Consider the following 46364-nt stretch of genomic DNA (forward strand, 5'->3'; position numbering starts at 1 on the left):
ACCCCGGTCTACGGCCGATGACGGCGGCGCCCCAGAGCCACCCCGGTGAGCCCGACCCGGGCACCGTCGCACCGACGGCGCCCGGGCGTCTCGGCGTGCCGGTCCAGGCCGGTGAGGCGCAGACCTACCTCAACGCGCTGCGCGAGTGGGTCGGCCAGCGCCGGGCCGACCTCGGCGAGGTCGACCGCGCGGTGCTGAAGCTCTCGCCGGCCGAGCAGGTGGCCATCACCAACGACCTCACCGTCGCCCTGACCTTCTGGAAGGCCGTCAGCGACCGGCTCACGCTGCTCGAGACGACCTTCGACGGTGGCCGAGTCGGTCCGGTCGAGGCCGAGCGGCTCTCGACCCTGATCCACGGGCGGCTCGACTCCAACACCACCGAGCACCTGTCGCTGCCCTCCAGCGGGTCCCTCGCCGTGAGCCTCCCGGAGGCGTGCCGGCTGCTCGACTCGCTGACCCGCACCCTCCAGGCGCGTGCGTCGCTCGCACCGGGGGCGGCCGAGGCGAGCCAGCGAATCACCCTGGTGCGCGCGGGGATCGAGCGCACCCGCGACCAGCTCCCGCTCGTGCCTGCCGGCGCCCAGCGCGACGACGCCACCGAGAAGCTCGCCCGTCTCGACCGCCGGATGGGCGACCTCGTCGAGCGGGCCCGCCGGGGAGCCGACGTCGGCGGGATGATCGGGCCGCTCGAGATCGACGTGGCGATGCTCGAGCGCGACCTCATCGTCGCCGCGGCCGAGCGGGCCTCGGCCGCGCGCAGCCGGGTGCGCACCCAGCAGCAGGTCGAGGAGCTCGACGCCCGAGCCGCCGCCATCCGCGCCCTCGAGCGCGCCTGCGTCGAGGCGATCACGCCGGCCCCGCACCTGGCCATCCCGAACGTCCGGGCGCTGGGACCCGTGCCGCAGGCGGCAGCCGAGCTCGCGGCATACCGCGAGAAGCTCGAGCGGGTCTCGCGGGCCCTCGACCTCGCCCACGAGACGTATGCCGCGGGGCTGGCCGAGCGCGACGAGGTGGTCGGCCTCGTGGGAGCCGTGGGGGCAATGGCGTCGTCGGCGACGCTGGCCGCCGAGACGCAGGCCGACGTCGACGAGCTGCGCCGCCGGCTCGACGAGACGCTGGCAGCGAAGCCGCTGCCCATCGCGCGGGCCCGCGCCCTCGCCGCCGCCTTCTCCGCCTACGTCGACACGGCCAACCGTCCGCAGCCGCGCACCGGTCGCCCGGTGACCCGTCCGTCCGCACCACGAACCCAGAGGCCACGCCCATGAACTGCACGCAGCCGGGCTGCACCGGAACGATCGTCGACGGCTACTGCGACGTGTGCGGCATGGCCGCCGGCTCCAACCCCGCACCCGCGCCGGTGGCCGTCGCGGCCGCGGCAGGCGCCGGCGCTTCCTCGCGACCGGTGAGCTCGCCGACCGGAGGAGGCTCGATCCCCGAGGGCGGGGCCTGCCAGCAGCCCGGGTGCACGGGCACGATCGACGCCGGCTACTGCAACGTCTGCGGCACCCCGGCCGACCAGCTCGCCGTCGCCGCGTATGCCGCACCCGCCACAGGGGGGGCTGCCTCTCCCAACGGCGGCACCGCCGCCACCGCCTCCACGGGTGCACCAGCGGGCGTTGGCCCGGAGCTGTCGACCCGCTCGGCCGCGTCGAGCAACCTCGCGTCGGCGGCCTTGGGCTCCAAGCGCGCCCGCGAGTCCGGCTCGGTGGCGACCCGCCGCACCAGCAGCTCCCAGCGCCTGCGCTCTGCTCGCCTCGGCGGCGGCATCACGACGGTGCGACCCGCTCCCGAGATCGACGCCGAGAAGGCGCTGCTGACGAACCCATCGGTCCCCGAGAGCAAGCGCTTCTGTCCCAAGTGCGGCGAGCCGGTGGGTCGCAGCCGCGACGGCAAGCCCGGCCGCACCACCGGCTTCTGCCCGAAGTGCCGCCAGCCGTTCTCCTTCGACCCCAAGCTGAAGGCGGGCGACCTCGTCGCCGGGCAGTACGAGGTGGCCGGCTGCCTCGCCCACGGCGGCCTCGGCTGGATCTACCTCGCGCGCGACAAGAACGTCTCGGACCGCTGGGTCGTGCTCAAGGGCCTGCTCAACTCGGCCGATCCGGACGCCCTCGCGGCAGCCATCGCGGAGCAGCGCTTCCTGGCGCAGGTGTCGCACCCGAGCATCGTCGAGATCTACAACTTCGTCACCCACGACAACGCCGGCTACATCGTCATGGAGTACGTCGGAGGCACGTCGCTGAAGTCGATCCTCAAGCAGCGGCTGCAGGCAGCCGGGACGTACGACCCGCTGCCCGTCGACCAGGCCCTGGCCTATCTCCTCGAGATCCTGCCGGCCTTCCAGTACCTCCACGACCTCGGGCTCGTCTTCTGCGACTTCAAGCCCGACAACGTCATCCAGGTCGGCGACGAGGTCAAGCTCATCGACCTCGGCGGCGTGCGCCGGGCCGACGACGAGGACTCGGCGATCTTCGGCACGGTCGGCTACCAGGCCCCCGAGGTCGCCGAGCTCGGTGTCTCCGTCGCCTCGGACATCTACACGATCGGGCGCACCCTCGTCGTGCTGACGATGGAGTTCCGCGGCTACCAGACGACCTACCTCAACACCCTGCCCGCCCAGGACACCGTGCCGGTCTTCCAGCGCTACGACTCCTTCTACCGGCTCGTCGCCAAGGCCTGCGCCCCCAACCGCGACGACCGTTTCGTCTCCGCCGACGAGCTGCGCTCGCAGATGGTCGGGGTGCTGCGCGAGGTCGTGGCGCTCGACCGCGGTTCCGGCGCGGCCGCGTCGACGATCAGCTCCCTGCTCTTCGACGTGCCGACGCCGGGCGCCGAGCCCGACGACTGGCGCAACCTCCCGGTCCTGCGCCGCGACCCGCACGACGCCCTCGTCGGCTGGCTCCAGACGGTCAACGGCGCGCCGGCCGAGCGGCTCGAGCGCCTGATGAACCCGCCCAAGGTCTCCACCGAGGTGCTCATCGAACGCGCCCGCACCGCTCTCGACGCCGGCCGGCCCGACGTCGCGGAGGCCACCGCCGGCGAGCTGCTCCGGGCCGACCCGTGGGAGTGGCGGGCCGTCTGGATCCAGGGGCTGGCTGCTCTCGACCGCGGCGACAGCCGGGCCGCGCAGGCCGCCTTCAACGCGGTCTACGGACAGGTGCCCGGTGAGCTCGCCCCCAAGCTGGCGCTCGCCCAGGCCTGCGAGCAGGCCGGTGACGACGCCGTCGCCGAGAACCTCTACATCGCCTGCGCCCGCACCGACGCCACCTACGTGCCCATGGCCGCCTTCGGTCTGGCCCGCATCCGAGCCGCGCGCTCGGATCTCGACGGCGCTGTTGCGGCATACCGGATGGTGCCGGTGCAGTCGAGCGCCTACCGCACCGCCCGCGCCGGGCTCGCGGAGCTGCTCGCGAAGGCCAACCGCGGCCTGCCGGATCTGGCCGAGGCGCTGCGCACCCTCGACGACACGTCGCTGTCGGCGCGGCGTCGTGCCGAGCTCACGACCCTGATCTACCGTGAGGCGCTCGTGACGGTGGAGAAGAGCGGCAACAAGGCCGACGTCCGCCTCGGCGAGCACAAGGGCACGCCGAACGGCCTTCGACTCGGCCTCGAGGAGGCCCTGCGCGAGCTGGCCAAGCGCACCCCCGACCTGTCCGAGCGCGTCCCCCTCGTCGACGAGGCCAACGCCATCCGACCCTGGAGCCTCTGGTGACCGACACCCCCCTGACCGGAGCGTCCGACGCCGCCCCGGACTCCTCCACGCGCGACTGCCCGGTGTGCGGCGCCGCCAACTCCGCGGAGTCGAGCTTCTGCGAGGCCTGCGGCGCCGACCTCGTCGTGAGCCCGCGCGCGGCGACGGCGGCCCACGCTGGCGGCGCTGCGACGGGGGCGCTCGGGGCGCTCGCCCCGGCGGACAGCGCCTCGGACGACCTGCTGGTCGCCCCGGCCACGCCGCAGACGGCGCCCGCCGGCGAGGAGTCACCGCTCGACGTCGGCTGGACCGGGCCGGTGCCGTCGTCGTCGGTCGCCCCCCCGGCCGACGACGAGCTGACCTGCCGGGCCTGCGGCCAGGGACGCATCGTCGACGGCTACTGCGACCACTGCGGCACCCCGCCGGCCGACCCCCGCGACCACTACGTCGAGTCGCCGGCGTCCTGGGTCGGTGGAGTCTGCGACATCGGCAAGCGTCATGCGCGCAACGAGGACGCGATGTCGCTGAGCGCCGCCGAGCCTCCCGGGTCCCGCGCCGTGCTCGTCGTGTGCGACGGCGTCTCGATGGCGACCGACTCGCACATCGCCTCCCTCGCGGCGGCCAAGGCGGCGCGCGCCGTGCTCGACCAACCCTTCCCGAAGGGCGTCGGCACGCCGGACGCGTGGGCGGCCGGAGCCGGTCGCGCCCTCGACGCCGCCGTCACGCTCGCCAACAAGGCGGTGGTCGCGTCCGTCGTCGAGGCGGTGCCCAACCCGCCGTCGTGCACCTTCTCGGCCGCCGTCGTCGAGGACGACGTCATCGTCGCGGCCAACGTCGGTGACAGCCGGGTCTACTGGCTGCCCGACGCCGTCGCCGAGCCCGCGCGCCAGCTGGGCAGGGACGACTCGTACGCCGAGGAGCAGATGGCGGCCGGCATGCCACGGGCCGAGGCCGAGAACGGGCCGCATGCCCACTCCATCACCCGCTGGCTCGGCCGCGACGCCCCCGACGACCTCACCCCCCACCTCACGACGGTGACGGGCACGCCCGGCTGGCTCATGGTCTGCTCCGACGGGCTCTGGAACTACTGCTCCGAGGCCGAGGCGCTGCGCACCCTGCTGCACGACGCCGCCGCCCAGCTCGACGACGCCACGCCAACCGCGGTGGCCGAGGCCCTCGTCGACTTCGCCAACGAGCAGGGTGGACGCGACAACATCACGGTTGCCCTCGCCAGACTGGCTGGGCGAGGATCGAGCACGACGAGCGAGGCAGCCGCGTCCGCGGCGCCCGTGGAAGGGGACCCGAGCAATGGCTGACTTCACGGCAGAGGTGTTCCAGAACGAGTTCCTCCCCGACGGGGGCACCGACGTGCACGCGATCGTCCGCGTGACCTCGACGGGTGCCTCCGCCGCCACGGGTGGCACGTCGGGCCTGACCGACCCCGGGTCGGCGGCCGAGGTGATCCTCATCGACACGTCGGGGTCGATGGGCCGCCGCGGCGTGCAGGCAGCCGGCGAGGCCGCCAAGGCAGCGCTGTCGGAGATCGTCGACGGCACGCTCTTCTCCATCGTGTCGGGCAACGGCACCGCACAGATCGTCTACCCCTACAGCCACCAGGGCGCGCTCGTGCCCATGTCGACGCACACCCGGGGCGAGGCGTACCGCGCCATCGAGGGCCTGCGCGCCAACGGCGGCACGGCCATGGGCACGTGGCTCACACTCGCGCGACAGATCTTCGAGACCGTTCCCCACGTCACCAAGCGCCACGCGATCCTGCTCACCGACGGCGTCAACGAGGGCGAGACGCCCCAGTCGCTGCAGGCCGCGGTCCAGAGCTGCCTCGGCGCCTTCCAGTGCGACTGCCGCGGCGTCGGCGACCAGTGGCGCGTCGACGAGGTGCGCGGGATCGCCTCCGCACTGCTCGGCACCGTCGACCTCATCCCCGCGCCCGAGGAGATGGCGGCCGAGTTCCAGGCGATGATGCGTGCCTCGATGTCGCGCGGCGTCGCCAACTCCGAGCTGCGCGTGTGGGTGCCCCAGGGCGCCGAGCTGCTCTTCGTCAAGCAGGTGTCGCCGACCCTCGAGGACCTCACTCCGCGCCGCACGGTCGTCAACCCACTCACCGGCGCCTACCCGACCGGCGCGTGGTCCGACGAGAGCCGTGACTACCACGTTGCCGTACGCCTCCCCGCCCGCACGCTGGGTCAGGAGCAGCTCGCCGCCCGCGTGCAGTTCTCCCTCGGCGGTGACCCCGTCGCCCAGGCGCTCGTCAAGGCCAAGTGGAGCAACGACGACTCGCTGACCACCCGGATCGACCCCGCCGTCGCCGCCTACACCGGGCAGGCCGAGCTCGCGACGGTCATCCGGGAGGGCTTGGCCGCCAAGGCCGCCGGTCAGGACGACGTCGCCACTTCGAAGCTCGGCCGCGCCGTCCAGCTCGCCGACGCCACCGGCAACGACGAGATGACCACGCGACTGAAAAAGGTCGTCGAGATCGACGACCCCGACACCGGCACCGTTCGCCTCAAGAAGGGCGCCTCCAAGATCGACGAGATGTCCCTCGACACCGCGTCGACGAAGACGAGCCGGGTACGCCGGTGAGCGCGGTCTGCCCCAACGGGCACACGTCCGAGGCCGAGGACTACTGCGACACCTGCGGCTCCCCGATCGACGCGAGCGCCCAACCTGCTGCTGCCAGCCCCCCGGCGGCCGGTGAGCCCGCGAGAGCGGGCGCGCCTGCCTCGTCCGGGTCCTCGCTCGACCTGGGTCTACCCGGCCCCGGCGCTGCCGGTGACGCAGGGGTCGGCAGCGCGAGCGGGACGGCGCCGGCACCCGCCGCACCCGCCGCACCCGCGGCGCCAACCGGGCTCGAGTGCCCCAACTGCCAGACCGAGAACCCCGACGGCGCGCTCTTCTGCGAGGCGTGCGGCTACGACTTCACCACCGGTGCCATGCCGCGCGACCCGGCCGCAGGCCCCGGTGACCTCGGGGACACCGAGCCCGACGGCGAAGCCGTCCGGGTCGCCGGCGCGCCCGGGCTCGGCCAGTCCCCGACCGCCCAGCCCCCGGCAGCTCCCGAGCCCGAGTCGTTCGAGTGGCTGGCGGAGGTCTGGGTCGACCCGGACTGGTACCAGACCCAGGAGGCCGAGGACCCCTGCCCGTCCCCCGGGCTGCCCACGATCATGCCGCTGCGACACCGCAGCGTGCTCCTCGGCCGGGTGTCGACGAGCAAGAAGACTCGTCCCGAGATCGACCTCTCGTCCGACCCGGGGGTCAGCCGCCGTCACGCCCAGCTGACGACCGACGGGTCCCGCTGGTTCGTCGAGGACCTCGGCAGCTCCAACGGCACGTTCGTGGGCCCCGCGGCCGGTCCGTTGCCCGAGCGCTCCATCGCAGTCGGCCCGAAGACGGAGCTCGGCGATGACGACCGGCTCTACGTCGGGGCGTGGACGCGCGTCGTCGTGCGCCGTGCGACCCCCGACGAGGTCGAGGCCTACGCCTGACGCACGGGAGTGACTGCTCCACCTGCCTGTCGGTGGAGCCGCACACGGCATACGGTGTGGACTGTGAGCGACCCGGCCCTCCACTGCCACGCCGACGTCCGACACGTCATCCTGGGCGCGAGCGCGTCTGGAGCGTCGACCGTCTCGAGGATCGGCTGAATGCCGGACCTCACGATCGGGCAGGTCGCCGAGCGCACGGGGACGGCGACCTCGGCGCTGCGCTACTGGGAGGAGCTCGGCCTCATCAGCTCGGTGCGCACGTCCGGCAACCAGCGCCGCTACGAGCGGGCGACCATCCGCAGGGTGTCCTTCATCCGCGCCGCGCAACGGGTCGGCCTGTCGCTCGACGAGATCGGCGCCGCCCTCTCGACGCTCCCCGAGGGCCGCACCCCGACGGCCACCGACTGGGCCCGCCTGTCACGGGCCTGGCGTAGCCGGCTGGACCAGCAGATCCGCCGCATCGAGAAGCTGCGCGACCAGCTGGACTCCTGCATCGGCTGCGGCTGCCTCAGCCTGCGCACCTGCGCCCTCAACAACCCCTCGGACGTGCTCTCCGAGCGCGGGCCCGGAGCCGTGCTGCTCGAGCCGTGACCGCGCCGTTGCCGGCCCTTTCCCGACCGGCGCCCACCACTCGGTCCGGTCAGTCCGGCGCCCCACCCTCAGCGGGCACGGCGTTGTCGGGCGCGGGGACCCCGGGGCCACCGACGGGGCCCGGTGCGCCGGCGCCGACCGCCGCCAGCTCGGGTATGCCGGCTGCCTCCTCGGGAGCGCCCGCCGAGTCGTCGAGGTCGGCCGCGGCACCCGCGAACTGGGCGGCATACAACGTCGCGTAGGCGCCGCCGGTCGCGAGCAGCTCGGCGTGAGTACCCTTCTCGACGATGCGGCCGTCGTCCATGACGAGGATCAGGTCGGCGTCGCGGATCGTCGAGAGACGGTGCGCGATGACGAAGCTCGTGCGGTCCGAGCGCAACGCCGCCATGGCCTGCTGCACGAGCAGCTCGGTGCGGGTGTCGACCGAGCTCGTGGCCTCGTCGAGGATGAGCAGCGCCGGGTCGGAGAGGAACGCACGGGCGATCGTGACCAGCTGCTTCTCGCCGGCCGAGATGTTGGACGCCTCGTCGTCGAGCACCGTGTCGTAGCCGTCGGGCAGCGAGTGCACGAAGCGGTCGACGTAGGTGGCCCGCGCGGCTGCCAGGACCTCCTCGCCGCTGGCACCGGGACGGCCGTACGCGATGTTGTCGCGGATCGTGCCGCCGAAGAGCCAGGTGTCCTGCAGCACCATGCCGATGCGGGCACGCAGGTCGTGACGGGTCAGGTCGCGGATGTCGACGCCGTCGAGGGTGATGCGTCCCCCGTCGAGCTCGTAGAACCGCATGATCAGGTTGACGAGGGTCGTCTTGCCGGCACCGGTGGGGCCGACGATCGCGACCGTCTGGCCGGGACGGACCGACAGGTCGAGGTCCTCGATGAGCGGCTTCTCGGGGGTGTACGCGAACGAGACGCCCTCGAAGGCGACGGCGCCGTGTGGGTCGTCGATCCGCACGGGGACGACGGCGTCGGCCTCCTGCTCGTCGGCGTCGAGCACCTCGAACACCCGCTCGGCAGAGGCGACTCCGGACTGGAGCACGTTGGCCATCGACGCCACCTGCGTCAGCGGCTGGGTGAACTGGCGGGAGTACTGGATGAACGCCTGGACGTCGCCGAGGCTCATCGTGCCCGACGCCACGCGCAGCCCGCCGACGACGGCGATCGCGACGTAGTTGAGGTTCCCGACGAACATCATGACCGGCATGATGATGCCGCTGATGAACTGGGCACCGAAGGAAGCCTCGAAGAGCTCGTCGTTCTTCTGCTTGAAGTTGGCCTCGGTCTCCTTCTGGCGGCCGTAGACCTTGACGAGCCCGTGACCGGTGAAGGTCTCCTCGACGATGCCGTTCAGCTCGCCGGTGTTGCGCCACTGCTGGATGAAGAGCTTCTGCGAGCGCTTGGCGATCAGGCTCGTCACGACGATCGAGATCGGGATGGAGACGAGCGCGATGAGCGCGAGCACCCACGAGATCCAGAACATGATGCTGAGCACGGCGACGACGGTGAGCAGCGAGGTGAGCAGCTGCGACATGGTCTGCTGGAGCGACTGGCTGACGTTGTCGATGTCGTTGGTCACTCGGCTCAGCAGCTCACCGCGCGGCTGGTTGTCGAAGTAGGGCAGCGGCAGGCGGTTGAGCTTGGCCTCCACCTCCTGGCGCAGGTCGTACATCGTCTGCTGGAGCACCCCCTGCAGGACCCAGCCCTGGACCCACATGAGCAGCGACGCCACGACGAAGAGCGAGACGACGAGCATCAGCACGCGGCTGAGGGCCTCGAAGTCGATGCCCTGCCCGGGGATGAAGGCGACGTTGCTCAGCAGGTCGGCATACGTCGTCTGGCCATTGGCTCGCAGCGTGTCGATGACCTGCTGCTTCGTGGTGCCGGGCGGGGCCTTGACCGTGCTGCCGATGACGCCGGCGAAGATGATGTCGGTGGCGCGGCCGAGGACCTTCGGGCCGATCGAGCTGAGCGTGACGCTCACGACCGCCAGCACGATCACGAGGACGACCTTGACGCGGTGCGGGCCCAGGCGGCCGAGCAGGCGCTTGGCCGAGGGCCCGAAGTTCAGCGACTTCTCGGCCGGCACGCCCATCTGCATGTGGGGCGGTCCCCCGCGCCGGGCAGGTCCGCGGCGGCTCTCTGCGGCCTTCTCCTCGGCCGTCTTGACTCCTTCGGCCATCAGGCCGCCTCCTCCGCGCTGCGCTGGGACTGGACGATCTCCTGGTAGGTCTGACAGGAGTCGAGAAGCTCGTCGTGCGTGCCCTGGCCGACGATGCGTCCGTCGTCGAGCACGAGGATGCTGTCGGCGTCGACGATCGTCGAGACGCGCTGGGCCACGATGACGACGGTGCTGTGGGCCGTGGCCGGTCGCAGGGCCCGGCGCAGGCGTGCGTCGGTCGACAGGTCGAGGGCCGAGAACGAGTCGTCGAACAGGTAGATGTCGGGTCGCTTGACGACGGCTCGGGCGATGGCGAGGCGCTGGCGCTGCCCGCCCGAGACGTTCGTGCCGCCCTGCGCGATGGCCGAGTCGAGCCCGCCCATCGCCCGGACGAAGTCCTCCCCCTGCGCGATGCGCAGGGCGTCCCACAGCTCCTCGTCGGTCGCGTCCGGGTTGCCGTAGCGCAGGTTGCTGGCGACCGTGCCGCTGAAGAGGTACGGCTTCTGCGGGACGAGCCCGATCTTGCTCCAGAGGTCGTCGAGCTCGAGGTCGCGCACGTCGACCCCGCCGACGCGGACCTTGCCGGCAGAGGCGTCGAAGAGGCGTGGCACGAGCCCGAGGAGGGTCGTCTTGCCGGCGCCCGTCGACCCGATGATCGCGGTCGTGCGCCCGGGGTCGGCGCGGAAGGTGACGTCGTGCAGCACCGCTGCCTCGGCCCCGGGGTAGTGGAAGTCGACGCCCGCGAACTCGAGCCCCGACGCGCCCGACGGCATCCTCAGGGGCTGCACCGACTCCACGACGGACGAGTCGGTGTCGAGCACGTCCTGGATGCGGCCGGCCGAGACGGCGGCCCGCGGGATCATCGTCGCCATGAAGGTCGCCATCATGACGGCCATGAGGATCTGGACGAGGTAGGACAGGAACGCCGTCAGCTGGCCGATCTGCAGGTCACCCGACTCGATGCGGTGGGCGCCGAACCACATGACGGCCGCGGTCGAGAGGTTGAAGATCAGCATGACGATCGGGAAGACGAGCGCCATGAGCCGCCCGACCCGCAGGCCGGCGTTGGTCAGCAGCCCGTTGGCCTCGGCGAAGCGGGCCTCCTCGTGCTCCTCGCGGACGAAGGCGCGCACGACGCGGATGCCGGTGATCTGCTCCCGCATGACGCGGTTGACCCCGTCGAGCGAGGTCTGCATGCGACCGAACCACGGCACCATCCGGGAGATGACGAGGCCGACGACGAGGCCGAGGAGCGGCACCGCCACGGCGACGAGCCAGGACAGGCCGCTGTCCTCGCGCAGCGCCATGATGATGCCGCCGACCATCATGATCGGCGTCGTCACGAGCAGGGTGAAGGCCATGAAGACGACCATCTGCACCTGCGTCACGTCGTTGGTGTTGCGCGAGATGAGCGTCGGGGCGCCGAAGCGGGTCACCTCCTGCGCCGAGAAGCCGACCACCCTGCCGAAGAAGCCGCCGCGCACGTCTCGGCCCATCCCCATGGCGACGCGCGCCGCGAGGAAGGTGGCGGCGACGGATGCGGTGATCTGAACGACGCTGACGGCCAGCATGATGCCGCCGTGGCTGACGATGTACGCGGTGTCGCCCTTGGCCACACCGTCGTCGATGATCTGCCCGTTGAGGGTTGGCAGGTAGAGCGAGGCCATCGTGCTCACCAGCTGGGCCAGCGTGATGAGCACGATCTGTCCCGAGTAGGGGCGCAGGTGACTGCGCAGCAGTCGGATCAGCATGTGGGTGCCTTTCGGTCGCTGGTGGAGCCGGTGGAGCAGGTGTCGCTGGGGAACGCTAGGGACTCACGTGGGGTCAGGGTCAACCGGTTTGTCACGGCGCGCCCCCGTCGACGTCGCGCCGGACGAGACCGAAGAGGACCGTGTCGACGATCTCCTCGGGGGTCAGCACCTGCCCGTCGGCGATGCCGGGATGGCTGCCGGAGAAGGTGAGCAGCCGGATGCGGTGCACGACATCCGTGCCGGGCACGACGAGGCTGTCCTCGTCGCGGATGAGCAGCCGGTGGATCGTCTCGAGCAGGGGCTGGTGCGCGGCGACGTGCTCCTGCTCGTCGGCGTGGCCGCGCAGGTGCCGACCCGCGTCGTAGCAGGCCTGGTGCGGCCCGCGGTTGGGCGGCTCACTGAGGCCGAGGGCACCCATCAGGCCGAAGACCTCGGTGAAGCGCTGCTGCATGATGCGGGTGAAGTCGACGAGCCGGTCGCGCAGCGACGCCTCGGGGTCGATGGCGGCGATGCGGCGGCGCACCGGCGCGGGGCAGAAGGCCGCCTGGACGGCTTCCTTCTCGAGGACCTCCTTCGTCGGGAAGACCCGGAAGATCGTGCCCTCGGCGACGCCGGCCTCCTGGGCGATCTCGCTCGTGGTGGGCTTGCGGCCCTCGCGGTGCGCAAGCCGGACGAACACCTCGATGAGCGCGTCCCGCCGGGCGTCGGGGTCCATGGGGGCTGCTCGCCGCTGCCCCGTCCGCTGTCCCTCCACTCGCGTCGACACGCCTTCCATCATGAATGAGTGAGCACTCACTCACAAGGGGTTCATCGAAGTTTCCCTCGGGATTCGAGCGGGCTCACCTCGTTCGCGCGGCAGGTGGTCCGTTGCGCCGCACCTCGCTCTTCGCAGAAACGCTCGCGCCGGGGCCCACTCGCTGGCGGAGCTCTGCCTTGATCGTCTCGATCGTCTCCCTCGTCTCCATCGTCGCGGTCGACGGGCTCGAGGAGCGGAGGGCGGCACCGGTGCCCCGCGCGAGGCCGTCCGCCTGCGTCTGCACCCACGCCCGGAGGAAGGTGAGGTCGTCGCCGGTGAGGCGAGCCCCCTTCGGATCGACGACGACGAACTGGTAGGCAGCGGCCGACGCCCTGCACGAGTCGCACCCCGCGTTGACGGCGAGCGACCGGTTGTTGGCGACCACGGCACCGGCCCGACGCAGCATGACCACCTGGACGGAGACGGCCACCGAGCTGCACCGGGCGCAGGCCGACGACGACGCCGTGGCGAGGTTGTCGACGGTGACGCGGTCGCCGTGGTTCACGTAGACGACTCCCAGGGCCGTGGCCCGCGACGAGCAGCCGGCACACGTGGCGTCGGAGGCGGCCACGACGTTCGAGTCGACCCGGCGTCCGCCCAGCCTCGCGGCGTCGAACGCGTCGTCCGCAACGGTGCGGTCTGCCTTCGAGGCGATGGCGAGCGCCGTCACGTCGAGCTGCCCGTGCTCGCGCGCCGCGTCCGCGGCCGTCCAGCCGGTGCTGGCGAGGAGGGCGAGGGCCGCCACCAGGGCGGTCGCGCGTGCCCGCCGCCTCATGAGACCGCTCCGTCCGGGGCGAACCCATCGGCGACGGCGGCCGTCACCTCGACGAGGGCTGCCCTCGTGTCAGGCTTGAGGGCCGACAGGCTCGTCTCGGACCCGAGCTCGAGCGCTGGGTCCCACGGGACGAGGACGACCCTGCGGCAGCGTCGTTCGAAGTGCTCGACGATGGGGGCGATCGGAGCGCCGACTCCCCTGCGCACGGCATTGATGACGACGACGGCCTGTCTCACGAGCTCGCCGTCCTGGTGCTCATCGAGCCAGTCGAGCGTCAGGGCCGCTGCACGGCCGCCGTCGACCCCGGCGCGCAGGACGAGGACCAGCTGGTCCGCCTCGGCGAGCAGTCCCTGGTTCGCACTGTCGAGGATGCCGGTGCCGGTGTCGAGGACGATGAGGTTGTAGAAGCGATCGAGCAAGCCGATGAGCGAGTGGTAGTCGTCCCGACCGAGGGCCATCCCGATCCTCGGGTCGTCGTCGGAGGCGATCACCTCGAGCCGGGACTCGATGGCTTGGGAGGTGTAGGTGCGCAGCTGGGAGTAGGTCTCGATGCGAGCCAGGTCGTCGAGCACATCGGTGATCGTCTGGGCGTTGGGGTGCGCGACGCGGTGAGCCAGGTTGCCGGCATCAGGGTTGGCGTCGACGGCCACGACCCGGTCGCCACGCAGCGACGCAAAGGTGCTGCCGATGGCCAGGCTCATCGTCGTCTTGCCCACACCGCCCTTGCGGCTCATCACGACGATGCGACGTGAGCCCGTGATGGGAGTGCGTAGCCGATCCTCCAGCTCGAGCCGACGGCGCTCCTGCGGCCCCGGCCCCAGGTTGATCGCCTGACCCGAGGCACTGAACACGGCGCGCCGCCAGCCCCTGTGCGGCACGGGTGCCACCCGGCGCAGCATGAGGTCGTCGCTGAAGCACGCAGCCGTCAGCCCGTCGCCGGACGCGCCCTGCGCAGTGGGGTGCTGGGCCGGCTCGACCGGTGCAACCGGTGCGACCGGCGCGACCGGTGCAAGGCGCTCTACCGGCGCGGCGGCGATGGTGTGAGGGGGTGAGCCGGCTTGTCCGGCCGGGATGGCGGGGGCGGCGAGAGTCGGCGCAGCCTCCGCCCAGGTGTCACTGGCCATGGGGTCCTCCTGGTCTGATCGGATCTCCGAAGGGGTGGAACGATGGCGCCAGCTGGTGTGCAGCAGGCGCCAGATGGCTCGGGTGAGGCGTTGGATGAGGACCGCGAGGCCCAGCAACGGGACGGCGAGCAGCAGCAAGGAGATGACTGACAAGGCCATCACCGTGACGTCACCGACGCTGCGAGCCGACTCGAACTGGCGAGCCTGCACTTCCATGGCTGCCACGTTGGTGCTCAGGATGAAGGGGAGGTTCCACAGCAGCCACGCCATCCCCGCGACCAAGGTGGGGACCACGAAACACACCCACGCGATGACGACCCGTCTCGCTGCAGGGCGCAGCTCGACCACGCGTGGATCGGTGGCCACTCCGGGCCGAAGGCTGCGCAGGACCGGCCCCACACGGGCGAAGAGATCAGGCACGCCTGCGAGGTCGGCGAGCACGTAGTAGCCGTCCAGGCGCACGGCGGGGACCAGCTGCTGCGCCATCTCGATGTGCATCATCAGCACGGCGATGAGCAGGATGCTCGATCCGGTCGCCAGATAGCCTGCGGACAGTGCGATGAGGCACAGGACGTTGAAGTACAGCCCACCGAGGTCCGTGCGCAACCGCCCGGAACGGCTGAGGCGGTAGGAGTCGGTCACGTCGGTGTAGAAGGCGGGAAAGAGCAGGTAGACGCCGAAGCCGATGGCCCCGGGGCGACCGCCGCCGTAGGCACACGCGGCGGCGTGTCCCGTCTCGTGCACGAGCGCTCCGGCCGTCAGCAGCACGTAGAGACCGAGCATCAGCGTGGGTGTCATGAGCAGGTCGGTGACGGCGGTTCCCAGGTCAGCGGCACGCAGGAGCCGGACGTCGAGCGCCACGACAGCCACGAGGGCGAGGACGACGACGGGCGGCCAGAAGAGCGGCGCGAGCACCCTGGCGAGCGCCGGCACCCAGGGCGCCGGGATGATGGACCCGCGCAACGACAGCGAGAGCAGGGGGCGTGCCGTCGGCAGTCCAGCCTCGCTCGCGCCACCCTGCTCGTCGGCCGCTGGCTCGCCGGGAGCTGGTTCGTCGAGGTCCCGGGTGACGAGGCCGAGCGGGAGCAAGCGTGTGGACAACAGGTGCTCGAGACCCTCGACGTCGAGGGTTCGGCCGTAGTCGTCGCTGACCGAACGGGCGATGTGCTCGGGCAACCGGTCCGCGCGCACGTGGCTGAGCACGAGATGCAGCAGCTCGGACAGCTGGAGCACCTGACCGTCGCTGCGGCGGACCAGGTGGGTCGACCCGCGCAGGCCGGAGCCCTGCACCGGCCCCAGCTGGTCCAACCCGTCGGCGATCCGCCACTTCGGTGGTCCCTGCCCGGCGGCCGGGGCGGCCTCCGGGCCGTTCGCAGCGATCTGGGTGGCCTGCATACACGTCCCTCCGTTCCGGTCTGCTGCGACAGGGCGGGCGCAGCCGCGGCCGCGCCCGCCCCTTTAGCCGGTGGCCTACCTCAGGACAGCCAGGTATTGCCCCGCCACTGCACTCGCCGTCGCGTTGCTCGAGGCAGCGTTGATGGCGAAGGCGAGGTTGACTCCGACGACTGTCGTTACGTTGACGCAGGCGAAGTAGCACAGCGTGTCGCGGCACGGAAGGAGAGCGATGCCCTGGGCATCGAGCTCCCTCTGGTCGAGAGGCGTTCTCTCCTGCATGCGGACCCTCTCCCTCTGGTTGCAGCTCGCATCCGGGTCCGGGTACGGCTCCCGAGGGCTCGGGAGCCGCATCCGGCAGCGGTCAGCCCTGGCTGACGGAGATGGTCTGAACGGCTGCGCTGTTGGCCTGCGACAGCAGAGATCCGACGTTCAGGGCCATCGATGTGTTGGAGGCATAGATGCTCGACCAGTTGTGGAGGTGGAGCGTCTCCTTCGACGGGAGCAGCGCCACCATCTCGGTGTCGAGCTCGGCGAGCGTGAGCTTCGTGTCCATGGGTTTCACCTCCTTTCCCGGTAGACGCGATGCGTGCCAGTTGAGCGGAAGCTGCGTGACCGAGGCGTGACCCCCGCGTGACCGCCGCGTGACTCCGGCGTGACCGCGACGGCTCGATCGCCTGCTGCGTTTTTCGCGAACGCGGTTGTCGCACTTATGAGTACAAGATTCTTGTTCGGGGGAATACTGGTCTTTCGGAAGAACAAGACCAACCGGCCTGAGTGACGGCGCCACGGTTGACTGCGTGGCAGATGGCTGGGTAGTTCGATCGGTGGGGGATCGATGAACACCAAGGCTCACGCATGTCGGCTTCGCCTCTTGGGATTCTGGAGCCTGGACGTCGGCTCGCAGCGGGTCCACATCGGTTCCCGGGAGCAGCGTGTCCTGGCGCTGGTGGCCCTGCGCGGGCCGCAGATGCGGGGGTCGTTCGCCGGCACGCTCTGGCCCGACAGCACGGAGGCTCGTGCACGAGCCAACCTCCGCACCTCGCTCAAGCGGCTTCGCGCCATCCACGAGGGGCTCGTCTCGACGGAGAGCGCCGCCTTGGTCTTCGGGTGGCCGGTGAGCGTCGACGTCTGGGAGCTGTGTGACTGCATGGAACGCGTGGAGCGGTTGCATCGGGCGGATGAGCTCGACCTCCCGAACGCGCTCGCCACGCTCGACGGCCCCGCGCTCCTGCCCGGCTGGTTCGACGACTGGGTCCTCGAGGAGCGTGAGCGCTTGCACCACCGCAGGATCCGCGCCCTCGAGCGCATCGCCGCCCACCTGCTCGACGAGGGGGATCCGACGTCGGCCGCCACCTTCGCCGAAGCGGCACTCTCGCACGAGCCGCTCCTGGAGAGCGCCGCGTCGCTCGTGATCAGGGCGCATCTCGTCGCCTGCAACCACTCGGCCGCGGTGCAGGTCTACCGACAGTTCCGCGAGGATCTCGGCACCGAGCTCGGCATCCCACCCTCGCGGGCCCTCACGGAGATCGTGCGCGGTGCCACCGGGCCGGGCGCCACCCGCTCCTTCTGAGCACTGGGTTCGGCGCCGGTCATCGGCCGTGCCGCGTCGCGCTCAGACGAGCAGGCCGTCGGCCACGAGGTCGCGGACCTGCGGGACCAGCTCGGCGCGTACGTCGTCGGGGTCGAGGCCCATGACCGTCGCGATCGCGTCGAAAGCAGCGCGCGCCGTCAGCTCCCCGTCGGCCACCCCGAGGTATGCCGCCAGCAGCGTCCCGGCGCGCACGACTCGTCCCAGCCCGCCGCCCTGTCGCACGAGGATGACGCTCGGGTCCTCGGCCCCCGGGCGGCCGTGTCGCTCCTCGGTGACGTCGGCGGCGCACGACCACGCGACGTCGAGCACGTCGTCGTCGGAGTGCTCGGCGAGCCAGTTCCGTGCGCGCAGGCCGGCATCGATGGTCGGGCCCATCGGCGCCGCCACGGGCCCGTGCGCCTCGTCGAGAGAGCGCCACGTCGCGCGGTCTCCGACCGGCCGCTGCAGGGTCACGACCCCGAAGCCGACCCGTTCGACGTCACGGGAGGCGAAGTCGCGCAGCCACGCCGCATACAGCTGGGAGTGGGCCTCGCTGCCGGGCTGCGCCCCGCCGTCGCGCGCCCACAGCTCGGCGTACTGGGCCGGGTCCTGCGACTCGCGCTGCACGACCCAGGCGTCGAGGGCCACCCCGTCGCGTGCCTGCTCGTCGAGCCACTCGGTCCACACCTCGCGCCAGGTGCGGCCGGCCGGCACCTCCCAGTTGCCGAGGAACTGGGCGATGCCGCCGGACTCGAGGACCGTGCCGACCTGGCGCACGAGAGAGCTGACGAGGGTGTCGCCGGCGCGGCCTCCGTCGCGGTACTCGTAGAGCGGCAGGCCGTCGTCGCGCGGCGTGATGACGAAGGGCGGGTTGCTGACGACCAGCGAGAAGCGCTGTCCCGCAACGGGGCTCAGCAGGTCTCCGGCCAGCAGCTGCAGGGGCGGCACGGCGCCGGGGCCGTCGGAGTCGGCGAGCGCGACGTTGAACGCGGCGTACGCCAGCGCCCGCCGCGAGATGTCGGTGGCGACGATTGAGCGCGCATGGCCGGTGAGGTGCAGGGCCTGCACGCCGCAGCCGGTGCCGAGGTCGAGCGCGCGGTCGACGGGCCGGCGCACCGTCCACGACGCGAGGGTCGTGGAGGCGCCGCCGATGCCGAGCACGTGGTCAGGCCGCAGCGGACCGCCGACGACCAGCTCGGACAGGTCCGAGGCCACCCACCAGTCGTGGGTGTCGTCGCCGTATGGGCGCAGGTCGCACGTCGCGACGACGTCGCGGTCCGGCGCGGCCGACCGCGCGGTGGCGAACCCGGCGCGACCCTCCTCGAGGCGCACGAGCCCGAGCGCCACCGCTCCCTGGACGCCCAGCGTCGGAAGGGCGGCAGCGAGCGCCGAGGCGCGCACCGGCCGGCCGAGGGTGAAGAGGCGCACGAGGGTGCCGCAGGCGTCGGTCAGCGATCCGGTGGCCGACGCCTCGGCCGACTCCCCTGCCGACTCCGTGGCGAGCAGCGCAGGGAGCGGCTGCTCCCGGTGCAGTGCCGCGGACGCGACGGGGCCGAGCCGCTCGTCGACGCCGTGGACGGTGAAGCCGGCAGCGGTGAGGTCGGCGCGCAGGAGCGCGACGAGCCGCTCGTCGACGACGGGCGTGTCGCTCAGGACGGCTCGCTCGCGCCGCTGGTGGCGTCGGCAGCCGCGAGGGCCGCCTCGAGGGTCGGATGGATCTCGAAGACCTTGTCGAGGCCGGTGATCGAGAAGACCTTGAGCACGCGGTCGTCGGTGCCCACGAGCCGCAGCGAGCCGCCGCGGGTGCGGGTGAGCTTGAGCCGACCGACGAGGACCCCGAGGCCCGTGGAGTCGAGGAAGGTGACGTCGCTCAGGTCGACGACGAGCTGCGTGCGACCGCTCTGGATCTGCTCGTCGAGCTTCTCGCGCACGAGCGGCGCGGTGTACACGTCGATCTCGCCGCCGAGGTGCACCACGGTCTGGTCGCCATGGTCGGCTCGGGTGATCGAGAGATCCACCTGTGCCCCTTCCTGTGCCCACACTTGAGGTTGCCGGTCGTGGGGTCGCATCGCAGGGGCTTGGTCCGGTGTCGACCGAACGAAGGCCGAGCCCGTGTCCCACGCCTGTTTGACTGCGCGGTAACGTGCCCCGCACGTCGGTAACCGTACCCTGACGGCATACGGTTGCTCCACATGAACGGGGAGCCAGCGCCCACGCGTACCGTGCCGGGAGCACCCGGACGCGGCTCGGCGTCCACCGTGCGCACCAGCCCCGAGGAGCTGCTCAGCACCCTCGTCGGCGAGCACCCGGAACGGCTCGTCCACGTCCACGAGGCGCCCGCCCGGGCGGCCGTGCACGGCGAGTGGCCGGAGTGGGTGGATCCGACCCTGCTCGGCGCCCTGCTGGCGTCGGGCCTGCAGGCCCCGTGGTCGCACCAGGTGGAGGTCGCGCAGGCCGCGCACTCCGGCCGGCACGTCGTCGTCAGCACCGGGACGGCGTCGGGCAAGAGCCTCGGCTACCACCTGCCGATCCTCACCGACCTCATCGCGGGCGCGGCGGCCCCCAACGGCCGAGGCGCCACGGCGCTCTACCTCTCCCCCACCAAGGCGCTCGCGGCCGACCAGCTGAGCCGCATCGACCGGCTGGCGCTGCCCGGGGTGCGGCCCGCGACATACGACGGCGACACCCCCACGGACGAGCGGCGCTGGATCCGCGACCACGCCAACCTCGTGCTGACCAACCCGGACCTGCTGCACCACTCGCTGCTGCCGGGGCACGAGCGGTGGAGCTCGTTCCTGCGGGCGCTGCGCTACGTCGTCGTCGACGAGTGCCACGTCTACAAGGGCGTCTTCGGCGCCCACATGGCTGCGGTGCTGCGCCGCCTGCGCCGGGTCGCCGCGCGCTACCGCAGCGAGCCGGTCTTCGTCTTCGCGTCGGCCACCGTGGCCGACCCGGAGGAGCATGCCTCACGGCTGCTGGGTATGCCGGTCGCTCCGGTCACGCGGGATGGGTCGCCGCGCGCACCGATGACCTTCGCCCTCTGGGAGCCACCGCTGCTCGTCGACGAGACGGGCCAGCCGCAGCGCGTCAGCACGATCACCGAGACGGGTGAGCTGCTCGCCGGGTGCGTGCGCGAGCACGTGCAGACGGTGGCCTTCGCCCGCTCCCGAGCGGGCGTCGAGGTGGTGGCGCGGATCGCCAAGGAGCGGGTGCCCGTCACGGACGAGCACCGGGTGGCGGCCTACCGGGGCGGCTACCTGCCCGAGGAGCGCCGCGAGCTCGAGCGGTCGCTGCGCTCCAAGGAGCTGCTGGGGCTCGCCGCCACGAACGCGCTCGAGCTGGGCGTCGACGTCAGTGGGCTGGATGCCGTGTTGCTCGCCGGGTGGCCGGGCACCCTGTCCTCGCTGTGGCAGCAGGCCGGTCGTGCCGGGCGCTCCGGCGAGCGCTCGCTCGCCGTGCTCGTCGCCGCCGACGACCCGCTCGACACGTTCGTCGTGCACCACCCGGAGTCGATCTTCGGCCGGGGCATCGAGGCGACCGTCGTCGACCCGGACAACCCGCACGTGCTCGCCCCGCACCTCGCGGCCGCTGCGGCGGAGCTGCCGGTGACGGAGGCCGACCTCGCGATCTTCGGGCCGCAGACGCGGGTGCTGCTGGACGCCCTCGTTGCCCGCGGCATCCTCAAGAAGCGCCCGCGCGGCTGGTTCTGGGGGCGCGAGGACCGGCCCGCCGACCACCTGTCGCTGCGCGGGGCCGGTGAGCCGGTGCGGATCATCGAGACCCGCACCGGGCGCGTCGTCGGCACCGTCGACGACGCGGCCGCGCACTCGCAGGTGCACACGGGGGCGGTGCACCTGCACCAGGGGCAGACCTGGGTGGTGACCGAGCTCGACCTCGACGACCACGCCGCCTTCGCGGTGCGCGGCGACCCGGGCTGGACGACGCAGGCCCAGTCGGTGAGCGACTTCCAGATCGTGCACGAGACGGAGCACGAGGACTGGGGGCCGGTCCGGTGCTCCTTCGGGCACGTGACGGTGCGCCACCAGGTGACCTCCTTCCTGCGGCGGCTCCCGGGCGGGGAGGTGCTCGGCGAGCACCCGCTCGACCTGCCGCCGCGGTCGCTGGCCACCAAGGCCGTCTGGTGGACGATGCCCGTCGAGGAGCTCGCGGCCGTCGGGGTGGCGGAGGACGGCATACCCGGGGCCGCGCACGCCGCCGAGCACGCCGCGATCGGGATGCTGCCGCTCTTCGCGACGGCCGACCGGTGGGACATCGGCGGGGTGTCGACGGCGCTGCACCCGGACACCGGCCTGCCGACGATCCTGATCTACGACGGCCATCCCGGCGGGGCGGGCTTCGCCGAGCGGGGCTACCGGCGGATCCGGACGTGGCTCAGCGCGACGCGTCAGGCCATCGCAGCCTGCGAGTGTCCCAGCGGGTGCCCGTCGTGCATCCAGTCCCCGAAGTGCGGCAACGGCAACGAGCCCCTCGACAAGGCCGGCGCCGTGGCCCTGCTCGACCTCGTGCTGCGCGCGGCCGGGCCCGGATCCCTCTCGACGTCCTGACCCCGGCTGCCCTGCCCACCGGCCGACGCCCACACTTTGAGACATAATCCCGCGTTATTTGACCGGTAACGCCGCGCTATTCGAAACTCCCATGCAACGGATAGGGAAACCACCGATCCGGACGCGATCCCTCAGGAGCCCGACATGCGCCGCCCCTCCCTCGCCCTCGCCGCCATCGCCGTCACCGCGACCCTCGGCCCGACGGCGTGCGCCGGCGGAGGCGCCAGCGACACGGTCGCAGCCGCGGGCACGGCACCCGCTGGGGGCGCCGCGACCAGCACCATCAACCTCTTCGCGTATGCCGTCCCGAAGGTCGGCTTCGACGTCGTCATCCCGGCCTTCCAGAAGACCGCAGCCGGCAAGGGCGTCCAGTTCCAGCAGAGCTACGGCGCCTCCGGCGACCAGAGCCGCAAGGTCGCCGCCGGGGCCGGGGCCGACTTCGTCAACTTCTCCGTCGAGCCGGACGTGACGCGTCTGGTCGACGCAGGTCTCGTCGACCCCACCTGGAATGCCAACGAGCACAAGGGAGTTCCCTTCGGCTCCGTCGTGACCATCGTGGTCCGCAAGGGCAACCCGAAGGGCATCCAGGACTGGGACGACCTGCTCAAGCCCGGCATCCAGGTCGTCACCCCCAACCCGTTCTCCTCTGGCTCGGCCAAGTGGAACCTGCTCGCGCCGTATGCCGCCACGAGCAACGGCGGCGCCGACAAGGCCGCCGGCCTCGCCTACGTCTCCGCCCTCGTCAAGGAACACGTCAAGGTCCAGCCGAAGTCGGGGCGAGAGGCCACCGAGACGTTCCTGCAGGGCAGCGGCGACGTGCTGCTCAGCTACGAGAACGAGGCGCTCTTCATCGAGAAGAACGGCGACCCCGTCCAGCACGTGACGCCCCCGACGACCTTCAAGATCGAGAACCCCGCCGCGGTGCTCAAGGGCAGCAAGAACCTCGCCAAGGCAACGGCCTTCAACGACTTCCTCTACACCCCCGAGGCTCAGAAGCTGCTCGCCGAGGCAGGCTTCCGCCCGGTGGACCAGACGGTGGCTGCACACTACGCGTCGAAGTTCCCGAACCCCGCCAAGCTCTGGACGATCGCGGACCTCGGCGGCTGGAAGACCGTCGACAGCACGCTCTTCAAGAAGGACGTCGGGGACATCGCCAAGATCTACGACTCGGCGACGCAGTGACGGACGCGGTGACGGCTGAGACCGACCAGCAGCGCACGGGCCTGCATCCGGAGACGGACGCAGCGCCCCTGCCGGCGCGTCCGGACGCGACCGGGCCGGACGGCATACGTCCACTCGAGGGCACACCTTCGCCGGTTCCTGCGGAGCGGCACTCGCGGTACCGGGGAGGGCTGGCCCGGCCACTCGGCATCGGCGTGGTCACGCTCTGGCTCAGCGTCATCGTTCTGCTGCCGCTCGCCGCCCTGACCGTCGCGGCCTTCGACGACGGCCTGGCGGGCTTCTGGAAGGCGGTGACCGCGCCGACGGCCCTCGCCGCGCTCGGGGTCACCGTCCTCGTGTCGGCGCTCGTGGCCGTCGCCAACGCGGTGCTCGGCACCCTCGTCGCCTGGGTGCTCGTGCGCGACGAGTTCCCGGGCAAGCGCGTCGTCAACGCCCTCATCGACCTGCCGTTCGCGCTGCCGACGATCGTGGCGAGCATCGTGCTGCTCGCGCTCTACGGGCCGAACAGCCCCATCGGGATCGAGCTCAACGCCACCAAGTGGGGTCTGGTCGTGGCGCTGCTCTTCGTCACGCTGCCGTTCGTCGTGCGGTCGGTGCAGCCGGTGCTCATCGAGGCCGACCGCGAGGTGGAGGAGGCTGCCGCCTCGCTCGGCGCCTCGGGCTGGACGACCTTCCGCCGCATCGTGCTGCCGACCCTCGCGCCGGCGATCCTCGGCGGCACCGGGCTCGCCTTTGCGCGCGCGATCGGCGAGTACGGCTCGGTCGTGCTCATCGGTGGCAACATCCCCCGCGAGACGCAGGTGGCCTCGCAGTACATCCAGCAGCAGATCGAGATCGACCGGCCGCAGGCTGCCGCCGCCGTGTCGGTGGCGCTGCTGGCCATCGCGTTCGTCACGCTCTTCGTGCTCCGCGTCGTGTCGAGCCGGGCCCAGCGACGCGAGGAGCGTGACGCATGAGGGTCTCCCGCGCCACGCGACTGTCGCTGCGCGTCGTCGCGCTCGGCTACCTCTTCGTCCTGGTCGCCGTCCCCATCGGGGTGATCCTCTGGCGCACGTTCGAGCCGGGGCTCTCCGAGTTCGTCGCGTCGATCTCGACCCCGGCCGCCCGGTCAGCGCTCAACCTGTCGCTGCTTCTCGTGGCGATCACCGTGCCGGTCAACGTCGTCTTCGGCGTCGCGACAGCGCTCGCGCTGGTGCGGGGGCGCTTCCGCGGCCGAGGTCTCCTGCAGGCGGTGGTCGACCTGCCGTTCGCGGTGTCGCCGATCGTCGTCGGTGTCGCCCTGATCATGCTGTGGGGCGTCAACGGCTGGTTCGGCGGGCTGGACCGGGCCGGCGTCCAGGTGATCTTCGGCATCCCCGGCATGGTGCTGGCCACGATCTTCGTGACGCTTCCGTTCGTCGTGCGCGAGGTGGAGCCGGTGCTGCACGAGATCGGCCAGGACCAGGAGCAGGCCGCCGCCACGCTCGGGGCCGACCGTTGGCAGACGTTCTGGCGGATCACCCTGCCCGCCATCCGGTGGGGCCTGACGTACGGCGTCGTGCTCACCGTCGCCCGGGCGCTGGGCGAGTTCGGCGCGGTGATCATGGTCAGCTCCGGCTTCCCGGGGGTCTCGCAGACCCTGACGCTGCTCGTGCACTCGCGCTACATCGACGACCACAACACCTACGGGGCGTATGCCGCCGCCACTTTGCTCATGGGCATCGCGCTCGTCGTGCTGCTGCTCATGACCGTGCTCGACCGCAAGAGGAGCGACCGATGATCACCGTGACCAGCGCCCGGAAGGGCTACGGCTCCTTCACCGCCCTCGACGACGTCAGCCTGGACATCCCCAGCGGCTCGCTGACCGCGCTGCTCGGGCCGAGCGGGTCCGGCAAGTCGACGCTGCTGCGCTCGATCGCCGGGCTGGAGGGTCTCGACTCCGGCACGGTGACGATCGGCGGCCGCGACGTGACGAACGTGCCGCCGCAGCGGCGCGGCATCGGCTTCGTGTTCCAGCACTACGCCGCGTTCAAGCACCTGACCGTCCGCGACAACGTCGCCTTCGGGCTGACCATCCGCAAGCGTCCCAAGGCCGAGACCCGCCGCAAGGTCGACGAGCTGCTCGAGATCGTCGGCCTCGACGGCTTCCAGCACCGCTACCCGGCGCAGCTGTCCGGTGGCCAGCGCCAGCGGATGGCCCTGGCCCGGGCGCTCGCGGTCGACCCGGAGGTGCTGCTGCTCGACGAGCCGTTCGGGGCCCTCGACGCCAAGGTGCGCACGGACCTGCGGCAGTGGCTGCGGCGCCTGCACGACGAGGTCCACGTGACGACGGTGCTCGTGACGCACGACCAGGAGGAGGCTCTCGACGTCGCGGACCGGATCGCGGTGCTCAACCGCGGCCGCATCGAGCAGGTCGGCGACCCGGTCACGCTCTATGAGCGCCCGGCCAACGACTTCGTGATGGGCTTCCTCGGCTCCGTCGCCCACCTCGGCGGCCAGCTGGTCCGGCCGCACGACATCGCGCTCGAGCGCGACCGCGCCACAGCCCTCGCGCTCGACGCCAAGGTGGCCGGCTCCCCCGGTGTCATCGAGGCGGTCGTTGAGCGGGTGGTGCCGCTCGGCTTCGAGGTGCGCGTCGACCTGCGCGCCGACTCCGGCGAGCGCTTCGCCGCGCAGGTGACGCGGCGCGACGCGGCCCAGCTGCAGCTGCTCGAGGGCGAGAGAGTCCACGCACGTGCGGTCGCTCGTTCCAGCGTGGTCGACGTCGACCCGGCGCTGGCGATCTGACCCGACATGTCCAGTTCCGGGGAGCCAAGGTGAGACAGAACGCGCTTCGCCCGACGCGACGGCATACCGTAGGCGGTGAAGCCCCTCCCGCTGCCGAGCGGCGGGGTGGGTGGCTCGGGTTCACCGAGTGAACTGAGGCGGCGAGGGGACGACACCTCGCCGCCTCAGTCCTCACCCCGTCCAGTCGAGTGGGCACTTCCCCCCGCCAGTGCCGCGTGCTCACGGGGTGGGTACGGCAGACTGCACGCGTGGACATCTCGGCACGGGTCGACTACGCGGTACGCGCGATGCTCATCCTCGCCGAGGCCGACGCGGACAGCTCCGGCCCGATCAGCATCGACACGCTGTCGACGCGCCAGGAGCTGCCGCGCAAGTTCCTCGAGGCGATCTTCGCGGACCTGCGGCGCGCCGAGCTCGTGCTGAGCCGGCGGGGAGCCCGCGGAGGCTACGTGCTCGGCCGGCCGCGCGGCGAGATCAGTGTCGGTGACGTCTTCAGGGCGGTGGACGGGCCCCTGGCCGAGGTGCGAGGCCTGCGCCCGCACGAGACGGAGTACCAGGGGGTCGCCACCCACCTCCCCAGCCTGTGGGTCGCGGTGCGCGCGAGCCTTCGCGAAGTGCTCGACGAGACGTCGCTCGAGGACCTGCGCACGGGAGACCTCCCCGACCGCGTACGCCAGCTGCTCACCACCCCCGACGCGTGGCAGAACCGCTGACGGACCATTTCAGGCCCAGACGCGAGGCTGGCCAATGCGCTGCTCAGCGGGCAGGGCCGGCTCGTGCGGCTGCCGTGGCGGGCGCCGGCCAGAGCGCGACGTCGGCCGCCACCCGCACGTCGACGTCTGCCCCTGAGACCGAGCAGCTCTGCAGCACAGCGCTGTTGGCCCGGATGACCTGTCCAGCGACGGCGCACGCGCGCGCCGCCGGCGCACCGTCCTGCAGGGCCGACGCGCCGGCCAGCGAGCCGAGGTCGGCAGCGAGACGGGCGCGGTGGCTGGCCACGACGGCGGAGGCGACGACGAGGCCACCGACCGTCAGGGCAAGCACGACCCCGACCAGGGACAGCACCATCACCGTCGCCGCGCCGCGCTCGTCGAGGCGGAGACGGCAGGTCGATGGTGGCTGCGATGACGCGGTCATGACACTGTCATGACGCTGACTCGACGGGCGTCACCGCTGACGCCGTGAGCTCCCAGCCCGGAAGGGCGCCCCATCCCCCGGTACGGGCGGAGACCGTGACGCGCACTTGCCCGCCGGCGCCGACGACCTGGACGCTGGCACCGGCGGGCGCGGCCTCGGCGGCGAGCGCCCGCACCTCGGTCTCGTCGTCCCCGCGCGCCGCTGCCCGGCTGGCGAGCCTGGCAGCGTCGACGCAGCGGATCTGATCGACGGCGGCGTTGACCGCCACGAGGCAGAAGGCGAGGACGAGGACGACGGACGGGATGGCGACGGCGAGCTCGGCCGTCACCATCCCGCGCTCCCGCACCGGCGTGGGCCGGGGGCGACGTGGTGTCACCCCGCGATCCCCAGCGCACTCTGGACGATCCCGGCGAGGGCGCTGCGCACGGCGTCGGACTTGACGACGCCGAGCAGGACCAGCGCGAACGTGCAGGCCGCCATGATGCCGACGGCGTACTCGGCGGTGGTCATCCCGGCATCGCTGGGTCGCGCTCGGAATCGGCGAATCAGTCTGTGGGTCATGGGTTCTCCTTTCATCGTCCGGGCTGGTGCCCGGGACATTCGTGGTCCCCGTGGTCGGGTCGCGTGGTCGAGGCGTGTGGTCGACGCGTGTGGTCGAGGGGACGGGGAACGGCGCGGTCGGCAGCTCGCGCGGGGCTGCGGCGGACGTTCAGGCGTGGAGGAGGTCACCGGCCAGGGCGATGACGAGCGGCGCGACCGTGGTCAGGCAGAAGGCGGGCAAGAGCACGAGACCGAGCGGCGCGACGAGCTTGACGCCGACCTTGGCCGCGGAGATCTCGAGCCGCTCCAGCTCGGTGCGCCGGAGGTCGTCGGAGGCGGCGAGCAGCATCGGTCCCGGCGGGACGCCGGCCTGGTGAGCGATGGCGACGGCGCGTGCGGCCGGAGTCCAGGTAGGACCTACGGATGTCCAAGCCTCGGCCTCGGTCGCTCCCCACCGGAGCGCGGCGGCGACCTGCCGCAGGTCGGCCGCTGCCGGGTCACCGAGACCCGCGGCCACTGCCTCGAGGACGTCCCAGGTCGGCAGGCCGGATCGGTAGGCGAGAGCGAGCAGCGCCAGAGCCGAGGACACCTCGGCGTCGACGGCGTGCCTCTGGTCATCCTGCCGCCCGCTTGGTCGAAGCGCCGGCACCGGACCGGTTGGCGCCTCCGGAGGACCGCTGGCTTCCTGCCTGGGGTCGGTGGGGCCGTCGAGCAGGACGAGCACGGCCAAGGAGGCGAGGACTGCGGCCGAAACGGCAGCGCCGGCTCCTTCCCCGAGCACGACTGGGACGACCGAGGTGGTCACGACCGCACCGCCGCTCGCACCATCCGGGTGCACCACGTCCGGCCGGCCCAGACCAGTCCGAGGCCGAGCGTGACGCTCACGGTCGCGATCGACGAGCCGAAGTAGAGCGTGCCCGGATCGATGCCGCACGCGAGGCCGAACAACGGCCCCGTCAACGGAAGCAGAGTCAGCACGCTGACAGTCGCACGCGGGCCGGCGACCGCGACCGCCACCTTGCCACGGCGCGCTCGCGCGTCGAGCAGCCCGCGCACGGCTCGGTCCACCGCCGAGGCGAGCGGAGCGCCCGTCGTCTCGGACAGGCGCCAAGCCGCCGCGACGAAGGCGAGCTCGGCCGAGGCGCTGCGCTCCGCCCAATCAGTCCACACTGGTGAGGCGGGCACGGCTCGGTCGCTCGCGTCGAGAAGGGCACCGACGAGGCGGTCGATGTGGGCTCCCTGACGCACCGCCCCGCCGGGCCCGTCCGCGCGTCGGCCCGCGCGTCGGCCCGGGCGCAACCGTCGCGGGCGTGATGGCGGTGACGCCTCTCCAGACCGGCCCCCGCTCCTCCGGCGCGGCGCCTCCCGGCTGAGGCGCACGCGTTCGGCCCCGAGGGTCGTCGTGGCCGCCAGCTCGATCGCGCGGCTCGGGGTGAGACCGGCCTCGAGAGCCGGACCGATGCCGCGCAGCAGGTCGAGGACGTCGTCGACCAGCTCGCCGGGCCGCCGTCGCAGCCGCCAGCGGCGATAAAGCTCGACGGGGTCCTGGTGCCAGAGGCTCGGACCCTCGTGGCCTGCGCCTGGGCTGCTTCCCGGCGCAGCGGACCTACGCACGCGGGGGCCCAGCACGGAGGGCGGCAGGCGGCGCGGCCACACCAGGACCGCGAGGCCCATGAGCAGCGCCGCGCCGAGGCCCACCGCAGAAGCGCTCATGACGCCTGCGCCATCGTCGGCAAAGCCACGGCGTCGGTCTCGAGACCGAGCCGGGCCGCGAGAGCCGGCCAGCCGGCAACGACGCGGGGCTGGTGGCCGGGGCCGTCCCACTCGAGCGCCGGGACCACGCATGGCACGCCTTCTCGGCGGAAGAGCGCCGCGATGGAGGCCACCCGGCGCACGCCGCGGTCGCGGGCCACGTGGACGACGAGGTCGATGGCGGCCGAGAGCTGTGCCCGCACCGCCTCGGGCCCCATCCCTGCGAGCGCGCCCAGGGCCTCGAAGCGGGCCAGCACATCGGCGGGGGCGTTGGCGTGGACCGTGCCACACCCTCCCTCATGGCCGGTGTTGAGGGCGGCCAGCAGCTCGCGCACCTCCGCTCCACGAACCTCGCCGACGACGATCCGGTCGGGTCGCATTCGCAAGGCCTGGCGTACGAGGGTCGTCAGCGTGACCTCGCCGGCGCCCTCCACGTTGGCCGGTCGCGCCTCGAGCCGGACGAGGTGCGGGTGGTCGACGCTCAGCTCACGAACGTCCTCGACGACGAGCAGGCGGTCGACGGGGTCGATGCAGCCCAGGAGTGCGGCCAGGAGCGTGGTCTTGCCCGCGCCGGTGCCTCCCGACACGACGAAGGCGAGTCGACGGGCGACAACGGCGCGTAGGACCGGCTCCAACTCCCCCGGCAGCATGCCTCGCTGACAGAGCTCGTCGAGCGAGACCGGCTCCTGGGGTGGGACGCGGATCGTGATGTGCGGCCCTCCCTCGACGAGCGGCGGCAGCATGGCGTGCAACCGGGCGCCCGACGGCAGTTGGCCGTCGACCCACGGGCTGGCCTCGTCGAGCCGCCTTCCTGCGATCCCGGCCAGCCGGACGGCCAGGCCGCGGGCGTCGTCGGGCTCGAGGCGCTCGCCGACCCACTCCATGCCGTGGCCTCGGTCGACCCAGACCCGCCCGTCGCCGTTGACGGCCACGTCGGTGACCCCAGGCTCGGCGAGCCAGCGGTCGAGGGGACCGGCACCCAGGACGCGTGCGGCGAGTGCCGAGCGGGTCTCGGCGACGCGGTGGGCGCCGAGGGCACCTCGCTCCTGGGTGGCCACCTCTGCGACGGCCTCCCCGTCGGGCCCCACCCCTTCGCGCACCCGCTGCCACATCGCCGGCGTCAGCGTCATCGCCGCCACCCCCGCCTATGGGGCGTCGGCGCGATCACGCGGCCACCGCCTGGTCGGTCAGGCGCAGGAGCAGCTCGTCGGCGGCGCGCACGACCTCGCCCCGACCGCGCGCCCCCGGCGGCACCCCCTCGGCGACCTCGCCGGCGAGGCGGCGGTCGTCGCCCACCGTTGCAACGAGCGGCACGTCGAGCTCGTCCATGACGAGGTCCTCGAGGTCCGGCTCGACCCGGCTGCCGCGGAGCACGACCCACGGCTCGATGGGCAGCAGCGGCTGCGCCTCCCACGGGCGGCCCGCGTCGCGGAGCCTCGAGAGCAGGCTCCGTATCCCGGGCACGACGACGGATGCGGCGGCGAGCTGTGTCACCTGCGATCCCGCCACGACGACGACCGCGTCGACGAGCAACGCGACCGCGGACAGCACGGCCGTGTCACGCGGGAGGTCGAGGACAGTCAGCGCGTGCGCGTCGGCAAGCCCCGCGACGACGTCCGGCACCGTGTCGAGCCACTCCTGGACGGCTGCGCCGTCGGGCCGCGGGTCCCAGCCCGCTCCCCCTCCCGACAGGACGGGAACCCCGCACGAGACCGGCAGCTCGTGGGCGAGCCCCAGGCCGTCGACGACGCCTGCGACGTCGATGAGCTCCGGCCACCGCCATCCCGGCTGCTGCTCGAGCCCGAAGAGCACGTCGAGGCAGCCGGAGGTGTGGTCGAGGTCGACGGCAGTGACGGAGCGGCCTGCTGCGGCGGCGCGAACGGCCACGGCGGCGGCGAGCGTGGAGGAGCCGAGACCACCGGAGGTGGGCACGAAGGCGATGACGTTTCCCATGCGCCAACCGTCACGCAGCCGCCGGTCCCGGCCCAGCGGCATACGTCCACCGGTGGACAGCCGGGGCCAGCGGCGAAGGGGTGTGGACAACGCCGGAAACGGGGCCGGAAAGAGCGGCGGCCTCCGTCCGGGGGAAGACGGAGGCCACCTCACGAGACTGGCACCGGGGGGGAGGAGCCAGATCGCGTCGGTGCTCTACCCGCGAGGGGAGCACCGTCTGCAATCGTGGACGCTGAGGTCGGCGATTGCAAACTGAGGAGTCACGACACGCTGTGACTTATGCGCTTTTGTGAGCACCCTGAACGGGCGAAGGCCCCCCGGCCGCGGGCCGGAGGGCCTTCAGAGAAGTTCCGTGCTACCAAGCGTGCATTTCTCGTAGTGTCGCCCCGGTTGTGCGCCCGGGGGTGGACGGTTCCAAGTGAACTGCTCTCGCGTGGGTACTCGGCCTCTTCTCGAGACTTTCTGTCCTGCGTGGGATCCGGTTCTACGCCTCCCGGCGATGTGGTTCCTGACTCCGTTCTACTCCCTCCGACCCGTCCGGCAACACCCCCCATCCCCCGGTGAGGACGAGAAAGTGTCCACGGACGTGGACAGGCTGCACATTTCGCCTCCACCACGCCGGGCTGCGACGGGCGACCCTCAGCTGAGGCGGCCGGCCCTGACCGCGTCGCTGATCCGCTCGCCCTCGGCCGCGCCGCGAACCATGGCCTCCCCGGCCTGGCCCAGCCACAGGCCGACGCCGGCTGAACCCCCGTGGACGTATGCCGTGAGCGCGCCGAGATACGCCGGGCCGCCGTTCGCGACGTGGCCGGCTTCCGGGACGGCGACCCCGGTGGGGTCGAGTCCGAGGGCCTGGACCAGCGCGCGCTCCATCGCCCGCGCGACCAGCCCGTTGCCGTGGACGAAGGGTCGGACGGCGGCGATCTCCGCGTGGACGAGGGCCGCCACGACGGCAGCGGGGACGCGGTTGCTGCCCGCTGCCGCGACGATGACCTCGGAGATGGAGGCGAGGCGCGCGGCGACGACGGTGGGCGCGGGCGCCGGCCCGAGGTCGACGAGCTCGACGCAGCCCTCCTGCCCGACCCGCGGCCGTCCGAGCGCATCGGGCTCGCCCTCGCCCCCCGCAGCTGCGCTGGTGACGTCGACGAGGAGCGCGGCCGCCGCAACATGCAGCCGGGCGAGGGCCTGGAGCGGGGCGGTGCGCACGAGCGACACGACGCGCTCGCTCTCCGCCGTAGCGGCGATGGCTCCCTTGAGGGTGCGCAGTCCGGGGTCGAGCTCTTCGGGCCAGTCGCGCGCCCCGCTCATCAGCTCGCGGACGAGCTCGACGGGGAACTCGGCGCCGTCGAGGGCCGCGCTCGCCCGTGCCCCCCGCACCCGGGACTCGGCGGACGCCTCGGGGATGCGCCGGCGCAACGCCTCGTGGAAGCGCAGTCTCGTGCAGGCCTCCCGAGCGGCGGCGGCGCGCTCCCGCACGTCGGGAAGGTCGGTGAGCGCCGAGAGCTGCTCGAGCAGCGCCGTGCGTGCAGCCTGCGCCGGCTCCCGGCGCTCCGTCGGCTGGGGCGTCTGCGGGCTGGGGCGGCTCGGGGTCGGTTGTGGCACGCCCTTCAGCCTAGATCTCTGTGAAGGCGAGCCCGGCCTGTCACGATGAGACCGTGGCCACTTCGGAGGTCCTCGACTGGCTGCTCGACGGCGACGTCGCCGTCGCCTACCTCGCCACGCGCGATCTCCTCGGCCATGAGGACCCGCACCTGCAGCGCCGGATCGCCACGGAGGGCGTCGGAGCGGCCCTGCTGGCGGGGCGCGGCGCCGACGGCCACTGGGGGCGCGGCTTCTACTCGCCGAAGTGGACCTCGAGCCACTACACCCTCCTGCAGCTGCGCGAGATCGGCTTCCCGCCGACGAACGCCGCCGCCAGGGAGACCGTCAGGGCGATCCTGACGACGGAGAGGGCCGATGACGGCGGGCTCAGTCCCTCGTCGCGGGGCAGGCCGAGCGACGCCTGCGTCAACGGCATGGCCCTGGGCTACGCCTGCTGGTTCTGGGCCGACCCCGGAGGCCTGCGCCCGATCGTCGACTTCCTGCTGGGCGAGCGGGTCGTGGACGGCGGCTTCAACTGCGAGCGCAACCGCCCGGGGGCCGAGGTCCGCCACTCCTCCGTGCACACGACGGTGTGCGTCATCGAGGGCATCACCACCTACCTGCGCTCGGGCTACACCTACCGCCGTGAGGAGCTCGAGGACGCCAGGGCCACCTCGGTGGAGTTCCTGCTGCGGCACCGGCTCTACCGGAGCGAGCGGACAGGCGAGCCCATCAACCCCGAGTTCACCCGCCTCCACCACCCCGCGCGGTGGCACTTCGACATCCTCCGCGGCCTGGATGCGCTTGCGGTCGCTGGAGTTTCGCAGGACGAGCGCATGGATGACGCGCTGGCTCTCCTACGCGGCCGCGGTCGCGAGGATGGGCGCTGGAGCCCCAACCGCCCCTACCCCGGCGTGACCCATGTCCCCAACGAGCGAGCCGGGCAGCCGAGCCGGTGGGTCACTCTCGTCGCCGAGCGGGTGCTGCTCGCGTATCCTGACTGACGTGAGTTCGACCGTCGCACCGATCCGCGCGTGGTGGCTGCCCAGCTGAGGCGGCCACCTTGACGAACCCGATTCCGAGCCGCCCACGGGCGGCTCTTCGCGTCTGCGGACGCCGGTCACTCGTGGGCCCCGAACCCAGGAGCAGACATGACCCAGACCACCACCAACCCCGCCCTGCACAGCGACGAGAGCACGACGTTTGCCGTCGCCCGCGACCGCAGCGCCGTCCTCGACGCACTCATCGACGACCACGCGCGGGAGAATCCCTCGCGCTTCCGGATGCTCACCGGCGACCGACCCACCGGCCCGCTGCACATCGGCCACTACCTCGCGAGCCTGCGCAACCGGGTCCGTTTGCAGGACAAGGGCGTCGAGACGTTCGTCGTCATCGCGGACTACCAGGTGATCACCGACCGCGACTCGGTGGGCGCCATGGGCGCGAACGTCCACGGGCTCGTCCTCGACTATCTCGCCGCCGGTCTCGACCCGGCGCGCACCACGACCTTCACCCACAGCGCCGTGCCGGCCCTGAACCAGCTGATGCTGCCGTTCCTGTCGCTCGTCACCGAGGCCGAGCTACGCCGCAACCCGACGGTGAAGGACGAGCTGGCCCTGTCGGGCGGGCGCCCGCTGTCCGGTCTGCTGCTCACCTATCCGGTGCACCAGGCGGCGGACATCCTCTTCTGCCACAGCCGGATCGTCCCGGTCGGGCGCGACCAGCTGCCCCACCTCGAGCAGACGAGAGCGATCGCGCGCCGCTTCAACAGCCGGTATGCCGGGGGGCAGAGTGTGTTCGCCGAGCCCGAGGCCCTGCTCAGCGAGGTGCCACTCCTGCTCGGCACGGACGGCACGAAGATGAGCAAGAGCAAGGGCAACGTCGTCAACCTGCGCGACACGGCGGACGAGACGGCGGCTCGCATCCGCGCCGCGCGCACGGACTCCGAGCGGCGGATCACCTTCGACCCCAAGGGCCGTCCCGCCGTGGCGAACCTGCTCACCATCGCCGGGCTCTTCCTCGATGAGTCGCCGCAGAGCGTGGCAGAGCGGGTCGGCGACGGCGGTGCACGGGCCCTCAAGGACGTCGTCACGGACGCGGTCAACGGCTCGCTCGCCGGGCACCGGGCGCGCCGGGCCGAGCTCGCCCGCGACCCGGCATACGTCATCTCCGTCCTGCACGAGGGCAACGCCCGCGCCAACGAGGTGGCCGAGCGGACCCTTGCCACCGTCCGTGCGGTGATGGGGATGAGCTACTGAGCCGCGGTAGCAAGCCGACCTGTTTCGCGGGACACTTGAAGCGCGAACTAGCCTGCAATTGAGTTGTACGGCAGGGCGGACTGCACCAGGCCGGCACAGCGCACCATCGTCGATGCGAAAGGGTGACACCGTGAGCGAAGAGCCGCTCGAGAACCTCGTCCACGAGGGACTGACCTTCCCACCGCCGCCCCAGTTCGCCGCGGAGGCGAACGGCACGGCGGACCTCTACGACAGGGCGGCCGCGGATCAGGAGGCCTTCTGGGCCGAGCAGGCCCGGACCTACCTCACGTGGAGCACGCCCTTCACGCAGTCGCTCGACTGGAGCAACCCGCCGTTCGCGAAGTGGTTCGCCGACGGCGAGCTCAACGCGTGCGTCAACGCCGTCGACCGCCACGTCGAGGCCGGTCGCGGTGACACGGTCGCGATCCACTTCGTCGGTGAGCCCGAGGGCGACACCCGCGACATCACGTATGCCGACCTGCACGCAGAGGTGCAGCGAGCCGCAAACGCGCTCGCGAAGCTCGGCGTCGGCAAGGGCGACACCGTCGCGATCTACCTGCCGATGATCCCGGAGGCCGCGGTCGCGATGCTCGCGTGCGCCCGGCTCGGTGCGCCGCACTCGGTCGTCTTCGGCGGCTTCTCCGCCGAGGCGCTGCACACGAGGATCAACGACGCGCAGTGCAAGGTGGTCATCACGTCAGACGGCGGCTACCGGCGCGGTGCCCCGGCGGCTCTCAAGCCGGCCGTCGACGCGGCCCTCGACCACGCCGACACGTCGGTCGAGCACGTGCTCGTCGTCCGCCGCACCGGGCAGGACACCGCCTGGAACGACCGTGACGTCTGGTGGCACGAGGCGCTCGAGAAGGCAGCCCCGACGCACGAGGCGCAGCCCTTCGAGGCGGAGCACCCGCTCTTCATCCTCTACACGTCGGGCACGACCGGTAAGCCGAAGGGCATCTTCCACACGACCGGCGGCTACCTGACGCAGTGTGCCTACACGAATGCCGTCGTCCACGACGTGCACCGCGACACCGATGTCTACTGGTGCACCGCCGACATCGGCTGGGTGACGGGCCACTCCTACATCGTCTACGGGCCGCTCACCAACGGCGTCACGCAGGTGATGTACGAGGGCACCCCGGACACTCCGCACCAGGGCCGCTGGTGGGAGATCATCCAGGACTACAAGGTCACGATCCTCTACACCGCCCCCACGGCCGTGCGCACCTTCATGAAGTGGGGCGCCGACATCCCGGCGAAGTTCGACATGAGCTCGCTGCGGCTGCTCGGCTCTGTCGGCGAGCCGATCAACCCGGAGGCGTGGCTCTGGTACCACAAGCACATCGGCGGCGGCCGCGCCCCGATCGTCGACACGTGGTGGCAGACCGAGACCGGCGCGATCATGATCAGCCCGCTGCCCGGCGTGACGACGCTAGAGCCGGGCTCTGCGCAGAGGCCGATCCCCGGCATCAGCGCCGAGATCCTCGACGACGAGGGGCAGCCGTTCACGACGCCCGAGCAGGTCGGCTACCTCGTGCTGACGAAGCCGTGGCCGGCGATGCTGCGCGGCATCTGGGGCGACCCTGAGCGCTACAAGGAGACGTACTGGTCGCGGTTCGGTGAGAAGTACTACTTCGCCGGTGACGGCGCGAAGTACGACGCGGACGGCAACATCTGGTTGCTCGGGCGCGTCGACGACGTCATGAACGTCTCGGGCCACCGCCTCTCGACGGCCGAGATCGAGTCGGCGCTGGTGTCGCACCCGAAGGTCGCCGAGGCGGCGGTCGTGGGCGCCAACGACCCGACGACCGGCCAGGCGGTCTGCGCCTTCGTCATCCTCCGCCAGGAGTTCGTCGAGGAGGCCGACGAGCCGGGTGAGGGCAAGGACCTCGTCCAGGAGCTGCGCAACCACGTGGCCAGGGAGATCGGCCCCATCGCGAAGCCCCGCTCGATCATGATCGTGAGCGAGCTGCCCAAGACCCGCTCGGGCAAGATCATGCGCCGGCTGCTGCGTGACGTCGCCGAGGGCCGCGAGGTCGGCGACGTGACGACCCTCGCCGACAGCTCGGTCATGGACCTCATCAAGACGGGCATGTCGAACGGCTGAGCCGCCTGGTGGGCCTCGACCGCCCGAGCACGTATGCCGCCCGCCTCGCCATTGTGAGGCGGGCGGTGTGCGTGGTGCCCTCGCCCGCCAGGCATCCGTCGGCAGGCATGCCTTGACCCCCGCCGCTGGGCGTCGGGGAGTGGGGCGGGGCCGTTACAGGTGCCAGGTGACGCCGAAGGCGGTGACGGTGGCGGTCAGGCCGCGTTGGTGCACGACGGTGTGGTGGCGTTCGCAGAGCAGCGCACCGTTGCACAGGTCGGTGGGTCCGCCGTGCAGCCAGTGCACGACGTGGCGACAGAAACTTCCGCAAAGTGTGTGGGTATCTGCGCAGGTCAGGTGGTCGTGCGGAGGACTAGGGCGTGTCTCCCCGTTCGCGTAGCCAGGTGACGATCGCGCCGCACACGACGCCCCCGCGGTAGGTCAGGGCGAGCTTGTCGTAGCGGGTGGCCAGGCAGCGCCACTGCTTGAGGAGGTTGAAGGAGCGCTCGATGACGTTGCGGCCCTTGTACGCGTCGGCGTCGAACCCCGGTGGTCGGCCTCCCTTGGAGCCTTGCGTTTGCGGTTGCCAGTCTGGTCGGACGGTTCGGCGATGACCGCCCTGATGCCGCGCGAGCGAAGGAGCGGGCGGTTGCCGCGGGAGGAGTACGCCTTGTCGCCCAGGACCGCGTCGGGCCGGGTCCGCTGGCGTCCCGGACCCAGGCGCGGCACCTGAATCGCCTGGAGCAGGGCGGGAAACATCGGCGAGTCGTTCGCCTGCCCGGGGCCCAGGAGCAGCACGAGCGGGCGGCCCCTGCCGTCGCACAGGTGGTGAATCTTCGTGCTCAGCCCGCCGCGCGAGCGACCGACCGCGTGGTCAGCCGGCTCGAGCAGCAGATTCTCGTGATTCGACAGAGCCCCTGTGTCCCGCTACCTGAGGCTGCTCGGGTCAGGTTCGTGCCGTGCTGGTGGGCCCGGTTGATCGTCGAGTCGACGCTCAGCGACCAGTCGATCTCCCCCACCGCGTCGGCGTGCACGAGCAGCGTGGTGTGGATCCGGTCCCAGGTGCCGTCCCCCGAGAACCGGCAGTGTCGCTTACACACCGTCTGCCAGGGCCCAAACCGCTCCGGAAGATCCCGCCAGGCGATCCCGGTGCGGAATCGGTACACCACGGCCTCAACGATCGTGCGGTGGTCCCGAAAACGATTGCCGCGCTTGCCATCCGAAGACGGCATCAACGGCTCGATCAGCTTTCACTGGGCATCGGTCAGCACGGTTGAACGCGACATGCATTAACCATCACGGCCGACAACGCCCACATTCTGGAGACACGCCCTAGGTCACCCAACTGCTAGCGAGGTCGAGCCTGTACCGGTACCGGTATCGGGTCGGGGCGGGGGCGCCCGTGGTGCCCCTTGCGCAAGCCCGTCAGCAACGCCCAGTAGCCCGCGTGGGCCCCGCGCGGGCTACTTCCCTGCACCGGAACTCCCTGTTTGTCTTTGGATCAGCCGCAGGCCCTGCGCGTCGGCGTCCCAAGCGCGGCTCGCTCGGAGGCGTTGGGTTATTTATTGCCACTCGCGGCTAGGAAAGCAAATCCGATAAGGATGGCACCGGCAAGCACCGTCAGCGTCGCTCCTATGGCGTAGGCGACCCACCCCCAACGAGTGAACCTTGCAGAACGGGATGGCGCGTCGTCCTGATGAACCACGGCGAGGATGCCGAGGATGGCCGCCGGGATCGCCAGGAAGATGCCGACTACGCTGGAGATACCGGCAACGATGAGCAGGGTCACCGCCGAATTCTTGCGCTGCGTTGTGGCAGTGAGAGCAGGCCCCCTTTGGGAGAGGCCCGCGCCGACCAGTGGGTCGTTGGGGCCTTGGCGCGTGCCGTCAGCGTCAGCGTGCGTCATCCCCTTGCGCCGCCGTCATGGTCGGCCGACACAACCAATTCATCCTCGGCCCGACCAGTGCCGAATGAGGTCTTGCAAAGCCCGCAGGTGAAGAGGCCCCGTCCGCTCGGCGTGTGCAGCCCATGGTGTTCGCACATAGGGCACTCCGCCAGAAGCATCCGAAGCTCATAATTCGCCATGCGAGCAACCTACGGGTTAATCCGGGCCAGAGGGGTGGGTATGCGGAATAGGGGCCCGCCCCGCGTGAGACCCCCCGGTCAAGCCCGCGCCCGCGCCCGCAGGTTTATGTGGGCTCATCGTGACGGTGCGCTACCCTCCCCGTCCTCAAGTCGCGCGCGTGGGTTGCGACACTAGGCGCGCGACCACGGACGCACCACCACAAGACACCCTATCCGCGCGGACTTTTGGGCCGTCGTTCTGCCAGCTCTTCATGCCCCGCTAAGCGCTGGATCTGAGTTCTTCGAGCGCATGCACTACCCACCTCGGCTCGAGGTTCCGGAGTATCAAGAGGGAAACAACGGGTGGCCAGCCACGGTGAAGGACCGTCTGCTGTCGGCGGATTCAGGCCCACTAAATTGGGGTGAGCTTTTCACAACGGGCGATGATGACTCGTGCCGCCGTCTTCCAATCGCTCAGGTGCCGGAGGTTCAACGGGCCTTTGAGACTTGCCAGGCTCGTGCGTGAGGATCTGGAATTCAGAAAGGGCTTCAGCGACTATATACGCATTCTGCCTAGCAGCGTGGCCGCCATCGACCGCAGCACCCCCACGAGGCCGGCGCCATCAGCGCCATCAGCGCCGGCGACGTCGGCCTCGAGGGTGGCTGCTGTGCTCATGTCCCCACGATAGAGTCGACCACCGACAAGGCATGACTAAGTCACACCAGTCACAGGAGTCACATGCCAGCCCCGAGCAAGAGAGCCGAACGAACCAAGGTGCTCTCGGTCCGCCTCACCGACGACGAGTTCGCCGCGCTCACGGCCCGCGCCACAGAGGTCGGCGTCGGCCCCTCCACGCTGGCGCGCACCTTCGTGCGCCAGTCCCTCGCCGGCACGGCCACGAGCCAGACCACCAGCCCGTCACCGTCTCAGACCGCCCGGGAATCGGCCCTGGAAGCCCGGCTGCAGTCCCTGGTCGCCGCCGACCTGGTGGCCCGGGTCGAGGCGCTCGAGAGGCGACTCGCCGACCACTGAGCCGCGCGCACGAGGAAGCGGACGGCATACGCCCTCTCGGGTGACCCGAGCCGACCGACGGAGCGGCGCCGCCCCCGGGGATGAGCGGCGCCGTCCTTCAGCGGCCGTCGAAGACGGCCCTCACTTCTTGGTGATGCGGATCTGCATGGCCTCGATGCGGAGCGCCTGGCCGGTGGTGCCGGCGGTGGCCCCGTTGGACACCCAGCTCATCCAGCCGATGTTCTGCACGTGCACGCGATAGCTGATGTTGTAGCTCGTCGCGAGGTTGCCGGTCAGCTTGAGCTGGATGGCCTCCATCCTCAGCCCACGCCCGACGGTGCCGATGACGGCACCCGGCGCCTGGTAGCCCATCCAGCCGAGGTTCTGCACGTGGGCGTTCCCGACGACCGAGCCGGTCGTCGTCGTGTTGGTGTCGGTGATCTTCAGCGCCTCGAGCCGCAGCATCTTCCCGGTGGTCCCGGCCATCTGGCCGGTCGACAAGGTCGGCTGCCAGCCGATGCTCTGCAGCTGTGCCGCGTAGCGGAGCACGGGGACGTTCGCCCCGTAGGACTGGGCCAGGTAGGCCGCGCGCTGCGCTGCCCACGTCCTGAGCAGGGAGACCTCGGCACTCCAGGTCGTCTTGATGGGCGTGTGCCCACCGTTGAACGCGATGACCGACGTCTTGCCGAGGATGTTCGGCCACACGACGAAGTTGTGGGCGGCCGACTGGGCGATCTGCGCCTGGTAGCCGTCGATCTTCGAGGGCACGGCGTTGACGAGGGGCTTGAGCGTCTCGTACGTCGAGCTCGCCTGCGCCGCGAAGGCCTGGTTGCGGAACAGCTGCGTCCACCAGTCGAACTGGCCGTTGCCGGTGATGGTCTTGAGCTCGTTCTTGACGTAGTCCTCGGTGGGGTTGCCGCCACGGTTCGTGCTCGCGTAGTTGCCGAGCGAGATGTCGTAGTCCCAGACCGGTCCAGCGTGGAGCTTGTCGGTCGGGCCGTCCTTGTAGAAGTAGACGCTGGAGGAGGAGACGTCGGGGTTCTCGACGAACTCCGAGATGAAGTAGTACTTGACGAAGGAGTCGACGTCGATGAGGGCGCTGATCTTGGCCCAGTCCGGACTGTTCGCGTAGAGCAGTCCCTCGATGGTGTTGAGGGTGCTCTGGACGTCGTTCCAGCCCGCCTGGGTGTCGGTGTCGAGCACGACTCCAGGATCGTTCTTGAAGCCGACGTAGGAGTCCTTCAGCACGAAGATCGACCTGCTCTTGGCCGTCGTGAAGTGGAAAGGCTCGCTGGAGCCGTAGTGGTTGTCCATCTCGACGAGCACACCCTGCGGGCTGGTGAGCGCCACATGGCTGTCCGGCTTGGTCGCGTCGTACTTCGTGACCGTGACCTTGTCGGTGAGCAGGTAGCTGCCGAGGTCCTTGCCGCCGACGACGAGGTCGACGAAACGCGACTCGGGGGTGGCGTACATGCCGAACTGGGCGGCGAGGTCGAGCGTTGCCTTGTTGCGCATCAATGAGGCATCGGCGCGGTTGGCGATGAGAATCCACGTCTTGCCCGGAAGCATGCCGAGCAGGGCGGTCTTCTTGTCGAACTTCAGCTGGTACGACTTCTTGTCGAGCGTCCAGGTGAAGTTGCCATGACCCTTGATGGTCGGGCAGCCGACACCGTCGGGTGCGGCGTCGGTCGGGAGCGTCGTGCACGCGACCGTCGTCGTGGTGGCGCCGTCAGCGACATCGACCTGGCTGGCGACCGGAATGTCCTTGTGCGTGTTGACGTAGCTCAGGTCGTCCTTCGCGGGCAGGTCTGTCAGCGTCACATAGACGGTCGGGAGGTTCGTGATCGTCTGAGGTGGCGTGGGCACGACCGCGGATGCAGCGACGGTGGGTGCCACCAAGGCCAAGGCCCCGAAGAGCGAGAGGCTCGCAATTCGTAGGTTTCTCATAGCAAGAGAATGCAGGGCCGCATTGCGCCGGAATGCATTTTCACAATTGTCCGTGATAATATTGCGATCGCTATTCACGATATGCCTATTTATATGGAGACAATCCCTCCCTGGCTGTGCACTATTCCTGACGCCGGCTTTCAATCAGGGGGCGGACCCGAGCCGGCGATTCGCCAAGAACCTGTGTGTCCTGGCTCACAGCGGGAGCAGAGGGCGGTCCGGAATGTCTGCGTCCGAGTGATAGTTAGTTGAACCGTGAAGCAACTTCGTATCGTCGTATCCAGCACCCGTCCCGGCCGCATCGGCCCCAAGGTCGCCGAGTGGGTCGCCGCCCAGGCGCCCTCGAGCGAGTGGGAGGTCGAGCTGCTCGACCTGTCGTCGCTGCCGTTCTTCGACGAGGAGGACATGCCGCGCAACGGCAACTACGCGAAGGCGCACACGAAGGACTGGGCCTCCAAGGTCTTCGAGTCCGACGCCATCGTGGTCGTGACGCCGCAGTACAACCGCAGCTTCCCCGCCCCGATCAAGAACGCGATCGACTACCTCTTCGCCGAGTGGGACGCCAAGCCCATCGCCCTGGTCGGCTACGGCTGGGGCGGCGCGAGCGACGCGACCGCCGACCTGACGAAGGTCTTCGGCCACGTCAAGGCCGACGTCGTCGGCTCGACCGGCCTGGTCTTCACCCAGGACCTCACCCCCGCCGGTGAGGTCGAGGTCACCGACGAGCGCCGCGCCGAGCTGGGCGCGCTCCTCGAGGCGCTGACCACCAAGGTCGACGAGCCCGTCGGCGCCACCGCCTGACCGCACGCCACCACCTCGCAGCGGGGGCCGCCCACCTGGGCGGCCCCCGTCGTCGTCCACCGATGGCGTATGCCGTCACTCCGCCACCCCGGTTCACGGGGTCGTCGCGCGTCGGCTCAGGCCCCCGGCTTCGGCGCGCGCCGGATGTCGGCGAGCACGTAGGCCGCCGGCCCCCGCCCGGATAGGGAGAGGCCCCAGGCCTGGTCGGCCTGGGGCCTCCCCCGTGCACGTGGTGCCTCGACCCTAGGTCGGGCGCCGTCCCGCGTTACGGGTCAGGCGACGCAGCCACCGAGAGCGATGGTGCCGTCGATCGCCTTGATCTTTTCCTGCACGGCACCGAGCTGGGCCTGCAGGCTCTTCACGGCCGCTGTCTGGGTGGCGATGGCGTCCTTGTTCGTCTTCTTCTGCGCCTCCAGGCCGCGAAGCACCGCCTGAGCGTCAGTGACCTGCTTGTCGAGCGCCGTCAGCTGGCCCTGGAGCGTGGCGAGCTGGGCCTCCGTGGCCGAGATGTCGGCGTTGAGCTGGTTCAGCTGGTCCAGCAGCGGAGCCACCCGGGTCTGCAGGGCAAGCACCTCGGCCTCGGCCGCCGCGATCTGGCCGTTGAGCCCGGTCAGCTGGGCGACCAGCGTGTCCATCTGGCTGTTCAGCGTGCCGATCTCGCCCTGCTTGCCGGCCACCGCGGCGTTCGCGATGGCAACGGCCCCCTCCAGGGCCGGCAGCTCACCCTGAAGGGCGGCGATCTCCGTGTCCTTGCCCGCAACTGCCGTGTTGGCCGCCTCGAGCGCCCCCTGAGCCTTCGCCAGGTCGGCCTTGAGACCGTCGAGCACGGCCCTCTCGTCGTCGATCTTCTGCTGAGCGGCCTCGACGCCCTCGGTCAGACCGGGAAGCGCAGCCTCGAGGTCGGCGACGACTTTCTCCTGTGCCGCGACCTTGTCGTTCGCAGCCTTGGCCGCGTCCTGAAGCGCCGGGACCTGTCCCTTCAACGTGACGAGCTCGCCCTGCTTGGTCGAGACTGCCTGGTCCGCGGTGGCCACCGCAGCCGTCAGAGCGGGGAGCTGACCCTGGAGGGCCGCGATGTCACCCTGCTTCGTGACCACGGCCGCCCTGGCTGCGTCAAGCGTCGCCTGTAGCGGAGCGGCCTGCTGCTGCAGGGCGCTGCTCTGGTTCTGCTTGGCGACCAGTTGCGCGTTCAGGTCGGCGACCTGCTGCTGCAGCTTGGACAGGTCCCCGTTCAGTCCGGCGATCACGGTGTTCTTGTCGGCGATCTGCGCGTTGACCGTCGCCAGCTCGCCCTGCTTCGAGGTCCGCAGATCCTCGAGTGCTCGCTTGTCCTTGCCGTTGCTGGTCGCCGGGAAGGCGGAGATCTGCGTGGTCAGGTCGGCAATCTGGCGCTCGAGGCTGGTCTTCGTTGCCTCGAGGGTCGTGAGCCCGCTCTGTGCCGTGGCGAGGGCGGCCTGCTTGGCGGTGATCTGCGCGTTGACCGAGGAGATCTGCGACTGCAGCCCGCTGATCTGCGTGGTGAGGGTGGCGATGGCGCCCCCATTAGCGGCCACCGCGTCGGACGCAGCCGTCTCCGCCGCCTTCAGCGTCGTCAGGTCCGCGTGCGCCTTGCTGATCTCCGCGTTCTTCGCGGTGACCGCGTCGGCGGCGGTCTTGGCGGTCGCCTGTAGCGAGACCAGGTCAGCCTCAGCCTTGGTGATCTGCGCCTGCTTCGCGGAGACCGCGTCCGCCGCAGCCTTGGCGTCGGACTGCAGGGATGCCAAGGTCGTCTTGGCGTCTGACACCTTCGCCTGTTGGGCGTCCAGCTCGGCCTGGGCAGCCGTGCCGCTGTCCACCAGCGCCTGCAGGGTCGTCTCCGCGTCCGTGACTGCCTGCGTTGCCGTGTCGACCGCCGCCGACGCGGACTGCGCGGCCTTCCTGAGCGTCGCCAGCTCGTCCTGCGCGGCACTGATCTCGCCGTGCTTCGCAGTGAGAGCCTCAGCGGCTGAGGCAGCAGTTGTTTGCAGCGCCTCGAGCTCGCTGCTCGCCCTGGTGATGTTCGCCTTCTTGGCGTCGATCTGCGCCTGGACGGTGTCGGCCTGCTCGGCGAGATCAGCCGACTTCGCCTGCGCGGCGGCCAGCTGGTCCTGGAGCGGCGTGAGCTGGGACTGGAGGTCGCTCTTCTTGGCCGCGAGCTCGGCGATCGCCTTCTGCGCGTCCGCGATCTGGCTGGCCGTGGTGGCCTGCTGCGCGGTGACGAGATCCAAGGTGGCGTTGGCCGTGGTGAGGTTGGCATCGAGCACGGCGCCCTGCGCGTCGAGTTCGGCGAGCTGCTTCGTGATCTGGTCGACCTGACCCTGGAGGTCGGTGCGCTGCGCCTCGAGGGCCAAGCGCTCCTTGGTGAGGGACGCGATCACGTCGGCGTTCTTCTTCGCGGCGGCCTTCAGGAGGTTCTCCTGCACGGAGCCGCGGTGCGCGAGCTGGTTGACGACTCCGTTGCAGACACCTCCGGTCGCCCCCGTCGAGGTGGCCGTGGTCGCGGCGTACACCGGGCTGCCGGCGAAGATGATGCTGGCCAGGGCGGCCGGGACCACCAGCGCCTTGACGGCGCGACGGGCGATCGTGGTCGGCTGCTTGGTGCTGTACGAAGAAGCGGTGAACGTGTGACTCGACATCTCTGCCTGGTGCCTTCCCTGATGGCAAGCCCCTGATGAGCCGGCCCCCACCAGAGACACTAGGGACGGTAAAGACCCGGTAAGACCGTTTTGGTGTTCATTGTGTTGAACGTGCCGTTCAAGACCCTGAACGGTGCTCCAGCCGATGCGTGGAGCCACGCATCGGCTGGAGCGACGCGACCGCCGACCTGACGAAGGTGGTCGGCCACGTCAAGGCCGACGTCGTCGGCTCGACCACTGCGGGCGCGTCCCCCTGGGTGCGCCCGCACTGCATCCCCCGAAAGGGACCATTCCGGCGCCCTTCGGTGTCACCCTCTCCAGAGACACAGGGGGGACATGAGGAACGCGGGTCCACGACGGTCCACGCCGGCACGGATGCTGAGGGCGTATGCCGTGTGCCTGGCGGTCGCGCTCCTCGCCGGGTGCGGCACCAGATCATCCGGGGGATGGGTCCTCCGGTCGGTGGGCAAGACCACGACGGGCATGCTCACGAGAGAGCAGCTGATCGCCATCGTCAACGACGCCCGTGTCACCCAGCTCGACAAGGCAACCGGCACCCCGAACTGCGCCGCGAACCACGACAGCATGTCGGTCGGCTACGCCTGGACCTTGGGCCGCGCCACGGGGAGTGCCTCGTCGTGCAAGCACCCCATCGACCCGAGCGACTCGCTCGTCGTCGGGCTCCACCGCGTGTCCGACACCATCCCGCGCTGACGGC

The 46364-nt window shown here is 71.1% G+C and carries 39 protein-coding genes and 2 pseudogenes; 20 read left to right on the forward strand and 21 right to left on the reverse strand.

The genetic code is table 11. From position 1 onward, the window contains the following. Positions 1-17: 17 nt before the first annotated feature. From AC3WRT_RS16985 to soxR, 6 genes are all read left to right on the forward strand, one after another. Positions 18-1265: a hypothetical protein gene (locus AC3WRT_RS16985; RefSeq protein ID WP_492724079.1), complete on the forward strand. Its 1248-nt coding sequence runs from the start codon at positions 18-20 to the stop codon at positions 1263-1265. After that, complete coding sequence (locus AC3WRT_RS16990) at positions 1262-3709, forward strand: serine/threonine-protein kinase (RefSeq protein ID WP_492724017.1); 2448 nt, start codon at positions 1262-1264, stop codon at positions 3707-3709. The genes AC3WRT_RS16985 and AC3WRT_RS16990 overlap by 4 nt, the downstream gene beginning before the upstream one ends. After that, a complete protein-coding gene (locus AC3WRT_RS16995; protein WP_492724018.1) occupies positions 3706-5004 on the forward strand; it encodes a PP2C family protein-serine/threonine phosphatase in 1299 nt (432 codons plus the stop codon). Before AC3WRT_RS16990 ends, AC3WRT_RS16995 begins: the two co-directional genes overlap by 4 nt. Further along, positions 4997-6289: a VWA domain-containing protein gene (locus AC3WRT_RS17000; RefSeq protein ID WP_492724020.1), complete on the forward strand. Its 1293-nt coding sequence runs from the start codon at positions 4997-4999 to the stop codon at positions 6287-6289. The genes AC3WRT_RS16995 and AC3WRT_RS17000 overlap by 8 nt, the downstream gene beginning before the upstream one ends. After that, the gene (locus tag AC3WRT_RS17005; protein ID WP_492724022.1) at positions 6286-7191 is read left to right on the forward strand and encodes an FHA domain-containing protein; all 906 of its coding nucleotides are present in this window, start codon (positions 6286-6288) and stop codon (positions 7189-7191) included. Before AC3WRT_RS17000 ends, AC3WRT_RS17005 begins: the two co-directional genes overlap by 4 nt. 159 nt (positions 7192-7350) lie before the next feature. Further along, positions 7351-7782 carry a redox-sensitive transcriptional activator SoxR gene (gene soxR, locus AC3WRT_RS17010; protein WP_492724023.1) on the forward strand — a complete coding sequence of 144 codons (432 nt, stop codon included), beginning with the start codon at positions 7351-7353 and terminating at the stop codon, positions 7780-7782. A 49-nt stretch (positions 7783-7831) separates the two neighbouring features. On the opposite strand, the gene AC3WRT_RS17015 is transcribed toward soxR, so the two are convergent. The 6 genes from AC3WRT_RS17015 to AC3WRT_RS17040 all read right to left on the reverse strand — a co-directional run bounded on the left by AC3WRT_RS17015 (position 7832) and on the right by AC3WRT_RS17040 (position 16331). After that, entirely contained in the window at positions 7832-9958 is a 2127-nt protein-coding gene (locus AC3WRT_RS17015) for an ABC transporter ATP-binding protein (RefSeq protein ID WP_492724025.1), read from the reverse strand. After that, positions 9958-11688, reverse strand: coding sequence for an ABC transporter ATP-binding protein (locus tag AC3WRT_RS17020; protein WP_492724027.1), 1731 nt, complete (start codon positions 11686-11688; stop codon positions 9958-9960). Before AC3WRT_RS17020 ends, AC3WRT_RS17015 begins: the two co-directional genes overlap by 1 nt. 91 nt (positions 11689-11779) lie before the next feature. Continuing rightward, the gene (locus tag AC3WRT_RS17025; RefSeq protein ID WP_492724029.1) at positions 11780-12403 is read right to left on the reverse strand and encodes a TetR/AcrR family transcriptional regulator; all 624 of its coding nucleotides are present in this window, start codon (positions 12401-12403) and stop codon (positions 11780-11782) included. A gap of 124 nt (positions 12404-12527) precedes the next feature. Continuing rightward, complete coding sequence (locus tag AC3WRT_RS17030) at positions 12528-13259, reverse strand: hypothetical protein (RefSeq protein ID WP_492724031.1); 732 nt, start codon at positions 13257-13259, stop codon at positions 12528-12530. Next, positions 13256-15778 (reverse strand): MinD/ParA family ATP-binding protein, encoded by a 2523-nt coding sequence (locus AC3WRT_RS17035; protein ID WP_492724032.1) that lies wholly within the window; start codon positions 15776-15778, stop codon positions 13256-13258. Before AC3WRT_RS17035 ends, AC3WRT_RS17030 begins: the two co-directional genes overlap by 4 nt. Positions 15779-16139: 361 nt before the next feature. Further along, entirely contained in the window at positions 16140-16331 is a 192-nt protein-coding gene (locus tag AC3WRT_RS17040; protein ID WP_492724034.1) for a hypothetical protein, read from the reverse strand. Between the two features lie 318 nt (positions 16332-16649). On the opposite strand from AC3WRT_RS17040, the gene AC3WRT_RS17045 reads away from it, so the two are divergent. Next, on the forward strand, positions 16650-17348 hold the full coding sequence (locus AC3WRT_RS17045) for an AfsR/SARP family transcriptional regulator (protein ID WP_492724036.1): 699 nt from the start codon (positions 16650-16652) through the stop codon (positions 17346-17348). 42 nt (positions 17349-17390) lie between these two features. Here the strand turns inward: AC3WRT_RS17045 and AC3WRT_RS17050 are convergent, their stop codons facing one another. Together AC3WRT_RS17050 and AC3WRT_RS17055 are read right to left on the reverse strand one after the other, a co-directional pair. Beyond that, positions 17391-19001: a DUF7059 domain-containing protein gene (locus AC3WRT_RS17050; protein WP_492724081.1), complete on the reverse strand. Its 1611-nt coding sequence runs from the start codon at positions 18999-19001 to the stop codon at positions 17391-17393. Beyond that, a complete protein-coding gene (locus AC3WRT_RS17055; RefSeq protein ID WP_492724082.1) occupies positions 18998-19366 on the reverse strand; it encodes an anti-sigma factor antagonist in 369 nt (122 codons plus the stop codon). The genes AC3WRT_RS17050 and AC3WRT_RS17055 overlap by 4 nt, the downstream gene beginning before the upstream one ends. 174 nt (positions 19367-19540) lie before the next feature. Between AC3WRT_RS17055 and AC3WRT_RS17060 the strand changes: the two genes are divergently transcribed. The 7 genes and pseudogenes from AC3WRT_RS17060 (at position 19541) to AC3WRT_RS17090 (ending at position 26574) form a co-directional block, all read left to right on the forward strand. After that, positions 19541-21913: a DEAD/DEAH box helicase gene (locus tag AC3WRT_RS17060; RefSeq protein WP_492724037.1), complete on the forward strand. Its 2373-nt coding sequence runs from the start codon at positions 19541-19543 to the stop codon at positions 21911-21913. 144 nt (positions 21914-22057) lie between these two features. Further along, on the forward strand, positions 22058-23095 hold the full coding sequence (locus AC3WRT_RS17065) for a sulfate ABC transporter substrate-binding protein (protein ID WP_492724039.1): 1038 nt from the start codon (positions 22058-22060) through the stop codon (positions 23093-23095). An 8-nt stretch (positions 23096-23103) separates the two neighbouring features. Continuing rightward, complete coding sequence (cysT, locus tag AC3WRT_RS17070; protein WP_492724041.1) at positions 23104-24051, forward strand: sulfate ABC transporter permease subunit CysT; 948 nt, start codon at positions 23104-23106, stop codon at positions 24049-24051. Next, positions 24048-24854: a sulfate ABC transporter permease subunit CysW gene (gene cysW / locus AC3WRT_RS17075; RefSeq protein ID WP_492724043.1), complete on the forward strand. Its 807-nt coding sequence runs from the start codon at positions 24048-24050 to the stop codon at positions 24852-24854. The genes cysT and cysW overlap by 4 nt, the downstream gene beginning before the upstream one ends. Next, positions 24851-25501: pseudogene (locus AC3WRT_RS17080) on the forward strand (sulfate/molybdate ABC transporter ATP-binding protein); the annotation flags it as partial. The gene cysW and the pseudogene AC3WRT_RS17080, both read left to right, overlap by 4 nt. Before the next feature lie 33 nt (positions 25502-25534). Further along, positions 25535-25861: a TOBE-like domain-containing protein gene (locus tag AC3WRT_RS17085; protein ID WP_492724084.1), complete on the forward strand. Its 327-nt coding sequence runs from the start codon at positions 25535-25537 to the stop codon at positions 25859-25861. A 248-nt stretch (positions 25862-26109) separates the two neighbouring features. Next, a complete protein-coding gene (locus tag AC3WRT_RS17090) occupies positions 26110-26574 on the forward strand; it encodes an RrF2 family transcriptional regulator (protein ID WP_492724045.1) in 465 nt (154 codons plus the stop codon). A 43-nt stretch (positions 26575-26617) separates the two neighbouring features. Here AC3WRT_RS17090 and AC3WRT_RS17095 read toward each other — a convergent pair whose 3' ends face one another. The 8 genes from AC3WRT_RS17095 to AC3WRT_RS17130 all read right to left on the reverse strand — a co-directional run bounded on the left by AC3WRT_RS17095 (position 26618) and on the right by AC3WRT_RS17130 (position 32845). Further along, positions 26618-26998 carry an Rv3654c family TadE-like protein gene (locus tag AC3WRT_RS17095; protein ID WP_492724047.1) on the reverse strand — a complete coding sequence of 127 codons (381 nt, stop codon included), beginning with the start codon at positions 26996-26998 and terminating at the stop codon, positions 26618-26620. Positions 26999-27005: 7 nt separating this feature from the next. Next, complete coding sequence (locus AC3WRT_RS17100; protein WP_492724048.1) at positions 27006-27374, reverse strand: TadE family type IV pilus minor pilin; 369 nt, start codon at positions 27372-27374, stop codon at positions 27006-27008. Beyond that, positions 27371-27559 (reverse strand): DUF4244 domain-containing protein, encoded by a 189-nt coding sequence (locus tag AC3WRT_RS17105; protein ID WP_492724049.1) that lies wholly within the window; start codon positions 27557-27559, stop codon positions 27371-27373. Before AC3WRT_RS17105 ends, AC3WRT_RS17100 begins: the two co-directional genes overlap by 4 nt. A gap of 148 nt (positions 27560-27707) precedes the next feature. Beyond that, the gene (locus AC3WRT_RS17110; RefSeq protein WP_492724051.1) at positions 27708-28343 is read right to left on the reverse strand and encodes a type II secretion system F family protein; all 636 of its coding nucleotides are present in this window, start codon (positions 28341-28343) and stop codon (positions 27708-27710) included. Continuing rightward, positions 28340-29251: a hypothetical protein gene (locus AC3WRT_RS17115; protein WP_492724053.1), complete on the reverse strand. Its 912-nt coding sequence runs from the start codon at positions 29249-29251 to the stop codon at positions 28340-28342. The genes AC3WRT_RS17110 and AC3WRT_RS17115 overlap by 4 nt, the downstream gene beginning before the upstream one ends. Next, the gene (locus AC3WRT_RS17120; protein ID WP_492724055.1) at positions 29248-30420 is read right to left on the reverse strand and encodes a TadA family conjugal transfer-associated ATPase; all 1173 of its coding nucleotides are present in this window, start codon (positions 30418-30420) and stop codon (positions 29248-29250) included. The genes AC3WRT_RS17115 and AC3WRT_RS17120 overlap by 4 nt, the downstream gene beginning before the upstream one ends. Before the next feature lie 34 nt (positions 30421-30454). Continuing rightward, on the reverse strand, positions 30455-31243 hold the full coding sequence (locus AC3WRT_RS17125) for a CpaE-like family protein (protein WP_492724057.1): 789 nt from the start codon (positions 31241-31243) through the stop codon (positions 30455-30457). 639 nt (positions 31244-31882) lie between these two features. Then, entirely contained in the window at positions 31883-32845 is a 963-nt protein-coding gene (locus tag AC3WRT_RS17130) for a Fic family protein (protein ID WP_492724059.1), read from the reverse strand. 53 nt (positions 32846-32898) lie between these two features. Here AC3WRT_RS17130 and AC3WRT_RS17135 point away from each other — a divergent pair, with 53 nt between their 5' ends. The 3 genes from AC3WRT_RS17135 (at position 32899) to acs (ending at position 37189) form a co-directional block, all read left to right on the forward strand. Next, positions 32899-33828, forward strand: a complete 930-nt coding sequence (locus tag AC3WRT_RS17135) for a prenyltransferase/squalene oxidase repeat-containing protein (protein WP_492724061.1) — start codon at positions 32899-32901, stop codon at positions 33826-33828. 147 nt (positions 33829-33975) lie between these two features. Further along, complete coding sequence (gene trpS, locus AC3WRT_RS17140; RefSeq protein ID WP_492724063.1) at positions 33976-35082, forward strand: tryptophan--tRNA ligase; 1107 nt, start codon at positions 33976-33978, stop codon at positions 35080-35082. A gap of 112 nt (positions 35083-35194) precedes the next feature. Further along, a complete protein-coding gene (gene acs, locus AC3WRT_RS17145; RefSeq protein WP_492724065.1) occupies positions 35195-37189 on the forward strand; it encodes an acetate--CoA ligase in 1995 nt (664 codons plus the stop codon). Positions 37190-37342: 153 nt separating this feature from the next. On the opposite strand, the gene AC3WRT_RS17150 is transcribed toward acs, so the two are convergent. The 3 genes and pseudogenes from AC3WRT_RS17150 to AC3WRT_RS17160 form a co-directional block, all read right to left on the reverse strand. Beyond that, a complete protein-coding gene (locus tag AC3WRT_RS17150) occupies positions 37343-37474 on the reverse strand; it encodes a hypothetical protein (RefSeq protein ID WP_492724067.1) in 132 nt (43 codons plus the stop codon). Between the two features lie 67 nt (positions 37475-37541). Further along, positions 37542-38400 (reverse strand): annotated as a pseudogene (locus AC3WRT_RS17155) (IS5 family transposase). A gap of 326 nt (positions 38401-38726) precedes the next feature. After that, entirely contained in the window at positions 38727-38957 is a 231-nt protein-coding gene (locus tag AC3WRT_RS17160) for a hypothetical protein (RefSeq protein ID WP_492724069.1), read from the reverse strand. A gap of 1014 nt (positions 38958-39971) precedes the next feature. Here AC3WRT_RS17160 and AC3WRT_RS17165 point away from each other — a divergent pair. Beyond that, positions 39972-40265 (forward strand): hypothetical protein, encoded by a 294-nt coding sequence (locus AC3WRT_RS17165; RefSeq protein WP_492724071.1) that lies wholly within the window; start codon positions 39972-39974, stop codon positions 40263-40265. Positions 40266-40385: 120 nt separating this feature from the next. Here AC3WRT_RS17165 and AC3WRT_RS17170 read toward each other — a convergent pair whose 3' ends face one another. Then, entirely contained in the window at positions 40386-42191 is a 1806-nt protein-coding gene (locus AC3WRT_RS17170; RefSeq protein ID WP_492724073.1) for a CotH kinase family protein, read from the reverse strand. 255 nt (positions 42192-42446) lie between these two features. Between AC3WRT_RS17170 and AC3WRT_RS17175 the strand changes: the two genes are divergently transcribed. Continuing rightward, complete coding sequence (locus AC3WRT_RS17175; protein WP_492724074.1) at positions 42447-42992, forward strand: NADPH-dependent FMN reductase; 546 nt, start codon at positions 42447-42449, stop codon at positions 42990-42992. Positions 42993-43264: 272 nt separating this feature from the next. Here the strand turns inward: AC3WRT_RS17175 and AC3WRT_RS17180 are convergent, their stop codons facing one another. Beyond that, positions 43265-45646, reverse strand: a complete 2382-nt coding sequence (locus tag AC3WRT_RS17180; protein WP_492724076.1) for a coiled-coil domain-containing protein — start codon at positions 45644-45646, stop codon at positions 43265-43267. Positions 45647-45982: 336 nt separating this feature from the next. Between AC3WRT_RS17180 and AC3WRT_RS17185 the strand changes: the two genes are divergently transcribed. Beyond that, entirely contained in the window at positions 45983-46360 is a 378-nt protein-coding gene (locus AC3WRT_RS17185; protein WP_492724078.1) for a hypothetical protein, read from the forward strand. Positions 46361-46364: the final 4 nt, after the last annotated feature.

The sequence above is a fragment of the Terrabacter sp. FW104-15G4B genome, from assembly GCF_058790095.1.

Coding starts and splice junctions, on each gene's coding strand:
- AC3WRT_RS16985 (WP_492724079.1), top strand. CDS start 18: ATGACGGCGGCGCCCCAGAGCCACCCCGGTGAGCCCGACCCGGGCACC.
- AC3WRT_RS16990 (WP_492724017.1), top strand. CDS start 1,262: ATGAACTGCACGCAGCCGGGCTGCACCGGAACGATCGTCGACGGCTAC.
- AC3WRT_RS17000 (WP_492724020.1), top strand. CDS start 4,997: ATGGCTGACTTCACGGCAGAGGTGTTCCAGAACGAGTTCCTCCCCGAC.
- soxR (WP_492724023.1), top strand. CDS start 7,351: ATGCCGGACCTCACGATCGGGCAGGTCGCCGAGCGCACGGGGACGGCG.
- AC3WRT_RS17015 (WP_492724025.1), bottom strand. CDS start 9,958: ATGGCCGAAGGAGTCAAGACGGCCGAGGAGAAGGCCGCAGAGAGCCGC.
- AC3WRT_RS17020 (WP_492724027.1), bottom strand. CDS start 11,688: ATGCTGATCCGACTGCTGCGCAGTCACCTGCGCCCCTACTCGGGACAG.
- AC3WRT_RS17025 (WP_492724029.1), bottom strand. CDS start 12,403: ATGGACCCCGACGCCCGGCGGGACGCGCTCATCGAGGTGTTCGTCCGG.
- AC3WRT_RS17030 (WP_492724031.1), bottom strand. CDS start 13,259: ATGAGGCGGCGGGCACGCGCGACCGCCCTGGTGGCGGCCCTCGCCCTC.
- AC3WRT_RS17035 (WP_492724032.1), bottom strand. CDS start 15,778: ATGCAGGCCACCCAGATCGCTGCGAACGGCCCGGAGGCCGCCCCGGCC.
- AC3WRT_RS17040 (WP_492724034.1), bottom strand. CDS start 16,331: ATGGACACGAAGCTCACGCTCGCCGAGCTCGACACCGAGATGGTGGCG.
- AC3WRT_RS17060 (WP_492724037.1), top strand. CDS start 19,541: ATGAACGGGGAGCCAGCGCCCACGCGTACCGTGCCGGGAGCACCCGGA.
- AC3WRT_RS17065 (WP_492724039.1), top strand. CDS start 22,058: ATGCGCCGCCCCTCCCTCGCCCTCGCCGCCATCGCCGTCACCGCGACC.
- cysW (WP_492724043.1), top strand. CDS start 24,048: ATGAGGGTCTCCCGCGCCACGCGACTGTCGCTGCGCGTCGTCGCGCTC.
- AC3WRT_RS17085 (WP_492724084.1), top strand. CDS start 25,535: ATGGGCTTCCTCGGCTCCGTCGCCCACCTCGGCGGCCAGCTGGTCCGG.
- AC3WRT_RS17095 (WP_492724047.1), bottom strand. CDS start 26,998: ATGACCGCGTCATCGCAGCCACCATCGACCTGCCGTCTCCGCCTCGAC.
- AC3WRT_RS17105 (WP_492724049.1), bottom strand. CDS start 27,559: ATGACCCACAGACTGATTCGCCGATTCCGAGCGCGACCCAGCGATGCC.
- AC3WRT_RS17115 (WP_492724053.1), bottom strand. CDS start 29,251: ATGAGCGCTTCTGCGGTGGGCCTCGGCGCGGCGCTGCTCATGGGCCTC.
- AC3WRT_RS17120 (WP_492724055.1), bottom strand. CDS start 30,420: ATGACGCTGACGCCGGCGATGTGGCAGCGGGTGCGCGAAGGGGTGGGG.
- AC3WRT_RS17125 (WP_492724057.1), bottom strand. CDS start 31,243: ATGGGAAACGTCATCGCCTTCGTGCCCACCTCCGGTGGTCTCGGCTCC.
- trpS (WP_492724063.1), top strand. CDS start 33,976: ATGACCCAGACCACCACCAACCCCGCCCTGCACAGCGACGAGAGCACG.
- acs (WP_492724065.1), top strand. CDS start 35,195: ATGCGAAAGGGTGACACCGTGAGCGAAGAGCCGCTCGAGAACCTCGTC.
- AC3WRT_RS17165 (WP_492724071.1), top strand. CDS start 39,972: ATGCCAGCCCCGAGCAAGAGAGCCGAACGAACCAAGGTGCTCTCGGTC.
- AC3WRT_RS17170 (WP_492724073.1), bottom strand. CDS start 42,191: ATGAGAAACCTACGAATTGCGAGCCTCTCGCTCTTCGGGGCCTTGGCC.
- AC3WRT_RS17180 (WP_492724076.1), bottom strand. CDS start 45,646: ATGTCGAGTCACACGTTCACCGCTTCTTCGTACAGCACCAAGCAGCCG.
- AC3WRT_RS17185 (WP_492724078.1), top strand. CDS start 45,983: ATGAGGAACGCGGGTCCACGACGGTCCACGCCGGCACGGATGCTGAGG.